47 protein-coding genes (1 of these 47 running past the window's edge) are annotated in these 57,671 nt (G+C 65.2%); 28 read left to right on the top strand and 19 right to left on the bottom strand.

The features are described 5' to 3' along the window. The first annotated feature begins 579 nt into the window (after positions 1-579). From U5768_RS30440 to U5768_RS30490, 11 genes are all read left to right on the top strand, one after another. Complete coding sequence (locus tag U5768_RS30440) at positions 580-1,248, top strand: TetR/AcrR family transcriptional regulator (RefSeq protein ID WP_322034029.1); 669 nt, start codon at positions 580-582, stop codon at positions 1,246-1,248. Between the two features lie 325 nt (positions 1,249-1,573). Continuing rightward, positions 1,574-3,247 (top strand): methyl-accepting chemotaxis protein, encoded by a 1,674-nt coding sequence (locus tag U5768_RS30445; RefSeq protein WP_322034030.1) that lies wholly within the window; start codon positions 1,574-1,576, stop codon positions 3,245-3,247. Between the two features lie 13 nt (positions 3,248-3,260). After that, a complete protein-coding gene (locus U5768_RS30450; RefSeq protein WP_322034031.1) occupies positions 3,261-3,770 on the top strand; it encodes a chemotaxis protein CheW in 510 nt (169 codons plus the stop codon). After that, positions 3,767-5,242 carry a CheR family methyltransferase gene (locus U5768_RS30455; protein ID WP_322034032.1) on the top strand — a complete coding sequence of 492 codons (1,476 nt, stop codon included), beginning with the start codon at positions 3,767-3,769 and terminating at the stop codon, positions 5,240-5,242. Before U5768_RS30450 ends, U5768_RS30455 begins: the two co-directional genes overlap by 4 nt. After that, positions 5,235-5,927: a chemotaxis protein CheW gene (locus tag U5768_RS30460; protein WP_322034033.1), complete on the top strand. Its 693-nt coding sequence runs from the start codon at positions 5,235-5,237 to the stop codon at positions 5,925-5,927. Before U5768_RS30455 ends, U5768_RS30460 begins: the two co-directional genes overlap by 8 nt. Continuing rightward, positions 5,924-8,224 (top strand): hybrid sensor histidine kinase/response regulator, encoded by a 2,301-nt coding sequence (locus U5768_RS30465; RefSeq protein WP_322034034.1) that lies wholly within the window; start codon positions 5,924-5,926, stop codon positions 8,222-8,224. Before U5768_RS30460 ends, U5768_RS30465 begins: the two co-directional genes overlap by 4 nt. Continuing rightward, complete coding sequence (locus tag U5768_RS30470) at positions 8,221-9,246, top strand: chemotaxis response regulator protein-glutamate methylesterase (RefSeq protein WP_322034035.1); 1,026 nt, start codon at positions 8,221-8,223, stop codon at positions 9,244-9,246. The genes U5768_RS30465 and U5768_RS30470 overlap by 4 nt, the downstream gene beginning before the upstream one ends. 223 nt (positions 9,247-9,469) lie before the next feature. Next, entirely contained in the window at positions 9,470-10,453 is a 984-nt protein-coding gene (locus U5768_RS30475) for a diguanylate cyclase (protein WP_322034079.1), read from the top strand. A 115-nt stretch (positions 10,454-10,568) separates the two neighbouring features. Continuing rightward, positions 10,569-11,291, top strand: coding sequence for a transcriptional regulator (locus tag U5768_RS30480; protein ID WP_322034036.1), 723 nt, complete (start codon positions 10,569-10,571; stop codon positions 11,289-11,291). Positions 11,292-11,327: 36 nt separating this feature from the next. Continuing rightward, entirely contained in the window at positions 11,328-11,846 is a 519-nt protein-coding gene (locus tag U5768_RS30485; protein ID WP_322034037.1) for a sigma-70 family RNA polymerase sigma factor, read from the top strand. Continuing rightward, entirely contained in the window at positions 11,843-12,688 is an 846-nt protein-coding gene (locus U5768_RS30490) for an anti-sigma factor (RefSeq protein ID WP_322034038.1), read from the top strand. The genes U5768_RS30485 and U5768_RS30490 overlap by 4 nt, the downstream gene beginning before the upstream one ends. A 645-nt stretch (positions 12,689-13,333) precedes the next feature. Here U5768_RS30490 and U5768_RS30495 read toward each other — a convergent pair. The 4 genes from U5768_RS30495 to U5768_RS30510 form a co-directional block, all read right to left on the bottom strand. Further along, on the bottom strand, positions 13,334-15,115 hold the full coding sequence (locus U5768_RS30495; RefSeq protein WP_322034039.1) for a trypsin-like peptidase domain-containing protein: 1,782 nt from the start codon (positions 15,113-15,115) through the stop codon (positions 13,334-13,336). Between the two features lie 289 nt (positions 15,116-15,404). Continuing rightward, positions 15,405-15,734, bottom strand: a complete 330-nt coding sequence (locus tag U5768_RS30500; protein WP_322034040.1) for a DUF4148 domain-containing protein — start codon at positions 15,732-15,734, stop codon at positions 15,405-15,407. Positions 15,735-15,864: 130 nt separating this feature from the next. Next, positions 15,865-16,434 (bottom strand): chromate transporter, encoded by a 570-nt coding sequence (locus tag U5768_RS30505; protein WP_322034041.1) that lies wholly within the window; start codon positions 16,432-16,434, stop codon positions 15,865-15,867. Beyond that, positions 16,431-17,027: a chromate transporter gene (locus U5768_RS30510; protein WP_322034042.1), complete on the bottom strand. Its 597-nt coding sequence runs from the start codon at positions 17,025-17,027 to the stop codon at positions 16,431-16,433. The genes U5768_RS30505 and U5768_RS30510 overlap by 4 nt, the downstream gene beginning before the upstream one ends. A 192-nt stretch (positions 17,028-17,219) precedes the next feature. On the opposite strand from U5768_RS30510, the gene U5768_RS30515 reads away from it, so the two are divergent. The 5 genes from U5768_RS30515 (at position 17,220) to U5768_RS30535 (ending at position 23,686) form a co-directional block, all read left to right on the top strand. Continuing rightward, positions 17,220-18,311 (top strand): PHB depolymerase family esterase, encoded by a 1,092-nt coding sequence (locus tag U5768_RS30515; protein ID WP_322034043.1) that lies wholly within the window; start codon positions 17,220-17,222, stop codon positions 18,309-18,311. A 50-nt stretch (positions 18,312-18,361) separates the two neighbouring features. Next, entirely contained in the window at positions 18,362-19,615 is a 1,254-nt protein-coding gene (locus U5768_RS30520) for a DUF1479 domain-containing protein (RefSeq protein ID WP_322034044.1), read from the top strand. A 69-nt stretch (positions 19,616-19,684) separates the two neighbouring features. Then, the gene (locus U5768_RS30525) at positions 19,685-20,761 is read left to right on the top strand and encodes a transporter (RefSeq protein ID WP_322034045.1); all 1,077 of its coding nucleotides are present in this window, start codon (positions 19,685-19,687) and stop codon (positions 20,759-20,761) included. A 206-nt stretch (positions 20,762-20,967) separates the two neighbouring features. Continuing rightward, positions 20,968-22,587 carry an EAL domain-containing protein gene (locus tag U5768_RS30530; protein WP_322034046.1) on the top strand — a complete coding sequence of 540 codons (1,620 nt, stop codon included), beginning with the start codon at positions 20,968-20,970 and terminating at the stop codon, positions 22,585-22,587. A 136-nt stretch (positions 22,588-22,723) separates the two neighbouring features. Then, complete coding sequence (locus U5768_RS30535) at positions 22,724-23,686, top strand: sulfonate ABC transporter substrate-binding protein (protein WP_322034047.1); 963 nt, start codon at positions 22,724-22,726, stop codon at positions 23,684-23,686. 43 nt (positions 23,687-23,729) lie between these two features. Here U5768_RS30535 and U5768_RS30540 read toward each other — a convergent pair whose 3' ends face one another. The 5 genes from U5768_RS30540 to U5768_RS30560 form a co-directional block, all read right to left on the bottom strand. Beyond that, positions 23,730-24,674, bottom strand: coding sequence for an ABC transporter substrate-binding protein (locus U5768_RS30540; protein ID WP_322034048.1), 945 nt, complete (start codon positions 24,672-24,674; stop codon positions 23,730-23,732). A gap of 113 nt (positions 24,675-24,787) precedes the next feature. Then, entirely contained in the window at positions 24,788-25,831 is a 1,044-nt protein-coding gene (locus U5768_RS30545) for an ABC transporter permease subunit (RefSeq protein WP_415913999.1), read from the bottom strand. Positions 25,832-25,872: 41 nt separating this feature from the next. Beyond that, on the bottom strand, positions 25,873-27,429 hold the full coding sequence (locus U5768_RS30550; protein WP_322034049.1) for a sugar ABC transporter ATP-binding protein: 1,557 nt from the start codon (positions 27,427-27,429) through the stop codon (positions 25,873-25,875). Further along, positions 27,416-28,675: an ROK family transcriptional regulator gene (locus U5768_RS30555; RefSeq protein ID WP_322034050.1), complete on the bottom strand. Its 1,260-nt coding sequence runs from the start codon at positions 28,673-28,675 to the stop codon at positions 27,416-27,418. The genes U5768_RS30550 and U5768_RS30555 overlap by 14 nt, the downstream gene beginning before the upstream one ends. Before the next feature lie 253 nt (positions 28,676-28,928). Then, positions 28,929-30,059 carry an MBL fold metallo-hydrolase gene (locus U5768_RS30560; protein WP_322034051.1) on the bottom strand — a complete coding sequence of 377 codons (1,131 nt, stop codon included), beginning with the start codon at positions 30,057-30,059 and terminating at the stop codon, positions 28,929-28,931. Between the two features lie 85 nt (positions 30,060-30,144). Here U5768_RS30560 and U5768_RS30565 point away from each other — a divergent pair, with 85 nt between their 5' ends. The 6 genes from U5768_RS30565 (at position 30,145) to U5768_RS30590 (ending at position 34,708) form a co-directional block, all read left to right on the top strand. Beyond that, entirely contained in the window at positions 30,145-30,762 is a 618-nt protein-coding gene (locus U5768_RS30565) for a TetR/AcrR family transcriptional regulator (protein ID WP_322034052.1), read from the top strand. Positions 30,763-30,845: 83 nt separating this feature from the next. Beyond that, a complete protein-coding gene (locus U5768_RS30570) occupies positions 30,846-31,199 on the top strand; it encodes a YciI family protein (RefSeq protein WP_322034053.1) in 354 nt (117 codons plus the stop codon). Between the two features lie 149 nt (positions 31,200-31,348). Beyond that, positions 31,349-31,768 carry a YciI family protein gene (locus tag U5768_RS30575; protein ID WP_322034054.1) on the top strand — a complete coding sequence of 140 codons (420 nt, stop codon included), beginning with the start codon at positions 31,349-31,351 and terminating at the stop codon, positions 31,766-31,768. Between the two features lie 32 nt (positions 31,769-31,800). Next, positions 31,801-32,223, top strand: coding sequence for a VOC family protein (locus tag U5768_RS30580; RefSeq protein WP_322034055.1), 423 nt, complete (start codon positions 31,801-31,803; stop codon positions 32,221-32,223). After that, positions 32,220-33,539, top strand: coding sequence for an RNA polymerase sigma factor (locus tag U5768_RS30585; protein ID WP_322034056.1), 1,320 nt, complete (start codon positions 32,220-32,222; stop codon positions 33,537-33,539). The genes U5768_RS30580 and U5768_RS30585 overlap by 4 nt, the downstream gene beginning before the upstream one ends. Positions 33,540-33,637: 98 nt before the next feature. Then, a complete protein-coding gene (locus U5768_RS30590) occupies positions 33,638-34,708 on the top strand; it encodes a hypothetical protein (RefSeq protein WP_322034057.1) in 1,071 nt (356 codons plus the stop codon). A 15-nt stretch (positions 34,709-34,723) separates the two neighbouring features. Here the strand turns inward: U5768_RS30590 and solA are convergent, their stop codons facing one another. Both solA and U5768_RS30600 read right to left on the bottom strand, forming a co-directional pair. Beyond that, on the bottom strand, positions 34,724-35,881 hold the full coding sequence (gene solA, locus U5768_RS30595) for an N-methyl-L-tryptophan oxidase (protein ID WP_322034058.1): 1,158 nt from the start codon (positions 35,879-35,881) through the stop codon (positions 34,724-34,726). 131 nt (positions 35,882-36,012) lie between these two features. Further along, positions 36,013-36,294 carry a hypothetical protein gene (locus U5768_RS30600; protein ID WP_322034059.1) on the bottom strand — a complete coding sequence of 94 codons (282 nt, stop codon included), beginning with the start codon at positions 36,292-36,294 and terminating at the stop codon, positions 36,013-36,015. Positions 36,295-36,804: 510 nt separating this feature from the next. On the opposite strand from U5768_RS30600, the gene U5768_RS30605 reads away from it, so the two are divergent. Together U5768_RS30605 and U5768_RS30610 are read left to right on the top strand one after the other, a co-directional pair. Then, positions 36,805-38,499, top strand: a complete 1,695-nt coding sequence (locus U5768_RS30605; protein WP_322034060.1) for a GMC family oxidoreductase — start codon at positions 36,805-36,807, stop codon at positions 38,497-38,499. 62 nt (positions 38,500-38,561) lie between these two features. Next, positions 38,562-40,496: an alkyl/aryl-sulfatase gene (locus U5768_RS30610; RefSeq protein ID WP_322034061.1), complete on the top strand. Its 1,935-nt coding sequence runs from the start codon at positions 38,562-38,564 to the stop codon at positions 40,494-40,496. A gap of 16 nt (positions 40,497-40,512) precedes the next feature. On the opposite strand, the gene U5768_RS30615 is transcribed toward U5768_RS30610, so the two are convergent. Continuing rightward, entirely contained in the window at positions 40,513-41,586 is a 1,074-nt protein-coding gene (locus U5768_RS30615; RefSeq protein ID WP_415914001.1) for a porin, read from the bottom strand. Positions 41,587-41,982: 396 nt separating this feature from the next. Continuing rightward, entirely contained in the window at positions 41,983-43,542 is a 1,560-nt protein-coding gene (locus U5768_RS30620) for an SH3 domain-containing protein (RefSeq protein WP_322034063.1), read from the bottom strand. Between the two features lie 262 nt (positions 43,543-43,804). On the opposite strand from U5768_RS30620, the gene U5768_RS30625 reads away from it, so the two are divergent. From U5768_RS30625 to U5768_RS30640, 4 genes are all read left to right on the top strand, one after another. Continuing rightward, positions 43,805-47,464: a type VI secretion system tip protein VgrG gene (locus U5768_RS30625; RefSeq protein ID WP_322034064.1), complete on the top strand. Its 3,660-nt coding sequence runs from the start codon at positions 43,805-43,807 to the stop codon at positions 47,462-47,464. Beyond that, positions 47,454-48,890: a hypothetical protein gene (locus U5768_RS30630; protein WP_322034065.1), complete on the top strand. Its 1,437-nt coding sequence runs from the start codon at positions 47,454-47,456 to the stop codon at positions 48,888-48,890. The genes U5768_RS30625 and U5768_RS30630 overlap by 11 nt, the downstream gene beginning before the upstream one ends. 299 nt (positions 48,891-49,189) lie before the next feature. Continuing rightward, positions 49,190-50,389, top strand: coding sequence for a hypothetical protein (locus U5768_RS30635; RefSeq protein WP_322034066.1), 1,200 nt, complete (start codon positions 49,190-49,192; stop codon positions 50,387-50,389). 204 nt (positions 50,390-50,593) lie between these two features. After that, complete coding sequence (locus tag U5768_RS30640) at positions 50,594-51,730, top strand: hypothetical protein (protein WP_322034067.1); 1,137 nt, start codon at positions 50,594-50,596, stop codon at positions 51,728-51,730. Positions 51,731-52,068: 338 nt separating this feature from the next. Here U5768_RS30640 and U5768_RS30645 read toward each other — a convergent pair whose 3' ends face one another. The 6 genes in view from U5768_RS30645 to U5768_RS30670 are tightly spaced (at most 47 nt apart) and all read right to left on the bottom strand, a layout consistent with a single transcriptional unit that may run on beyond the window. Further along, positions 52,069-53,115 (bottom strand): ABC transporter substrate-binding protein, encoded by a 1,047-nt coding sequence (locus U5768_RS30645; protein WP_322034068.1) that lies wholly within the window; start codon positions 53,113-53,115, stop codon positions 52,069-52,071. A gap of 12 nt (positions 53,116-53,127) precedes the next feature. Continuing rightward, a complete protein-coding gene (locus U5768_RS30650) occupies positions 53,128-54,264 on the bottom strand; it encodes an FAD-binding oxidoreductase (protein ID WP_322034069.1) in 1,137 nt (378 codons plus the stop codon). After that, positions 54,257-55,693, bottom strand: coding sequence for an NAD(P)/FAD-dependent oxidoreductase (locus U5768_RS30655; RefSeq protein ID WP_322034070.1), 1,437 nt, complete (start codon positions 55,691-55,693; stop codon positions 54,257-54,259). The genes U5768_RS30650 and U5768_RS30655 overlap by 8 nt, the downstream gene beginning before the upstream one ends. Beyond that, complete coding sequence (locus U5768_RS30660) at positions 55,690-56,028, bottom strand: (2Fe-2S)-binding protein (protein ID WP_322034071.1); 339 nt, start codon at positions 56,026-56,028, stop codon at positions 55,690-55,692. The genes U5768_RS30655 and U5768_RS30660 overlap by 4 nt, the downstream gene beginning before the upstream one ends. Before the next feature lie 47 nt (positions 56,029-56,075). Continuing rightward, positions 56,076-56,870 carry an ABC transporter permease gene (locus U5768_RS30665; RefSeq protein ID WP_322034072.1) on the bottom strand — a complete coding sequence of 265 codons (795 nt, stop codon included), beginning with the start codon at positions 56,868-56,870 and terminating at the stop codon, positions 56,076-56,078. Between the two features lie 20 nt (positions 56,871-56,890). Further along, on the bottom strand, positions 56,891-57,671 hold the 3' portion of the coding sequence (locus tag U5768_RS30670; protein WP_322034073.1) for an ABC transporter permease. The gene runs 125 nt beyond the window's last position; only the last 781 of its 906 coding nucleotides appear in the window; the start codon falls outside the window, past its right edge; its stop codon occupies positions 56,891-56,893.

Raw genomic sequence — 57,671 nt, forward strand, 5'->3', positions numbered from 1 at the left:
TGGGCTGCAAAGAAAGGACGAGCCGTGATGTTGGCCTTTTACAGGCCATCCTTCCCTTATACCGCCGGTCATTTGTCAGGGCAATTATTCGGAGCCCTTCGTAGTGCTGTTGTTTGTCGGAGAGCAAATGATTACGGAGAAGTCGCAAGTAGCCGCTAAAAAAAACAATGCGGCGGCGATATGCCGTCAACTCGATTTTTCTGTTCTTTGTTGACGACGTTGCCGATGTCGTCGATGAGGGGGGGGGGCGGCCCAGAAATCGTCGATACCATGATCGACCCCGGCCTTGGCGGTACGCCCGACGTCGACGAAGCGAACGCGATGTTCGATGTCGTTCAAAACTGCACTATTGCGGCGGCGCTGCTTCTCGGCGCAGCGTGGAAATCAAACACGACGCCGCGGGCGCGCATCTCGTCGCGCCGCCGCGGACAGACCACATGCATGGCGGCACGAAAGTTAAAGAAAGACAAAAAACCCATGGAATCGCAAGTACAAACGCCCGCGCTGCGCGCAGTTTGGGCCATCCTTCCCCATGCTAGAATCGCCCGCATTCCTTCCCTGCTGCGGGCCACGAAAAACATGGCAAGACCGGCGGCTTCGGCCGAACGCAACGATGCTCAATCCGAAAGCCGGCGCAAGTACGATCCCGAGCAGACCAAGCGAAATATCCTCGAAGTGGCGACTGCCGAATTCTCGGCCATGGGTCTCTCCGGCGCGCGTGTCGACGCGATCGCCGAACGCACCAACACCACCAAGCGCATGCTGTATTACTACTTCGGCAGCAAGGAAGGGCTGTACGAAGCGGTGCTCGACAAGGTCTACGGCGACATCCGCGCGCTCGAACTGGATCTGCACATCGACGAACTGGACCCCACGGAAGGCCTGCGGCGGCTCGTCGAATTCACCTTCGACTATCACGACCGCCACCGCGACTTCGTGCGCCTCGTGACCATCGAGAACATTCACGGCGCGAAGTACATCGAACGCCTGAAGACCTTCCGCAGCCGCAACGCCAGCGCGATCCGCACGATCGAAGACCTGCTCGCGCGCGGCGTGGCGAGCGGTGCGTTCCGCGACGACATCGACCCTATCGACCTGCATCTGCTCATCAGCTCGATGTGCTTTCACCGCGTGGGCAACCGTCACACGTTCGGCGCGGCCTTCGGGCGCGACCCCTCGCATCCGCGTCTGCGCGCGCGCCATCGCGAGATGGTCGTCGACGCCACGCTGCGCTTCGTCAAGAAGTAACGCGGTTCAGGAAGCGGGGGGCCCCGGCCGCCTCCCGCGGCACGCCTGCCGATGCGCGACGCATTGGCAGCGGCGCGCCCGCGCGAGCATAGCGCCGCGCCGCGCTGACGGGGCGCCCCGGCGAACCTGCGAATTTATCTCCGAAATCCCGGCGATGGCCGTCCTGCACGGTTGTCAGCAAGCCTCGCTGTCCCATAAAAGTGCGCAAACGCATTACACTACGGCGGTCAAGGCCGCCGCGCGCGGCCTCGCCGTGCGCAGCCGCGCCCCGCCTTGCCGGCGAGGGCGGTGCGCCGGTCCACGCCACCGGAGAGCCCCAAGCGCAATGAGCACCGCCATGCCCCGTTCCGGCCACGCCGGCCTGCCTAGACAGACTCAGGGTCGCTACACCCTCGGCACGCGCATCGTCCTCAGCTTCGGCTTGCTGTTCGTGCTGATGCTCGCGATGGCCGCGATCTCCTGGGACCGCCTGCGCGCCATCGACAGCGAGGCCATGAGCCTCACGAGCGATTCGGTGCCGGGCCTGTTCTACGCGACCTCGCTGCGCGCGGCGGCCAACCAGACCTACAACCTCGTCGAGCGTGCGGCCTTCGTCGATGCCGACGCGGACAGCATGGCGCGCGATGTCGCGGCGCTGCCCGCCGCCATGGCGCAGGTCGAGGAGAACGCGCGGCATTACGAACACTCGCTCTTTCGCGCCGACGACCGCGAGCGCTTCCAGCGCTTTCGCGACGCCTACGCGCGCTACCTGCCGATGGCGAAGGCGGTGGCGAGCCAGTTGCCCGCGTCGCGCCCGGCCGCGCAGGCGGCGTTCATGCAGATCGGCCCGGCGTGGCAGGAAGTGCTCGCCACGGCCAATGCGCTCGTCGACGAAAACCGCCGGCAGGCGGACGAGTCCGCGCAAACCATCCGCAGCTCGGTCACGGGCACGGAAATCACGCTCGCCACGGCGCTGGGCGTCGTGCTGATCGTCGCGCTCGCCACGGGCTACGCGCTGTATCGCGCGATCACGGTGCCGATGGCGCGACTCGTGGAAGTGCACGACTCCATGCGCACCGGCAACCTGTCGCAGCGGCTGAGCTTGAATCGCGGCGACGAATTCGGCGTGCTCGAAGACGGCTTCAACCGCATGAGCGACGAACTGGCGAGCCTCGTGGCCCAGGCGCAGAAGTCGTCGCTGCAGGTCACGACGTCCGTGGCCGAAGTGGCCGCGACGTCCCGGGAGCAGCAGGCCACCGCGAGCGAAACGGCGGCCACCACGACCGAGATCGGCGCGACCTCGCGCGAGATTTTCGCCACGGCGCGCGACCTCGTGCGCACCATGAGCGAAGTGGCGACGGTGGCCGAGCAGTCGGCCGGGCTCGCCAGCACGAGCCAGAGCGGCCTCACGCACATGGAGGACACCATGCGCAGCGTGATGGAGGCGGCGGGATCGGTGAACGCGAAGCTCGCGATCCTCAACGAGAAGGCCGTGAGCATCAATCAGGTCGTGGCGACGATCACGAAGGTAGCCGACCAGACCAACCTGCTTTCGCTTAACGCGGCGATCGAAGCGGAAAAGGCAGGCGAGTACGGACGCGGCTTCTCCGTGGTCGCCACCGAAATCCGCCGCCTCGCGGACCAGACGGCCGTGGCGACCTACGACATCGAGCAGACGGTGAAGGAGATCCAGTCGGCGGTATCGGCGGGCGTGATGGGCATGGACAAGTTCGCCGAAGAGGTGCGGCGCGGCATGCACGACGTGCAGGCCGTGGGCGCGCAGCTTTCGCAGATCATCGGCGCGGTGCAGACGCTCGCGCCGCGCTTCCAGGTCGTGAACGACGGCATGCAGGCGCAGGCCACGAGCGCCGAGCAGATCACCCAGGCGCTCACGCAGCTTTCCGAAGCCGCCCAGCAGACGGCGGAATCGCTGCGCCAGTCGTCGCAGGCCATCGACAATCTCACGCTCGTCGCCAACGAACTGCGCACCGGCGTGTCGCGGTTCAGGATCGAGGCGTGACGCGGGAGCGGCGATGCTCTTCCTGGTGTTCGAACTGGACGGCGAGCGTTACGCGCTCGATGCCCGCGAAATCGCGCACGTGCTGCCGCTCGCGCCCGTGCGCGCGTTTCCGGGCACGCCCGCCTATATCGCCGGCGTGATCGATTACGAGGGCGCGCCCGTGCCCGTGGTCGATCTGCCGATGCTCGCGCTCGGGCGGCCCGCGCGCGCGCTCATGTCCACGCGGCTCGTGCTTGTGGATGAGCGCGCCGACGGCGAGGGAGACGGCGACGCTGGCGTTGGCGCATCTTCCGCGCCGCCGCGACGCCTCGCGCTGCTGCTCGAAAGCGCGACGCGCACGCAGTCGATTGCGCCCGAGCGCTTTGCCGAAGGCGGCATCGCCACGCCCGAGGCGCGCTGGCTCGGTCCCGTCGCGCAAGACGAGCGCGGTTTCGTGCAATGGGTGAAAGTCGCCCATCTGCTCGACGCGCGCGTGCGGGCGCTGCTCTTTCCGGATCCGCCTTCGTGGCAAGGCGCGCCATGAGACAGGCCGATCCGCGCTTCGCCGCCTGGCTGCTCGAAGAAACCGGCATCGACGCCGAATCGCTCGGCGCGCACGCGCTCGCGCGCGCGGTGGGCGCGCGGGCGGCGGTGACGCTCGAGGTCACGGCCGATCTGCATCCGGCCGTGACGCGCAAGGAGTGGATGAGCGGCGCGACGCTGCCCGAATGGGCGCGCGAAGCGTACTGGCAGCGCCTCACGACCACGCCGGCCGAACGCCAGGCGCTGATCGACGCGCTCGTCGTGCCCGAAACCTGGTTCTTTCGCGAACGCGAGGCCTTCGCCGCGCTCGCGCGCCTTGGCGCGAAGCGGCTCGCCGCGCAGCCGGGCGAGGTGCTGCGCGTGCTGAGCGCGCCGTGTTCGAGCGGCGAGGAGCCGTACTCGGCGGCCATGGCGCTGCTCGACGCGGGCCTCGCGCACGAGCAGTTCGCCATCGACGCGATCGACATCAGCGGGCAGTCCATTGCGGCGGCCGCGCGCGGCGTGTACGGCCGCAACGCGTTTCGCGGCGACGGGCTCGCGTTTCGCGAGCGCTATTTCGAGGCGATGCCCGATGGCTGGCGTATCGCCGCGACGGTGCGGCGCGCCGTTACCTTCGAGCGCGCGAACCTGTTCGAATGGCTCGCGCCGCACCCTGTGCGCTATGACTTCATTTTCTGCCGCAACGTGCTGATCTATTTCGACCGCCCCTCGCAGGACCGCGCCATCGACCTGCTGCGTGCGCGCCTCGCGGCGGGTGGCATGATCTTCGTCGGGCCGGCGGAAACGGGGTTGATGATGCGGCATGAGATGGCGTCCGCCTATATTCCGCTCGCGTTCGGTTTTCGCGCGCCGGAACATGGCGCGACGGCGGATCATCATCCGGCAAGCCCTGCGGCGGCGGTGCCGCAGGCGCTCACGCCGCTGCCCGTGATCGCGGCCACGGCGGCGGCGCCCGCATTCGGCAGCGCGCGGGTGTTCACGCCGCTCGACGCGCCCGTGGCGGCAGCGGGCCGCCGGCACGCGCCGCCGCGGCACTCGCTGCGGCCCTTGCACGGGGCCCCGGCTCCGCGCGCGGCGGCCGTGGTGCGCGCAGCGGAGCCGGGCGGTCCGTCCGCTGCGTCCGCGCCCGAAACCGTGCTCGCGGATGCGCGGCGTCTTGCCGATGCCGGCGCGCTCGACGAAGCCGAACGCCTCGCCGCGCAAGCGGCGAAGGCGCTGGCGCAGAACGCGGGCACCTGGTATCTGCTCGGCCTGATCGCCGATGCGCAGGGGCGTACCGCCGAAGCGCTCGCGCACTATCGCAAGGCTATCTATCTGGAGCCTTCGCACTACGAAGCGCTTACCCATCTGGCCGCGCTGCTCGAAGTGCAGGGCGACGGCGACGGTGCGCGCCGCCTGATGCGCCGCGCGCGGCGCGCGGCCGAGGAGATGGCGCGGCGCGGCGCCACGGACGCAGGAGGCACGCATGCCTGAACGCGATCTCACGGAGGACCTGGTGTTGGCCGCGCCACCGTCCGACGCGTGCTGGAAGACCATTGGCACGCTCGGCGACAACTCGTGCCCGCGCCTCGAAACGTGCGTGCGTTGCCTGAATTGCCCGGTTTTCGAAGAGGCGGCGGCGCGCATGCTCGACCGGCCCGCGCCGTTTGCACCCTCGGCGCTCGCGTCCGAACGCGTGCCCGAGCCCGCTGGCGCGCAGGCGCGCGGCGAAGGCTCGCTCGTGTTTCGCGTGGGCGGCGAGTGGCTCGCGCTGCCCGCCACGGCGCTGCGCCAGGTGGACGAAGCGCGCGCCATCCATACGCTGCCGCACCGGCGCAGCGCCGCCGTGCTGGGCGTGGTGAACGTGCGCGGCGTGCTCACGCTCGCGGTATCGCTCGCGGCGCTCCTGCGCATCGAGGCCGCGAGGCCCGACGCACAGGCGCGCGCCGCCACGCCGCGTCTGCTCGTGACCGAATGGGCGGGCGCGACCACGGCGTTTCCAGTCGATGCCGTGGAGGGCATAACGAGCTTCGCCGCCGGAGCGCTCCTGCCCGCGCCCGCGACGCTCGCGCAATCGGCGGGGCGGCATGTGCGCGGCGTGGCGCACTGGCGAGGACGCTCGATAGGCGTGCTCGACGCCGAAGTGCTGTTCGATGCGCTGGCAAGGAGTTTGCGATGAGCGACGACGAATTGAGCCGCCGCTCGCTGCTCGACCTCTTCCAGGAGGAGGCTGCGGCGCAGACGCGCACGCTTTCGGCGGGCCTGCTCGCGCTGGAAAGCGCGCCCGCGGATGCGGCGACGCTCGAAGCCTGCATGCGCGCCACGCACTCGCTCAAGGGCGCGGCGCGCATCGTCGGGCTGCCGGAGGCGGTCGAGGTGGCGAGCGCGATGGAGGATAGTTTCGTGGCCGCGCAGCGCGGCGAGTTGCGCATCGATGCGGCGTGCATCGATGCGTTGCTCGTTGGCATCGACTTGCTGAGCGCGGCGGGCGACGCCGCCGCGCCGCCGCTTTCGCGCGAGTCGGTTGCGGCGTTCGCGGCGCAATTGCGGAACGCTGTGCAGCCCGACGCGGCTGGGCGCGCGCCCGCACCCGAGGCCGACGACATCGCGGCGCTGTCGGCGTCGCTGCGTCTGCCCGAGCCTGAGCCTGAGGCCGTGATCGCCGCCGATACCGAACCTGCGCCATTGGCGCGACCCTCGCAGCCCCGTTCAGCCGACGCCGAGCGCATGCTGCGCGTGCGCGCGGGCACGCTCGACCGCCTGCTCGGCTTCGCGGGCGAATCGCTGGTGGAGTCGCGCCGCATGCGGCCCTTCGCCGAAGGTATCTTGCGCACGCGCCGCGCGCAGGGCGACGTGCTCGCGGCGCTGGGACAGTTCCAGGAGCGCCATGCCGACGCACTCGATGCCGACGCGCGCGCCGCGCTCACCGGCATCCGCGATGCGATCGCCACGCTCGATCATCAGCTATCCGAACGATTCGACGATGCCGATCGCATCGACCGGCGCGGCACGCAACTCGCGCAGCGCCTTTACGACGAGGCCCTGCAATGCCGCATGCGGCCGTTCGGCGACGCGGCGCACACGTATCCGCGCGGCGTGCGCGACCTTGCGCGCTCGCTCGGCAAGCGCGTGCGCTTCGAGATTGCCGGCGAGTCGACGCAGGTCGATCGCGACATCCTCGAAATGCTCGACGCGCCGCTCGGCCACCTGCTGCGCAACGCGCTCGATCACGGTATCGAGGACTCCGAAACAAGACGGCGCGCGGGCAAGCCTGAAGAAGCCAGCCTCACGCTGGAAGCGCGCCATAGCGCGGGCAAACTGCTGATCGCCGTGGCCGACGACGGCGCGGGCATCGACCTCGACGCCCTGCGCGCGAGCATCGTCGCGCGTTCGCTCGCGCAGCCGCAGGCCGTGGCCGCCATGTCCGACGCGGAACTGTTCGACTTCCTGCTGCTGCCGGGCTTCTCGCTGCGCGACACCGTGACCGACGTGTCGGGCCGGGGCGTCGGCCTCGACGCCGTGCAGAACTTCGCAAAGGCCGTGCGCGGTACGGTGCATATCGAGAGCGCGGCGGGGCAGGGCACGCGTTTCGTGCTGCAGTTGCCGCTCACGCTCTCCGTGGTGCGCAGCCTGATCGTCGAGGTCGCGGGCGAGGCCTATGCGTTTCCGCTCGCGCACGTGCGCCGTGCGCTCAGCGTGCCGCGCAGCGCCATCGAGATGGTCGAAGGCCAGCAGCACATCGCGTTCGAAGGGCGTCCCGTGGGACTCGTGACCGCGCGGCAATTGCTCGGCGCGGGTGCCGAACCGGCGGCCACGGAAGACCTGAACGTCGTGCTGGTGGGAAGCGAGGTGGGCAGTGAAGCGGGCCTCTACGGTGTAGCCGTGGATCGCTTCGCGGGCGAGCGCACGCTCGCCGTGCAGCCGCTCGACGCGCGTCTGGGCAAGGTGCGCAACGTCTCGGCGGCGGCATTGCTCGACGACGGCGAGGTTGCGCTGATCGTCGACGTGGAGGACATCGTGACGTCGGTCGGGCGGCTCGTGCGCGACGGACAGCTCGCGGGCGTCGCGCGCGGCGGCGCGCATGACGGAATGCGCGCGCGCAAGCGCATTCTCGTTGTCGAGGACTCCTTGACGGTGCGGGAGCTGGAGCGCAAGCTGCTCGAAAAGCGCGGCTATGACGTGACGGTGGCGGTGGACGGCATGGACGGCTGGAACACGTTGCGCAACGCGCATTTCGACCTCGTGATCACCGACGTCGACATGCCGCGCATGGACGGCATCGAACTCGTCACGATGATCAAGAGCGACGCGCAGCACCGCAGCGTGCCCGTGATGATCGTCTCGTACAAGGATCGCGAAGACGACCGGCGGCGCGGCCTCGACGCGGGCGCCGACTACTATCTGACCAAGGGCAGCTTCCACGACGAAGCGCTGCTCGACGCCGTGAACGACCTGATCGGAGAGGCGACGGGATGAAGATCGGTATCGCCAACGATATGCCGCTAGCGGTCGAAGCGTTGCGCCAGGCCATTGCGACGCGGCCTGGCCATCGCGTGCTGTGGGTCGCCGCGAACGGCGAGGAGGCCGTGCAGTTTTGCGCGGCGCAGGTGCCCGACGTGATCCTCATGGATCTCGTGATGCCGAAGATCGACGGCGTGGAGGCCACGCGGCAGATCATGGCGCGCTCGCCGTGCCCCATCCTGATCGTGACGAGCAGCGTGGGCGCGAACGCCTGGCGCGTGTACGAGGCGATGGGCGCGGGCGCGCTCGACGCCGTGGACACGCCCACGCTCGCCGGGCCCGAAGCGCGTCGCAGCATGGACCTGTTGCTCGCGAAGATCGAGCAGATCGGGCGCGTTTCCGGCGTGCTCGATTTCGCCGCGCGTGCGCCGGTCTCCATGGCGCACGATGCGCCGAAAGCGCCGCTCGTTGCGATCGGCGCGTCGGCGGGCGGCCCAGGCGCGCTTGCCGCCGTGCTCGGAGCGTTGCCCGCCGGTTTCGGCGCGGGCATCGTGATCGTGCAGCACGTGGACCAGTCGTTCGCTGCGGGCATGGCCGCGTGGCTCGACGGCCAGACCGGACTCACAGTGCGCATTGCGCTGGAAGGCGAGCAGCCCGCGCCCGGTTACGCGCTGCTTGCCGCGACCAACGATCATCTGCGCATGACAGCGGGCGGCAAGCTGGCTTACACTCGCGAGCCGGCCGACACGCCGTACCGTCCTTCCGTCGATACGTTCTTTCACAGCGTCGTCGAGCGCTGGACGGGCGAGGCGATCGGCGTGCTGCTCACCGGCATGGGGCGCGACGGCGCCATCGGCCTGAAGGCGATGCGCGCCAGGGGCTGGCACACCATCGCCCAGGACGAGGCGACGAGCGCCGTGTACGGCATGCCCAAGGCGGCGGCGGCGCTTCTCGCCGCGCGCGCGATCCTGCCGCTTGGCGCCATTGCGCCCGAGCTTGCGAGCAGGGTGAAATCACCGTATCAATCTGCCGGCTAGACGCCAGCCAATACGAGACGCGACCGACATCATGACCGAGAAGTCCACTCTTCCCACCAGCGCAAACGTCGCCGACGGCACGGGCCTCGAGGCCGCCCTCGATGCGGGCCTCGATGGGGGCCTTGAAGCGGCGCTCGACTCCGGCAGCGCCGACGACGCCTCGCTCGCCGTCGCGCTGGATGCCGTGCGTAGCGCGCTGGAGCAAACGCTGCCCGCCGCCGACATGCCGATGATGGTGCTGCTGGTGGACGACCAGGCAATCGTGGCCGAGGCCGTGCGCCGGGCGCTCGCAAGCGAACGCGAAATCGACTTCCACTATTGCGCGCATCCCGACCAGGCGGTGCGCACGGCAGAGGACGTGCGCCCGACCGTGATCCTGCAGGACCTCGTGATGCCGGGCACCGACGGGCTCACGCTCGTGCGCGCGTATCGCGCGAACGAAGCGACGCGCGACGTGCCGATCATCGTGCTCTCCACGAAGGAAGAGCCGGCCATCAAGAGCGCGGCGTTTGCGTCGGGCGCGAACGACTACCTCGTCAAGCTGCCGGACAGCGTCGAGCTGATCGCGCGCGTGAAATATCATTCGCGGTCCTACGTAAACATGCTTCAGCGTGACGAGGCATATCGCGCGCTGCGCCGCTCGCAGCAGGAACTGCTGCGCGCGAACCTCGAATTGCGCCGTCTCACGCATTCGGACGGCCTCACGGGCCTCTCGAACCGGCGCTATCTCGACGAATTCCTGAGCGCCGAGTGGAAGCGCGCGGAGCGCGAGCGCACTGAGATCTCGCTGCTGATGATCGACGTGGACTACTTCAAGCCGTATAACGACACGTACGGCCACGTGGCGGGCGACAACGTGCTGCGCTCGGTGGCGACGACGATCCGCCGCGAGATACGTCAGCCGCGCGATCTGGTGGCGCGCTTCGGCGGCGAGGAGTTCGCCGTCGTCCTGCCGGGCACGGGCAGCGCGGGCGCGCGGCTGCTCGCCGAGAAAATGCGCCGCGACGTGGCGGGGCTCGCGTTGCCGCACGTGGGCTCAGCCGTGAGCGAGCACCTCACGATCAGCATCGGCGTGGCGACGCTGACCCCGGCGCCGGGGCTCGCGGAAACCGCGCTGGTCGAGGAAGCCGATGCCGCGCTTTATCGGGCGAAACGCGACGGGCGTAATCGCGTGGCGTTTTCCACGCAGGTATCGGGGCGCGGATAAGGTGCGGCGAGGGTTTTTGGGGCGCAAAAAGAGAATTTAGCCGCCCACTGGAATAAAAGGCGTGCGCGGTGTGTTAGCCCCCGCGTCGCCACCCAATCAGCATCGATCCACCATCATGAAGTTTCGTGGGCCGCTCGATGAGCCGCCGGTTTCCGAAGCCGATATCCAGGCCTACAGCGACGGCACGCTCGCCGGCTCGCGGGCGGCGCACGTGCGGCGTTACCTTGCGGGCAAGCCCGGAGAATGGCGCCGCATCCTGTTCTACCGGCGCCTGAACGCCCAGATCCGCGACGCCTACCCCGCGCAGGCCGCGCCGCCGCGCGCCACTGCGACCCGAGGCAGGCGCGTGTGGCGTTACGCTATTGCCCTCGCGGCCGTCGTGGTGCTGGTCGCCGCCGCATTGGCGTGGATCGCCGTGACCGAGCCTTCGCAGCAAGCGCTGAACAACGCCGCCGTCATGGCGCTGATGGAAGCCGAAAATGCGCAGCCGGAGTCGCTGGAAGCAGGTCCGGCGCGTGCGCCGTTCGATTTCGGCGCGGCGGGGCTGCGCTTTCTCGGCGGCGGCGAAGTGCGCGTTGGCCCGTTCGCGAGCGCGCAGCGCTATGTCTACGAGAACAGTCAGGGCGAGCGCGTGGTGCTGCTTGCGAGCCGTGCCTGGCTCGCGGGCGCGTCGCCGCAGTGGAGCGCGCACCGGGCCGGTCCGCTCAGGCTTTTGATGTGGCGCGAGCGAGGCACGCGCTGGGTGCTCGCGGGCAACGCGCAAACGCACGGCCTGATGCGCGCGGCGGACCTCGCGACGCTCGCCGCGCCGCCGAAAAGCGAAGGCGAGGGATCGTGAACCCGCAATGATTGTTGCAGCAATCCAGGATGAAACATGGACATCCGTGACGAGCTGATAGAACACGTGCCGCGCCTGCGACGCTATGCGCGCGCGCTGATCAACAACCGGGAACTTGCCGACGACCTCGTGCAGGACACGCTCGAACGCGCGATCGCCCGTACGGAGCTGTTCCGCTCGGGCACCGACCTGCGCGCGTGGCTATTCACGATCATGCACAACATCTTCGTGAACCAGGTGCGCAAGTCGGCGGCGCGCGGCGCGCACGTTTCCGTCGACGACGAAAGCGTGCCCGAAACCGATTACGCCGTGCCCGCCACGCAGACGGGCGCGCTCGAAGTGCGCGACCTGGACTTCGCACTGCAGCGCCTGCCGGTGGAGCAGCGCGAAGTGGTGCTGCTGGTGGGGCTGGAGGAAATGGCTTACGCCGATGTCGCATTGGCGCTCGACATACCGATCGGCACGGTGATGTCGCGCCTGTCGAGGGGACGTGAGCGCCTGCGCGCGCTCATGGCCGGTTCCGTCCCGCGTGCGAATCTGAAGGTGGTGCGATGAGCGATCAACAAAATCCAGTCACGCAAGACGAGATCCACGCCTACGTGGACGGCACGCTTTCCGAGGCGCGCCGCGCCGATGTGGAACGGGAACTCGAGCGCAATCCCGAGCTTGCCGCGCGCGCGAGCGACTTCTTCGCGCTCAACAACCTGCTGCACGAGCGTTACGACCGTGTGCTCAACGAGCCGCTGCCTGGGCGCCTGCGCGTGGCGGCGCCTGAGCCTGGCACGCAAACGGTGCGAAACACGCGGCCGGCGGCGAACTGGCCGCGTTTCGCGGGCCTCGCGGCGGCGCTAGTGCTGGGCGTGGGAATCGGCTGGGGCATGCGCTATGGCATGAACGGAGCGGGGGCGCCGGCCGGTGCGGCTGGCGGCGGCGAGTTGCGCGCGGTGAGCGCGGATAACTCGATGCGCTTCGCACAGCAGGCGGCGCTCGCGCACGTGGTCTACATGCCGGCCGTGGCACGGCCCGACACGATGGACGACAGCCAGGAGCAGGACTTCGTGAAGTGGCTCGCCAACCGGCTCGGCACTAACGTTCACGCGCCGATGCTGTCGAAGAGCGGGTTCGAGCTTTCGGGTGGGCGCCTGCTACCGGCTGACGATGGCGGCGAAGTCGCACAGTTCATGTATCACAACGCGCAGGGCGAGCGGGTGACGCTTTGTATTTCGCATCGCAAGGCTAGCGCTAATACCACCGCTTTCAAGCTGTATCAGGATGGGCCGGTGAATGTGTTCTATTGGGTGGATGGGGATTTTGGGTATGCGCTTTCGGGCGGTATCGACAGGAAGGTGTTGTTGCAGCTTGCGCATGATGTTTATGCGCAGTTGACTGCGCGGTGAGGGTTGGGTTTTGGTTTTTTGTTTTTTTTGTTTTTTTGTCATTCCTGGTTTTGGTGTTTTCTTGTTTTCGCGGTGGTCTGCCAGCGTTGCCCCTGTGCGGGGCGGCACCTACTTTCTTTGCAGCGGCAAAGAAAGTAGGCAAAGAAAGCCGCTCACACCGCCAGCGCACGCCACCATTCACCTCGCGCCACATTAGCCGGTGGCTCCGGTGCGTCTGTCACCTCGCACCATTCCCGCCAGTGACAAAGCACTCATCCGTTCCCGCTGCTCGCTACGCGCGCAGCGGCCGGGTCTGCAAAGGAAAGCGGTGGGAATGCCAGGGTCTGGCGAAAAGTCAGGCATCCTGATTGTTTTCTGCTGCGCCCTTCGGGGCGCGTAGCGCCGCCGGAAGGATGAGCGCCTTGTCACTCCGGTTGTGGGCGCGTGGCGACAGACGCTCCGGAGCCACTACCTGTCAATGCGCGGGGTGAATGGTGGCGGGCATTGGCGGTTTGAGCGGCTTTCTTTGCCTACTTTCTTTGCCGCTGCAAAGAAAGTAGGTGCCGCCCCGCACAGGGGCAACGCTGGCATACCGACACGAACACAAGAAAACGCCAAAAACCGCCAAAAAACCGCCAGAACAGCGCGCCCCGTCGCGCACCACCCTCACCGAACCTTCACGACCACAAACTTGCGCGCATGATTACGCTGAATCAACAGCGACATGCTAGTCGCCGCCTTGGCCTCCAGCGCGGCGGCGTCCTCCTGCGATTCGACCAGCGTGCCGTCGAGCGAGAGCACAACGTCCCCGGCCCGCACGCCTGCGGTCGCGGCAGGCCCAGTCGACGCGTCCACCATCAAACCCAGCGGAAGGTCGATCGAGCGCTTTTCCTCCGTGCTCAGCGCATGCGCGATGAGGCCCAGCCGGTCGGCGCCCTGGCGCGGCACGGCCGCTGCGACAGGCTGGGCGAGCGTGCCCCCCGTGCCAGTCATCACCGTCTTGACGGCGCGCACGTTGGCCGGCGGCGCCTTGGTCGCCGCATCGCCGATGCCAGGCGCAACCGGCGCGTCGGTCGCGTCCGCCGCCTGCGCGGCTTCGGTGGCTTGTGCTGCGGTCGCCGTCGCCGCGTCGTCGGCGTTCGCGTCGAACGCGGTGTTCGAGAAGCCCGCCACCGCGGGCTGATGGTTGCGGATCACCTTGAGCGAGGCCGGCGTGGCGGGCGGTACGGCAGCGAGCGCGGCGGCAAGCGTCGCGGCCCGGTCGATGGGTTTGGCGCCCACCTGCATGATCACGTCCCCGGTCCGGATGCCCGCTTTGCCGATGGGCGAGCCCGGATCCACGGCGTCAACGAGCGCGCCCCCCGCGTGCGTCAAGCCGAGCGCCGCCGCGAGCCCAGGGCTCACGTCCTCGACCTGCATGCCGAAGGTGCGGATCGTGCCGCCATTGCCCGCCCCCGCCGCGTTGGCCGCATTGGCGCTGTCGGCGGGCGCGGCCTTGCGCGCCTGCAACTGGGCGCGGAACTGGTTGGCGGCGTCGATCGGAATCGCGAAAGTCAGGCCTTCGTAGCGGCCGCCGTCCGCGTAAATCTGCACGTCGATGCCGATTACTTCGCCCGCGCGATTGAAAATCGGTCCGCCGGAGTTGTCGGGGTTGACCGCCACGTCGGTCTGCAGGAACGGGAACGATTTGCCGTCGGGCAGCGTGCGCGACGTCGCGCTGAGGATGCCCGTCGTCACGGTGTTCTGGTAACTGTCCGGCGATCCGATCGAGAGCACCGGCTCGCCGGCGCGCACCTTCGCCGTATCGGCGAGCTTCACGAACGGCAGATCGTGACCGTCGATCTGCAGCACCGCTACGTCGCTTTGCGGGTCGACGGCGACCACTTCCGCCTTGAACTCGCGCTTGTCGGTGAGCCGCACGGTCACCTGCTCGGCGTTGTCGACGATGTGCGCCGTCGTGAGCACGACGCCATCGGGGCTGACGATGAACCCGGAGCCCGCGCCCATCATCACGCGCGGCCCGCTGGCGTCGGCCTCGGATGCCGGCTTCGGCGCGCGTTTGAAGAACGCGAAGAAAGGATCGTCGGCATCGATGGCTTCCTGCTCGGGCGGCGCGGACGGGTCGTCGGCGCTGCGCGCGATCACGTGCACGACGGCAGGCCCGTAGCGCTCGGCGAGCGAGAAGAAGTCCGGTGCGGCAGCCGCTGGCGCGGACGTCTCGGCCGTGGCGTTTTGCGCGGTCGCCTTGTCGGTGGCCGCCTTGTCGTCGGTCGTTTTATCCGCCGCCTTGTCGTTAGCGGCCTTATCGGCGGCGGCTTTGTTCGCGGGCGGTTTGGCTGGGGCCGGCGGCGGTGTTGCCGCGTTGGCTTCACAACAGAAAGCGCTGGCAAGCGCGAGGGCAAGCGCGGCCGCGGGGCGCGAAGGGCGGGCGAAGTTCAGGCGTAGCACAGCACACCTCCCAGTGTCGTCGTGCTGGCGGGCGGCACGCGAACGCGGATAGCAAACGAATGCCGACGTCCATAGTGTAGTCACGTCGCGGCGCTATTGGGGGCAGGGTTTGTCCTGTAGCGCACGCAATTCGGTACGGCGGCGTGAAGGGGAGGCATGCGCGGCGCATCGAAGGCGATGCGTTGCGGGGCTCGCGCGGTGCGGGTGCGCGAGAGGCCCCGCTCGTCGCGAGCGGGGCGTTCGAGTGCGGAAAAGGGAAAGGGCGGCTTGCGGAACGCGGCGCTCGCGCTCAGCTACCCGAATACAGGTTGCAGAAGCTCACCGGCCCGACACATGCGGCGCGCGGCGCGCCGGCATCGCTCGTGCCTTGCATTGGTGCACCCATGCCGGTGGGTTGCTGTTGCTGCTGCTGAGCCTTCGCCTGCGCGACTTGCTGCGCGAAGACGGGGCTCACCTCGGGATACGAGCTATCGGTGACGAATTGCGAGCCGTTGGCCTGCGCTTCGATCAACTGTTCGCGCACCTGGGCGCGCGTGAGTTCTTGCGCGGAGGCGGTGGATGCAGCGCCGATGCAAGCGGTCGCGACGAGCAAGGCAAAAAGCGGGCGGCGGATAATCATTTCGAACTCCTGATTAAATGGCATGGTTCGGCGACCGGCTGGGGCGCGGTCGCATCGACGGAGACTGCAATGGGTATACCGCGCGGGTTGGCCTGCTATTCCCGTGGAGTTGTAACGGCGGCGCGTTTTTCTACGTGAGCTGGACCTGGAGCCAATGCGGCAGTCCCGTGCCGATCAGGCTCACGCCAAAGAGCGCAAGCGCGCCGGCAAGGAGAAGAACGAGCGGGCTGACGCGCGTTCTGAGCAGCACGCAAAGCGACACGACGGCAATCGCCTTCGCGGGCAGGCCGCCGTTCAGCGACTTGAGCAGCACCCAGCCCGCCGCGAGCATCATGCCGGCCGCGATGGGCCGCAGGCCGCGCTCGAGCGCCAGTTGCCACGCTGCGCCCTGATAGCGGCCCCAGATATGCGTGACGCCGTAGATGAGGAAACCCGTTGGCAACAGGAGCGCGGCGGTTGCCACGAGCGCGCCCCAGAATCCGGCGACCTGCCAGCCGATCAGCGTGACGAGCAGCGAACCGGGCCCCGGGGCCATGCGCGAAATGGCGAAGTCGGCGGCGAATTGCGCATGCGTCATCCACGAATGCACCTCGACGACCTGGCGCTGGATTTCCGCGACGATCGCCTGGCCACCGCCGATCGTCACGAGCGAAAGTGGCGCGAAAATGGCGGCTAGCTGACCGAGCAGGCGTGCGTTCATCGCGCACCCCGGCGTATCGCCACGTATTCGTAAAGCACGCTCGCGGTGCCGCCTGCCACGACCACCCACACGAGCGACAAACGCAGCACGCCGATCGCCAGAAATGTCGCCAACATGAGCAGCAGCGGCAGCACTTGCCGCCGCACGCGCCGCGCGGTGACGACGCCCATCGACAGCGACAGTCCCGTGGCCGCCGCAGCGGCGCCGGCGATCAGAATCTGCGTGAGCGGATGGAAGATGAGCGCGCCGACCACGCCGCCGATCACGATGATCAGGCACGCGGGCGGCACGACAATGCCCGTCACGGCCACGGCGGCGCCGCGCCAGCCCAGCAGCCGGTGCCCGATCCAGATCGCCATGTTTTTCACGTTGATGCCGGGCAGCGCCTGCGAGATGGCAAGCCCGTTGAGAAAGTCCTCTTCGCTGATCCAGTTGCGATCCTGAACGAATTCGCGCAACAGCCAGCCGCTCAGGCCGCCGCCGAAGCTCGTCAGGCCAATGCGGCTGAATATCAGGAAGAGTCCGAACAGCGTGGGGTGCGGCGGGGCGTTTGGCGTGGAAGCAGGCACGGGAATGGCGGAAAGCGGGGTCATGCCGAACAGTTCGGCAAACGAAACGTCGCCGGAATTATAGCGCCGCGTCACTTGCGACGCCGAAGCACGGGCGGCGTACCGTCACGCAAAATTCAGCGTCGGGCCGGGGCCGTTATGATGGTGGGCACTCTGATGCTGTCCGCCGTGCGGCTCCTGGCGCGACGTGAACAAAACGCCCTGTCGCCATTACTCATGCCACGGAAAAGGACCAGCGTCTGGCTCAGAGGTCTCGAACTGCTCACTCGCCTGAGCGCGCCGCGACCTAAGAAGAAGACAACCGCGCGGAAAGTGAAACCCGCGAAGCCCGCAACGTCCACCCAGGTCGCCAGACCGGCGAGGGGAGCGGCGAAGGCGCACGTGGGGCGTACGCAACCGGCTGGCACGGGCGGCCGGTGGGTCCGCTCTTACCACTCCGCGCCGCCGCGAGCCGGGCATCTCGTCAACCATCTCGCGTATGCGCTCTATCAGCCCCCGGGCGCGGGCGCGGTCACGGTCGCGGGCATCCCGCTCGTGGTCATGCTGCACGGCTGCAAGCAGACGGCGGAATCGTTCGCCGCCGGCACGCGGGTTTGCCGGCTGGCGGATCGCGCGGGCTTTGCCGTGCTGCTTCCCGAGCAGGCGAAAACCGCGCACGCCCAGCGATGCTGGCACTGGCACGGCGATCATGCGCAGTCGGAGGCGCCGGCGGTCGATTCGCTCGTCGATGCCATCGTGGGCGAGCACGGTTTCGATCGCGAGCGCGTCTATCTCGCCGGCATCTCGGCGGGCGCGGGTCTCGCGTCCGTGCTCGCCATGCGTTATCCGTGGCGTTTCGCAGCGGTCGGCCTGCACTCCGGGCCGGTGTTCGGCGCGGCCACCTCCACGATGAGCGCGATGAACGTCATGCGTCACGCCAGCCGCGAGGAACCGGTGCATCTCGTCGATGCCGCGCTCGACGTCGCCGCGTATCCCGGTATGCCCGCCTGTATCGTGCAAGGCGAAATCGACGCGGTCGTGGCGAAGCGCAACGCCGTGCAACTGGGCGAGCAGTTCGCGCGTGTCAACCGGTTGCTCGATGCGCAAGGCGACTTGCGCGTGGGCGAGATCCGGAACTACAGCCGCGATGCGGTCGAGTACAGCGATTATGTGAAGTCGGGCAGGCTCGTCGTGCGGGTGTGCGTCGTTCGCGGGCTCGGCCATGCATGGAGCGGCGGCGACCCGCGCGAACCGTTTCATTCGGAGCGCGGCCCCGACGCGATGGCGATGATGTGGCAGTTCTTCCGGCGGCAACGGCGAAGCCATTAAAGCGTATGCTGCCCGGCAAACGACGGCATTCAACCCCGATGGAGACACGCATGGCGGCACTTCAAATCGACGATGTCCCGGCCGCGATCCGGCGAACGAAGCGCATGTTGCGCGCGCAACTGCCGAACTATCGCGAGGTGTTCGAGGAGGTCGCGCACGCCATGGGCGAAGAGGCGCGGCACATCGCGCGGCTGCGCGAGGCGGGCGAGCCCGTGATTCCGGAGATTGCGTTCGCCGACATCGCGGCGCAGCGCGTGAGCGCCGATGCGATCGCGCTCGTGAAAGCGCGCGGCGCCTGCGTGATTCGCGGCGTGTTCGACCCGGAGCAGGCCGCGCGCTGGGACGCCGAAATTGCCGACTACGTGGCGCGCAACGATCTCGACGCGCGCGCCGCTCAACGCGCGGCCGAGCGCAACGCCTTGCCCCCGAACGCGAGCCGTCCGCTGATCTACGGCGTCTACTGGTCGCGCCCGCAAGTGCAGGCGCGCGAATCCGCCGAACTCACCGCCGCTCGCGTGTTCCTTAACCGCCTGTGGCGCCACGAGAGCGAGGGGCGCGTGCATTTCGATCCCGATGTCGTGCCCGCCTACGCCGACCGTTTGCGGCGCCGCCCGCCCGGAACGGCGGCGCCCGGTCTCGCCGCGCATTGCGACGGCGGCGCGGTCGAGCGCTGGGTCGACGAGAGTTTTCGCCAGGTTTATCGCCATGTGTTCTCGGGCGACTGGCGGCGCTACGACCCATTCGACGGCGCGTACCGCACGCACGCGAGCGAGATTCCTTCGCGCATCGCCTCCTCGATGTTCCGCACCTTTCAGGGCTGGACCGCGCTCACGCCGCAGGGCCCCGGCGACGGCACGCTGCAGGTCGTGCCCATCGCCAACGCCATGGCGTACGTCCTCCTGCGCGCGCTGCAGGACGACGTGGGCGAGGACGACCTGTGCGGCGCGCAACCCGGCCGCGGACTGCCGATCCGAGTCGAATGGCATGCGCCGCTGCTGGATGCGCTGACATCGATTCCGCAGATGCAGGCCGGCGACACCGTGTTCTGGCACTGCGACGCGATTCACTCGGTGGAAAACGAGCACCGCGGCAGCGGCTACAGCAACGTGATGTACATTCCGGCCACACCGGGTTGCGCGAAAAACGACGCCTATCTGCAGCGCCAGTTGCCGAGTTTTCTCGAAGGCCGCAGTCCGCCCGACTTTCCGCCCGAGCACATCGAAGCCGATCTCGCGGATCGCGCGGGCGTGGCCGATCTCACGCCGCTCGGCCGCGCGCAATTCGGGTTGCCTGGCGCGGCGTAGCACAGACCGATGACACGCGCGTGTCGGAGCACCGATTCGCGCGCTTGCCTGCAAAAGCACGCGTATGGCATGCTGTGCGCCGATCAACCGGCCACGACGACCATGGATTTCGCTTCGTCCGTCGCAACGTATGGCGCCGACCTGTCGGGCCTCATTTGCGGTTTTCAGTTCACGCCGGGCCAGCCCGGGCAGCCCGTTACGTGCGACGACGTTCTCGACGCGCTGCGGCGCGCGCAGGGGAGCGGCGAGCCGCAAGCCGCGCACGACGACACGTTTTACTGGCTGCACTTCAATCTCGCGCACGCGGCGGCGCAACCGTGGATGCGCGCGCATCTCGACCTGCCGGACGCCTTCTTCGAAATGCTCGTCGAAGGTTCGCACTCCACACGGATCGAACACGTGGATAACGGCCTGTTCGCCGTGGTCAACGACGTCATGTTCGATTTCGAACTCACGCCCTCGCAGATCGCCACGCTCTGGTCGTACACGCACGAGCGCATTCTCGTGACGGCGCGCCTGAAGCCGCTGCGCTCCATCGACCGTTTGCGCGGCTACGTGCGCAACGGCGAGACGTTCCGCTCGCCGGCCGAACTGCTCATCCACCTGATGCGCGACCAGGCCGACCTCATGGTGGAGATCGTGCGCCGCACGAGCGTCGACGTCGATCGCGCCGAAGATCAGTTTCTTGCCTCGCGCCGCGCGGCGAGCCGCCATGAACTCGCGGCCATGCGGCGCATTCTGGTGCGTCTGCAACGCATGCTCGCGCCGGAGCCGGGGTCGATCTTCCGTTTGCTCGCGCGGCCGCCGCGCTGGCTCCAGACACCCGACATGCAGGATCTGCGCGAGGCAACCGAAGAGTTCTCGCTCGTGCTCGGCGACATGGCCGGGCTCGTCGAGCGCATCAAGCTCCTCCAGGAAGAAGTCGCGGCGCGGCTCGAAGAGCAGAACAACCGCACGCTCTTCACGCTTACGCTCGTCACCGTGCTCGCGCTGCCGATCAACATCGTCGCGGGCTTTTTCGGCATGAACGTGGGCGGCATTCCGCTTGCGGAGAACCGCCACGGATTCTGGCTCATGGTCGTGCTGGTCGCGACCTTCACGGCCCTGCTGGGCTGGTGGGTGTTTCGCCGTCGCGGGGACGCCTGAGGATTTTTCGCCGCCGCTGCCGCGTGGCACACGTTAGCTGACGTTCGCGCTGAGGTTCGCACTGACGTTCGCGCTGAGGTTCGCACTGAGGTTCGCACTGACCTTCACGCCTGACGGGCATCGCTCGCACGCGCCGCGAGCACGTTGGTGTATGTTGGCATGACGCCGTAGCCGCCCTCGACGGCGTCCCTGGTGCGGAGGACGCTTTGCCCGAAGTCTCGCCCAACCCCGGCGCGGTCCGCGCGCGAGTTTCGCGTTTGCTCGTGCTGCTGGTCGTAGCGCTGATTCCCATCCTGCTGTGCATCGCGCTCGGGCGCTATGAGGCCGAGCGCAGTGCGCGGCGCGAGGCGGCGTTCGCGTCCGCGTTCATCGTCGGGCAGGTCGTCTCGATCGTCGAGACGGCGCAGAGCGCAGCCCGTACGTTCGCGCCGCGCGCGGGCGAGGCGTGCGCAACGCTCTCGCCGGACCTTACGCTCATGGCCGCCACCGTGCCTTATGTGCGTACGCTCAACATTCTGTATGCGGGGCGCATCGATTGCTCTTCCGCGCTCGCGCAACAGGCCATTCCCGCCGAGAGTCTGCTCAACGGATATGCGCCGGGCCCGCACGACGAATGGCTCATGATCGTCAACGACACGCCGATGGTGCGCAACCGCCCGGCGCTGCTGGTTGGCGTAGCGGGCGCACCGGGCGCTGGGGCGCGCACGGTCGTGGCCGTGGTGGACGCGCAGTATCTGCTGGATCTGATGCACGGCGCCGCGCCGCTCACGGTATTTCGCCAGGCCGAGTTGCGCGTGGGCGAGGGCGCCGTGCTGCGCGAAGCCATGGCGCTCGTGAACGTGCGTGACGCGCCGTTGCTGGCGGACGTGCAAAAGCGCCTGTCGGGCACCACGATCGACCTCAAGATCTACGGGCAGCCCGAACGCATTGACGAAGCCTGGGGCGGCCTGCTGCTGCGCTACATGCCGTGGGCGGCGGCCTTTTCCGCGCTGCTCGTCTGGCTCGTGCGGCGCGTGCTGCAAAGCGGGCAGTCGCGCCGCGAACAATTGCTGCGCGGTATAGGCGCGAACGAATTCCATGTCGAATACCAGCCGCTCTACGGCGTGGCGACGCAGCGCTGCGAGGGCGTGGAGGCGTTGTTGCGCTGGGTGCGGCCAGGCGTGGGCCCGGTGTGTCCGGACGAATTCATTCAGGCCGCCGAAGAAGAACACGCGATCGTGCCGCTTACGCAGCATCTGCTAAAGCTCATTGCGCGCGATGTCGCTACGTGGGACGTCGCGCCGGGTTTTCATCTCGGCGTCAATTTCGCGCCCGAGCATCTGTCGGGCGACCAGCTCGTGAGCGACGTGCGGGCGTTGCGCACAGCCGTTGCCGCACGCGGCGCGACGCTCACGGTGGAAATCACCGAGCGTACGCTGGTGCGCAATACCGGGCAGGCGCGCAATAATCTGGCGGCTCTGCGGCGCGAGGGCGTTCACGTCGCCATCGACGACTTCGGCACCGGCTATTGTTCGCTGTCGTATCTCGAGAAATTTCCATTCGATGTCCTGAAGATCGATCGCGGCTTCGTGCTCACGATCGATTCCGAAGGCAAGAAGGCGGCGGTGCTCGACGCCATCATCGAACTCGCGCATAGCCTGGGGGCGAAGCTCGTGGCGGAAGGCGTGGAAACGCAGGTGCAACGCGACTATCTGTGCGCGCGGGGCGTCACGTACATACAGGGCTTTTTCTACGCGAGGCCCATGACGTCCGAAGCGTTCATGCGCTGGTATCGCGCGAACGGCGCGCATATGTCGCCCAGTCCGCAGATGACGGCCGGCATATAGGGCAGTGCATTCCCGCCGGCGTGATTTGCTTAGCGCGAAACATCGTTTCTGCCGGCGCGCGTATGCCAGTAGCATCGGCGGTTCGAGGGCTGCGCCGTGCGGGCGCATGCTCAATGCCAACACGGACTCGCCGAAGATGACCCGCCCCACGCACTACACTCGCCGCCATTTCCTCGCCACGCTGGGCGCGACGCTCGCCAGCGCGGCGCTGCCCGCCACCGCGTTCGCGAAGTATCAACCCGACCAGTTCCGCATCGGCTATCAGAAGGCCGCGAGCACGCTCGTGCTGCTCAAGGCCAACGGCACGCTCGAAACGCGCCTCGCGCCGCTCGGCATCAAGGTGTCGTGGACGGAGTTTCCCGCCGGGCCGCAATTGCTCGAAGGGCTCAACGTGGGCGCCATCGACTTCGGTTACGTGGGCGAAGCGCCGCCCGTGTTTGCGCAGGCAGCGGGTGCGGATTTCGTCTACACGGCGTACGAACTGCCCACGCCGCACGCGGAGGGCGTGGTGGTGGCGAAGAATTCGCCGATCCGCGACGTGGCAGGTCTCAAGAGCAAGAAAATAGGCCTGAATCGCGGCTCGGACGTGCACTGGTTTCTCGTCGCGCTGCTGCAAAAGCACGGGCTTTCCATCGGCGATGTGCAGCCGGTGTTCCTCGCGCCCGCCGATGCGCGCGCGGCGTTGCAAAGCGGCGCCATCGACGCCTGGGCGATCTGGGATCCGTTCCTCGCCGCCGTCGAATCGCAGGACGGCGCACGGCTTCTCGCCGATGCGAGCGGCGTGGCGAGCCACCATCAGTTTTTCCTGAGCCAGCGCGAATTCGCGCAAAACCGCAAGGACGCGCTAGCTATCGCGCTGGACGAACTGGGCAAAACGGGGCAATGGGTGCGCGCCAACACGGCAGCGGCGGCTGCGAAACTTTCGCCGATCCAGGGGCTGGACGCGGCGACGATCCAGACCGGCCTCACGCATTACGCGCATGAATACCGGCCGATCGACGCCGCCGTGATCGCGCAGCAGCAAAAGATCGCGGACACGTTCTACGATCTGAAGATCATTCCGCGCCGCGTGGTGACGAAGGACGCCGTGCTCGCATGACCGCGCGAGCACGGGCCGCCTGGTGCCTGAGCAACACCCGTGATCAGTGCGGCGACGACCAGCCCTTGTAGCTGCCCACGTTGTCGCGCGTGACGAGTTGCGGCGTCATCTCGATCATCGGGTTCGAGGGCTTCTTGCCGTTCATGATCTCGTAGCCCACCTGCACGGCCGTTTGCGCCATCTTCCACGGGTCCTGGCTCGCCGAGGCCTGCACCAGCGTATCGGTCTTGAGCGCCGTTTCGATATCGGGCGCGCCGTCCACCGACGTAATCACGATGTTGCCGCGATGCAGTTGCTTCGCGGCAAGATCGCTGCCAATGGCCTGCGGGTCGTTGATGGCGAACACGCCCGCAATTTTCGGAAAGCGCGTGAGGTAGCCTTGCATCGCGTTCATGCCGCCTTCGCGCGAGCCCTTGCCGTCCTGGTCGTCGGAGAGGATCTTGATGCCGGGCGTCCTGGCGAGTACCTGCTTGCAGCCATTCACGCGGTCGATCACGGCCGAGACCTGCGGGCCGTTCTGGATGATCACGTTGCCCGTATTGTTGATTTTCTTCGCGAGGTATTCGCACGAAATCTCGCCGGCCTTCACGTTGTCGGTCTGCACGGTGGCGTCGGCGCCCGCAGCGGCCACGTCCACGGCCATCACCACGATACCGGCTGCCTGCGCCTTCTTCACCGCCGGCAGGATCGCCTTCGGATCGGTCGCGTTCAGGAGGATCATGTCCACGTGCGCGGAAATGAAGTTGTCGATCTGCGTGAACTGCTTGTTGAGGTCGTAGTCGGCGGAAACGGCCGTGACCTTGGCATTCGGGTTGAGCTGTTTCGCCTTGGCCTCCGCGCCCTGCACAATCGTCACGAAGTAAGGATTGCCAAGCGAACCCACGGTAATGCCGATCGACTTGAGCTGCTTGTCGGCGGCATGCGCGCCTTGCAGGGCGAAACCGAAGGTGAGGGCAGCAGCGGCGAGAACGGCTTTCTTCTTGAACATGAGGTTGTCTCCTGAGGGGGCCTGCTTTTGGTCCTGTTTGGGTCCTTCCCGGCGAGCGCAGCAGGACCGCCCGCGCTCGCGCCTGTTTCTGGTTACGCGGTATGCGATGCCGCTTACGTGCGAGCCGAGCCACGCTGACGATAGCGGTCGAGCGCCACGGCGCCGACGATCACGAGGCCCTTGATGATGTACTGCCAGATGTCCGAAACGCCGAGCAGCACGAGGCCATTGGTCAGGACTGCGATGATAAGCGCGCCGATCAGCGTGCCGATGATCGAGCCCACGCCGCCCACGAAGCTCGTGCCGCCCAGAATCACCGCGGCGATCGCGTCGAGTTCGTACGACTGGCCCAGTTGGAGGCCGTTCGCCGCGTAGAGACGGGCGGCCGACATCACCGCGCCAAGACCCGCGAGCAGGCCCGAAATGGCGTAGACGAACATCTCGATGCCCCACACCTTGATGCCCGAAAGACGCGCTGCTTCCGGGTTGCCGCCCACGGAGTAGATGCGCAGGCCAAGCACCGTGCGGCGCAGCACGAACCACGAGCCGGCCACCACCACGAGCGCGATGATCACGAGCCAGGGCACGCCTAACACCGTGCCGTTGCCGATGAATGCGAACGGGAGCTGCGGATTGAAAATGGTCGTGTCGTGGCCCATGAGCCGCGCAATGCCGCGCACCGCCGTGAGCGAGCCGAGCGTGACGATGAACGGCGGCAGGCGCAGGAGCGCGATGAGCGCGCCGTTGACGAGGCCGAAGCCCAGGCCCACCGCGAGCGCCATGGGCACGCCCACCCAGCCCCAGCCCGCGATGTTCGAGCCGATCATGGCGGCCATGGCGGCGGCGGCCAGCACCGATCCCACCGAGAGGTCGATGCCGCCCGTGAGAATCACGAAAGTCATGCCGGCGGCGAGCACGATGTTGATCGAGGCCTGTTGCGTGACGATCGAAAGATTCTCCAGCGTGAAGAAACCGTCGTTGAGCAGACCGAAGCCGATGCACAGCAGCACCAGCACGGGCAGCATGCCCGCCGTGCGCACGAGCGACTTCATGCGTTGGCGATGACCGTCGAGCGCGACGCTGCGGGCGGACTGCACGTCTTGCGCGGACTGCGTGGGCGAGGCCGCGACGCCGTGCCGGGGAAGAATGCTTTTCATGTCGGACTCCTGATGGACGTTTCTTGCGTAGGCGGTGAAGGTCAAGCGGCGGCGTCGAGCGGATGCTGCGAGCCGGTAGCGAGTTCGATGATCGCTTCCTGGGTAATGGGCTTGCCGGTATAGCCGCCAAGCTCCCCGGCGAATTCGCCTTCGCGCATGACGAGCACGCGGTCGGCCACGCCGATGATCTCGGGCAGCTCGCTCGAAATGACGATGATGCCCACGCCGGTTTTGGCGAGGTCGTTGATGATGCGGTAGATCTCGGACTTCGCGCCGATATCGACGCCGCGCGTGGGCTCGTCGAGTATCAGCACGCGCGGCTTCGTTTCGAGCAGGCGCGAAAGCAGCACCTTCTGCTGGTTGCCGCCCGAAAGCGCGCCCACACTCACGCGCGAGTTCGGCACGCGAATGGAGAGCGCGCGGATCGCTTCCTTCGCGCGCTCGCCGCCGCGTGCGAGGTCGAGCACGCCCATGCGCGCATCGCGCCCGGCCACGGTCACGTTGATGTTGTCGCGCACGCTCATGTCGAGAAAGAGGCCCTGATGCTTGCGGTCCTCGGTCAGATAGACGAGCCCCGCGTTGATCGCATCGCGCGGCGTGTGCACGTTCAGCGTCCTGCCGTCGATGGCGATTTCGCCGCGCACGCGCGGCTCCGCGCCGAAAATGAGGCGCGCAAGCTCTGTGCGGCCCGCGCCCACGAGACCCGCAATGCCGAGCACTTCGCCCGAATGCAGGTCGAGGCTGCAGCCGCGCACGCGCTTGTTGTCGGCCACGTCGCGCACGGTGAGCACGGCCTTGCCCGGATCGTACGGGGCATGCGCCTTTTTGTAGAACCCCGAAATATCTCGACCCACCATCATGCTCACGAGGCTTTCCGCGTTGAGCGCGTCGCGCATGAGCGTGCCCACGTAGCTGCCGTCGCGCAGCACGGAAACGCGGTCCGAAAGCTCGTACACCTCGGCCATGCGATGGCTGATGTAGATGATCGCAAGCCCTTCGTCGCGCAACTGGTTGATGAGGGTGAAGAGGCGTTCCGTTTCGCGCGAGGAAAGCGGCGTGGTGGGCTCGTCCATCACGAGGATGCGGGCGTCGCTATGCACGGCGCGCGCAATCTCGACCAGTTGACGCTCGGCTATGGAAAGCGAGCCGACCAGCGTGATTGGCCCAAAGCTTGCGCCGAGGCGCTTGAGCACGTCTTCGCAGCCGCGCTCCATGGCGCGGCGGTCGACCGTGCCGAAGCGGCCGCCGCCCTTGCGCAACTCACGGCCCGCGTAAATGTTTTCGGCCACCGAAAGATTGGGCGCGAGGCTCAGTTCCTGATAGATCACGGCCACGCCCAGCTCGCGCGACGCATGCGGCCCGTCGATTACGACCGGCTTGCCCTCGATGAGAATGGCGCCGCCGGGATCGGCCTGATACGCACCCGAGAGAATCTTCATCAGCGTGGACTTGCCCGCGCCGTTCTCGCCCATGAGCGAATGGACTTCGCCGGGATAGACGGTGAGGCGCACGTTATCGAGCGCGCGCACGCCGGGGAAGGTCTTGGTGATGCCCCGCATTTCCAGCAGCGGGGGCGTCGTGGACTCAGAGGGCGACATGGCTCTCCTCCTGCGCTTGAGCGTAAGTTTGTGCGCCGGCGCCCATGAGGATGCCCGCGCGCGGCGAAAAGTTGAAGAACATCGGGAGCGTGGCCGCGCCGAGCGCACCCGCATCGGGACCGAAGGTGCCGCGCACGAGGGCGGGCGTGCCGCGCGCCTCTGGCGCGGTGGCCGCCACCGCGACGCGCAGGCGCTGCATGAGCGTGTCGACGAGGCCGGCGTCCACGTCGGCGTCGAGCACCACGGCCGGCACGTCGAGCACGCACAACGCCGAGCGCAGCGCGGGCGCGAGCGCATCGATGCAATCGTCGAGCCATTCCTGCACGCCAGGGTGACCGCGCGCAATGCACGCTTCGAGATCGGCGCGGCTGTCGATCGTCTCGCCGCAATATTGCAGGTGGCGGCGCAGCGCGATGAGCGAGGCGCGCGAAAGCAGGATGTCCCACTGACCCGGCGGTTTGTGCGCCGAGGGCAGACGGCTCGGGGGCACGGGCATCACTGCGAAATCGCCCGCGTTGCCGGTGAGACCGCGCACGCAGTCGCCGCCGATGGCGATGCCGCCGCCGATCGCCGGCCCGAGAAAGAGATAAAGGAAGTCGTCGCGCTGGCGCCCGCAGCCGTAGAAGATCTCGGCGATGGCGGCCGCGTTGCCGTCGTTTTCGCTGAACACGGGCAGCGCCGTGGCGCGCGCGAGTTCGCCCGCGAAATCCACGTCGTTCCACACGCGGAAGGTGTCGGCGGGCAGGCCCAGTTCGCGCAGCCAGCTACCGAGGTTGTACGGCTGCGCCACGCCAATGCCGGCGAGACGGCTGCGCTCCTCTATCGTCAGGATGGCTAACAATTCGGCGATGTCGCGCTGAACGATTTCCTGCGCCACCGAGGGTTGCGGCAACAGCATGTCGCGCGAGCGGCGCCCGATCATCTGGCCCGCGAAATCGACGAGGACGGTTTCGATGTTGGTCCGGTCGAGGCGCACGCCAATCGCGAACGCGCCGCGCGGCGAAAGGCGCAGAAGCGAAGCGGGCTGGCCGCGCTGGCCGTCGCGGCGGCCGCTGACTTCGATGAGGCCATTGGCCGTGAGCGACGTGATGATGGCGCCCACCGCGGTGCTCGTGAGATTCGCGAGCCGCGCGAGATCGGCCTTCGATGCCTCGCCCGCACGCCGCAGCGCCTGCAGCAGCAGGCGTTCGTTGAAGCGGCGGACGTTGGCGGAATTGCTGCCCTGACCGACATGCGGACTTCTCACGCGTCTCCTCCGGGCCGGCGTCGCGTCAACCGCGCGTCGACTAAATAAATCAAGTTGATTTATTTAATGCCAGAAATCGAGGGATGTCAGCCTGGGGAAATCCCGTGAAGGGTGAGACGTCGGCGCGATGCGCGGGCCGATGCAAAAGCTTAGGAGACTTTTGCGGCGAAGGGGGGAGGAAGCGGGGAGGGAGCAGCTTGTGTGCCCGCGCGCCGGGAGCGCGCGGGCGCAGAGAAAGGCGGGGCGCCGGATACTACGAAGAGCGGGCTCCATCTCCCTCACGGCAACCCAACCACCGGCGCGCCGTTCGCGGCGCCTCAGCGCTTTGCTCCACCTCGCGCCACCACCGCTCGCCACGATGCGGCTGCGCCAGATCGAGCCTTTCGCCCATACGCGGCGTTGCGAGCGTCACGCCGCGCGCGAGCGCGATGCCGGTCACGCGTTCGAAGGGATCCTGCCAGCGATGCATGGCGAGATCGAACGTGCCGTTGTGAATCGGCACGAGCCATTCGCCGCGCAAATCCACGTGCGCCTGCACCGTTTCTTCGGGCTGCATGTGGACGTAGGGCCATTGCGGGTCGTACGCGCCGGTCTCGACGAACGTCACGTCGAAGGGCCCGAGTCGCTCGCCAATCGTGCGAAAGCCGTCGAAGTAGCCGGTGTCGCCGCTGAAGAACACGCGCAGATCGGCGTCGGCGATGACCCACGAAGCCCAGAGCGTGCTGTTGCCGTCGAACAGGCTGCGTCCCGAGAAGTGTTGCGCGGGCGTGGCCGTGAACTCGATGCCGTCGATGCTCGCGCCTTGCCACCAGTCGAACTGGCGCACCTTTGCCCCGTCGATACCCCATTCGATCAGCCGGTCGCCCACGCCGAGCGGCGTGAGAAACACGCCCGTCGTGGCCGCGAGCGCGAGCACGGTTTCGCGGTCGAGGTGGTCGTAGTGGTCGTGCGAGAGGATCACGCCGCGCAGCGGCGGCAGGTCGGCCAGCGCGATGGGCGGCGCGTGAAAGCGCTTGGGCCCGAGGCTACGGAACGGCGAAGCGCGCTCGGCGAAAACCGGATCGGTGAGCCAGAACTGGCCGCGCAGCTTGAAGAGGAGCGTGGAATGGCCGAGCCGGTAAACGCTGCGATCGGGCGCGGCCTCGAGTTGCGCGCGCGTGAGCGCCTGAACGGGCAGCGCGCCCGCGGGCATGGTGCCGCCCGGCTTGTGAAAGATCATGTTCCACATGATCTTCAGCGTTTTGCCGAGCCCCTCGGCCGGGCGCGGGCGCACGTTGCGAAAGCGCTCGCCGTCGTGCTGCGGCGAGGTGCGCGAGAGTTCGCGCCCGCGTTGGGCGGCGTGCAGGCCCAAGGTACGGCTCAGCAATGCGAAAGGCGAAGTCATGGCAGCTACCTTAGGAAACGGGAAGTAGACTGCACAGTGTAGTTTATTCTGGCGAAAAGTAAACTGCCTGGTGTAAGATTCTGGAATGGATTGCTCACTCGCCACCCCTCAGCGCCTGACCGACCGCAAGCGCGCCGCCATCGTCGCGGCGGCCATCGACGAATTTCTGGCCTTCGGCTTCGATGCCACGAGCATGGACCGCATCGCCGCGCGCGCGGGCGTTTCGAAGCGCACGGTCTACAACCACTTCCCGGGCAAGGAGGCGCTGTTCGCGTCGATCCTGTGCCAGCTCTGGGACGCGAGCGCGACCGCAGACGCGCCGGCTTACCGGGCCGGCGAGCCGCTGCGCGCACAGCTCATCGAGTTGCTGATGCGCAAGCTGCGGCTCCTGAACGACGAGGCGTTTTTCAAGCTCGCGCGCGTGGCGATCGCGGCGGGCATCCACTCGCCCGAGCGCGCGCGCGACATGGTCGCCCGCATCGGCGAGCGCGAAGAGGACCTCACGGTCTGGGTGCGCGCCGCCGCCGCCGATGGCCGCCTGAAAACGCCCGATCCGGCCTTCGCTTCGCAGCAACTGCAAGGCGTCGTGAAGGCCTTTGCCTTCTGGCCGCAGGTCGCGATGGGCCAGCCGCCGCTCGACGAGGCGCAGCAACGCCAGATTGCGGAATCGTCCGCCGATCTGTTTCTCGCGCGCTATGCCTGAAAGCGCGACCCCGAACGCGCAACTGTTTTTCTGGCATAGACTCTTGCCTTTCAGGATCGCAGGCTGACTGAGAGGACACGCTCATGCCATACATGCTGCTCATCGCCGAGCCACGCGGCCAGCGCGACACGCGCCCGCAATCCGAAGGCGAGGCGCTTTACGCGCGCATGGTCGAATTCGCGGACGAACTCGCCGCCGAGGGCAAGCTGATCGACGCGCACGCGCTCACCGCCGACACCGGCGGCGCGCGCGTGCAGGTGCGCGAAGGCCGCACGAGCGTCGTCGATGGTCCGTTTACCGAATCGAAGGAAATGGTCGGCGGATTTTTTCTCGTCGATTGCGCGTCGCGCGACGAGGCGCTTGCCATTGCGCGGCGCTGTCCCGCAGCGCAATGGGCGAGCGTCGAAGTGCGTGAAACGGGCCCGTGCTTCCGCTGAAGCGGCGTCTTTCCAGGTGGTTTCCCCAAGCTCGTAAAAAATTTCGCTGTCCGTTGTCGATTTCCGTGCGCCTCGCGCGTCGTGTTCATGAGCGCACCCACAGGTGCCTTCGAACATTCCCGAACGTCACACACAGGAAGGAGAAGACAATGCGATTCATGATCATGGTGCGCGCCAACGCGCTGACCGAAGCGGGCGAGCCGCCCGACGACGTGGAAATATACGCGGAGATGGCCCGCTATCACGACGAACTGGCGAAGGCGGGCGTGCTGCTCGACTGCTCGGGCCTGCAGCCCACTTCGCGCGGTTTTCGCGTGCACTACACGAACGGCAAGCCGACGATCGTCGACGGCCCGTTTGCCGAAACGAAAGAACTGATTGCCGGCTATACGCTGATCCAGGTGCGCTCGCGCGACGAAGCGCTCGAATGGGCGCGGCGCTTTCCGTCTCCGTTTGGCCGCGCCGAAGGCGAAGTCGAAGTGCGGCAGCTTTATGAACTCGACGAGTTGCCGCAGTGCGAGGGCGTCGAGAATTTCCGCCAGCTCCAGGAGCAACGTAAGGCATCCTGATCATTTTCATCGAACACCACAGGAACTCGATTATGCATAAGCACATTTTCGTCAATCTGGGCGTGCGCGATCTCAAGCGCTCGATGGACTTCTTCGGCCAGCTCGGCTTCACGTTCGACCCGAAATTCACCAACGATCAGGCCGCCTGCATGGTGATCGGCGAGAACATCTACGCCATGCTGCTCACGCTGGACTTCATGCGCGGCTTCACCGACAAGGCGCTCGTGGATGCCCGCGAAAGCACCGAGGTGCTGACGTGCCTTTCGTGCGTTTCGCGCGAGGAAGTGGACGGTCTCATCGAAAAGGCGCTCGCGGCGGGCGGCACATCGAAACGCCCGCCGATGGAAGCCGGCACCGATATGTATGGCCGCAGCTTCGAAGACCCGGACGGTCACATCTGGGAACTGATGTACATGTCGCCGGCGGCGCTCGAAAAGGGCGCGCACGGTTCGTGACCGACGCAAGCGACAAGCGGGAAGCCTTTGCAGCAACGCGCCGCGCGGTCGAAGCCGTGTGGCGCATCGAGTCGGCGAAGGTGATCGCTCACGCCGCGCGCATCGTGCGCGACGTGGGCGTGGCCGAGGAAATCGCGCAGGACGCGTTCGTCGCCGCGCTGGAAAGCTGGCCCGCGAACGGCATTCCCGAGAACCCCGGAGCGTGGCTCATGACCGCCGCGAAACATCGCGCGCTCGACCGGTTGCGTCGCGCGGCAATGCACGCCCGCGCGCACGAGGCGATGGGCGCGGATCTCGAAGCGCTGCAGGCGCACTTCGCGCCCGACTTCGTCGAGGCGCTCGACGCCGCGCGCGAGGACGACATCGGCGACGACCTGCTGCGGCTCGTGTTCGTGGCCTGTCACCCCGTGCTGCCGAAGGAGGGCCGCGCCGCGCTCACGCTGCGCCTGCTCGGCGGTCTCACCACGGCCGAGATCGCGCGTGCGTTTCTCGTGCCCGAGGCGACCGTCGCGCAGCGCATCGTGCGGGCCAAACGCACGCTCGCGGCGGCGAAGGTTCCATTCGAAGTGCCGCGTCGCGTCGATCTCGAGCCGCGACTTGCTTCGGTGTTCGAAGTCATTTACCTGATCTTCAACGAAGGCTATGCAGCCACGGCTGGCCCGGACTGGACACGGCCCGCGCTTTGCGAAGAAGCGCTGCGGCTTGGCCGGATGCTCGCGGAACTCGTGCCGCTCGAAGGCGAGGCGCACGGCCTCGCGGCGTTGATGGAACTGCAGGCTTCGCGCCTGCCCGCGCGCGTGGACCGGACCGGGCGCGCCGTGCTGCTCGCCGATCAGGACCGCAGCCGCTGGGACGCGCTATTGATCCGGCGCGGGCTCGCCGCCATCGCGCGCGGCGCGGCTTGCGCGGGTGCGCCGGGCCCGTACGCGCTCCAGGCCGCGCTGGCGGCGTGCCATGCACGCGCGCCGAGCGCGGCGGCAACGGACTGGGCGCAGATCGTTTCTATCTACGACGCGCTGCTGCAACTCGACGCGTCGCCCGTCGTGCGTCTGAATCGCGCGGTGGCGGTCGGCATGGCGCAGGGGCCGCAGGCAGCGCTCGATCTCGTCGATGCATTGTGCGAAGAACCCGCACTGCGCCACTACCCGTGGCTGCCCGCGGCGCGTGGCGATCTGCTGGAAAAACTCGCGCGCCATGGAGAAGCGCGCGCGGAATTCGAGCGCGCGGCCGCGCTTACGCAAAACGCGCGCGATCGCGAAGTGCTGTTGACGAGAGCCGCCGCGTGCGAGCCGCACACCTCGCGCCCGCGGCGCTGAGCGGCGCCGCCTTGCGCTTCTGAAATTTCGGGGCACAACGCTTGCTACCTGTGCGCGCGGACCCACTCTCTTTGCGCGGCCGGCCGCGCAGGCTTCCGATGATTTCAAAAGCGACGATTCTGGCGGTTTCGTGCTCGACCTTGCTGGGCACGGCATGTGTACATCTCGGCCCCACGCGCTTGCGCGCCGATCAGGTCGATTATGCAAGAGCACTCGGCGATGCAAAAAAGCGCGAAATACTCGCAGCGGTCGTCGGGTTGCGTTTCGGCGATGCGCCCGCGTTCCTCACGGTGAGTTCGATCATCGCCGCGTATCAATTCGATTCGACGGCGGGCGCGACCGGCAATATCGGTTCCGGCTCGCAGCCGAACTATGCGCTGGCGACCGGCAGCGTTTCCTGGTCGAATCGACCGACCTTCACGTTTTCGCCGACCACGGGCGAAGCGTTCGCGTCCGCCTATATCCGGCCGCTCGCGCCGGAACTCATCATGCCGCTTGCCGAGGGCGGCATGCCGGTCGATCTGCTGTTGCGTATCAGCGCGCAATCGATCGGCGGGCTGCAGAACGGCAGCGCGCTGGGCGGCGAGGACAGCGCGGGCTCGGCCGGCTTCTTCCAGTTGCTGCAGACGCTACGGCGCCTGCAACTGGCCGGCGAATTGAATGTGGAGTCGCGCAACGAGAACGGTGGGAACAGCGTGTATCTCGCGCTCGGCGCGACGAACAGCGCGCAGTCGCCGCAAGTTTCGGCGGACCTCGCGCGCGTGCGCGAACTGCTGCATCTCGCGGCGGATACGCGCACGTATCAGATCGTCTACGGACCTTCGGCGCAAGGCGGCAGTCGCATTCCGATGGTGACGCGCTCGGTGCTCGGCATCCTCACGAATATCGGCGCGCAGGTGCAGGTGCCGGACGCCCAGGTGCAGAGCGGCGCGACGAAGCCGACCGTCGGGCTCATTGGCGGCGAAACGCGGCCGATCATCATCGTGCACCAGGGGCCGAAGGCGCCCGCGGATGCCTATGTCGCGATCGACTACGACGGCACCGCCTACTGGGTCGAACGCACCGATTTCGATTCGAAATATGCGTTCACGGTGCTGCAAAACCTCATGGCGCTCGCGGAAGCCGATACGAGCAGCAAGGCGCCGGTCGTGACGATTCCCGCGAACTAGGCCTGGGGCCCATCGTCATGCAAGGCGCTTGCGCGCGAACATCGCGAGATCGATGCGGCTTTCGCCTTGCATGATGCGCTCGGCGAGCGCTTCGCCGATCGCGCTGGCGAACTTGAAACCATGCCCCGAAAAGCCGGTCGCGACGTGCACGTTCGGGCAGTTGGGCACCCGGTCGATGATGAAATGCTCGTCGGGCGTCATGTCGTATTCGCAGGCGCGGCCCACGCGTAGCTTGCCGGCGTCCGGTAAGTAGCGCGCGAGGAAGGCTTGCAGATCGCCAGCATCGGTTGGCTCTACGCCGAATGGCGCGAGCGGCGCGTCCGCGGCAATGGGCTCGCCGGCGTCGTGGCGGCCCAGTTTCAGGCCGCTGCCGTCGAGATCGGGAAAGCCGTAATAGCCGCCCGCTTCCGAGGCGACGAAAAAGCCCGGGAAGCGTTCCGGCGCGAAGAGGCCGGACTCGCTCCCGAACCACGCGAAGCTCTTGCGCACGCGCGTGACCGGAACGTCGAGGCCCAGCGGCGCGAGCAGATCGCGAGTCGATTTGCCGGCGCACACGATCAGATCGCGCGCGGTGAACTGTTCGTTCTCGCCGGCCCGGACGTTGACGCTTTCCCGCCCATGGCACTCGATGCGCGTGACGCGCATGTTCGTGCCCAGCGTGGCGCCGAGCGCGATCGCTAGCTGGCGGTAAGCGCTGATCGCGCGCTCGCAATAAAGCACGCCCGCGCCGGGTTCGAAGGTCGCGATCTGCTCCGGCTCGAGGCGCCACGCGGGCCAGCGCCGGCTCGCGGCGGCCGCGTCGAGCGTTTCCAGCGGGATGCCGTGGCGGTCGGCGCTTACCCGCACCTCGCGCAGAAACGCATTGTCGGGCAAACCGATATTGACGACGCCCGTGCGCACGAACAGCGTGGTTTGCGTCTGTTGTTCGAGGTCTTCCCAAAGCTGCTGGGCGCGCAAGGCGAGCGGTACGTAGGCGGCGCCTTCGCCATAGGCGTGGCGAATGAGACGCGTGGCGCCGTGGTGCGCGCCCTGATCGTGCGGCGGATCGCCGGCGTCGAGCAGCAGCACCTTGTTGCCGAGGCGGCTCAGATAATAGCCGGCCGCCATCCCCATCGAGCCCGCGCCGACGATGATCGTGTCGAAATGCCGATTGCTTACGTTTGTGCCCTGCATGGATGCCCCGTGCGCAACGCGGCGCGTGAACGTTTGCGCGTGCGGCCTCGCGGATCGGGACCGCACGCGTCGTGAAGGGCATTCATTGTCGGCGCATCGCCCGCGCCTGTCGAGCGAGGGCGCGAGCCGGATCAGGCCCGTTCGTGCGGCGGCAGGCTGAGGAGGGCGTCGCGTTCGAGCCGGTCCAGCAGGCCGACAATGCGCCTGCGCTGCGTGGCGACCAGATCGTAGGTTTCGGCCACGGCTCGCAGACGCTTGCGCCAGTAGGCGTAGTCGAAGCCGCTCACGGCGGCGTCGCCGTGATGGGCGTAGTACTGGACCATGCGTTCGACATGGTCGAGCTGCGTGTCGGCGAGCGCAGCCGGCAGAAGCCCCGTGGTCTTCGGAGGCACGTGGTTGGCAAGAATGCTCATCTTGTTTTTGGTTCTCTCAGGTCGCTTTTATGGCTGCGCGGCCCGGATCGTGGCGTTCCTGGCATGGAAATGCCTCGCACGGCTTGCCTTTCCCCGGCAGGCGTGGCAATGCGGAACGCAAGAACCCGGACCATCGGACGGACCAGCGGCCGCATGAGCGGGCCGGCTCGCCTCGTCGTCGCGAAAATTTAGCGCGCTTTTTCGGGGCGGCTTGACCGTGCGTCTCAGTTGGGGCGCTTTGGGGCGGTTGCGGGCGCGCCGCCAAAAACTTGACCACACGCATACCGGGCTACCGGCATGCGGCTCAATGGCGGCTCAGTGCGGCTCGCCCACCTGATGCGGGTGGTTCGCCGGTCAGGTTGTTCCCGTTACCGTGATGTCCGCAGTCCCCGTGCCGTCGAGACAGGCATACACCCGGCGGGGCGCACCCGCCGGAACATCGCGAACATAACGGACAAGTGGCACGCCCCCGGCGCGCCGCCGGGAGCCGTAACCACGAAAGGGAGCCGCATGCGTTCTTCATCCAGCGCGCCCATTGCACCTGCCGCAACCAATGCATCCATCGCCGGCGAATACGACTACGTCGTGATCGGCGCAGGCTCCGCCGGCTGCGCGGTAGCCGGCCGGCTCGCCGAGAACCCGACCGTCAGCGTCGCCGTAATCGAAAGCGGCGGCTCCGACCACCACTACCTGATCTGGACGCCGGTCGGGCTCGCGAAAACCGTCGTCAAGCCGGGCGCCTACAACTACGGCTACTACAGCGAGCCCCAGGAGGCGCTTGGCGGCCGCACCAGTTACCAGCCGCGCGGGCGCGTGCTCGGCGGGTCGTCGTCGTTGAACGGAATGGTGTATATCCGCGGCCACCACAAGGACTATGACGACTGGGCCGGGCAGGGTTGCCATGGCTGGGGCTTCAGCGACGTCCTGCCGTATTTCCGGCGCAGCGAGAACAACACCCGCTTCGCCGGCACGGGCAGCCCGTGGCATGGCACCGAAGGTCCGCTCTACGTCAACGACCTTCGGTCTCCTAATCCTTTCTCGCAGCACTTCCTCGATGCGGCCGTGCAGGCCGGCCACAAGCTCAACGACGACTTCAACGGCGCGGACCAGGAAGGGTTCGGCTACTACCAGGTCACCCAGCACAACGGCGAGCGCTGGAACGCCGCGCGCGCGTACCTGCATCGCGGCGACGCCGCCAACGGGCATTACAACAACGGCCGGTCGAATCTGCACGTCCTCACGGAAAGCCAGGCGTTGCGCATCGTTTTCGAAGGACGTCGCGCGGTCGGGGTGGTCGTCGTGCGCGGCGGTGTGGAGCAGGTGTTGCGGGCCCGCCGCGAGGTCGTCGTTTCAGGCGGCGTGTTCAACTCCCCGCAGTTGCTGCTGGCTTCCGGCATCGGGCCAGCGGAGCAGTTGCGCGCGTTCGGCATCGAGGTGCGCCAGGATTTGCCCGGCGTGGGCGAAAACCTGCAGGATCACCTCGATATCGTCCTCAATACGCAACTCGACAACACGGCGCTGTTCGGCGCGACGCTGCGCGGCGGCCTGCGCCTGCTCAATGAGATTCGCCGTTACCGGCGCGACCGCACGGGCATGCTCACCTCCAACTTCGTCGAGGCCGGGGCGTTCGTGAAGAGCCGCCCCGGGCTCGAACGTCCCGATCTCAATCTGGTTTTTACGGTCGCGCTGATCGGCAACCGCAACATGGGCAGCCGCCGCAAGCTCGGACACGGCTACTCGGGGCACGTGTGCGTGTTGCGGCCGGAGAGCCGCGGGTTCGTCCGGTTACGCTCGCCCGACATGCGCGACGCGCCGCTCATCGACACGCGTCTCATGACCGCGCCGCGCGACATGGAAACGCTCATCGAGGGCATTCGCATCATGCGCGACGTGTTCAATCAGCCCGCGCTGAGGAATCTGGGCGGCCGCGAGATGAAAAGCGAGAGCTTCGCCGACGAAGACCGGCTGCGCGCGTTCGTGCGCGAGCACGCGGACTGCCTCTATCACCCCGTGGGCACGTGCCGGATGGGGCCCGAGTCGGACCGCTTCGCCGTTGTCGACCCCGAGCTTCGCGTGCGGGGCATCGACGGCCTGCGCGTGGTCGACTGCTCGATCATGCCCACGCTGATCGGCGGCAATACCAACGCACCCGCGATGATGATCGGCGAAAAGGCCGCGGACATGATCCGCGCCGCCGCACGCTGAACCGCACACCGTCGCGCCTTCGTCGACGGCGAGGGGCGGCACGTCATATTGAGGAATTTCCCATGGCACATCTGCAGAACGACGAAGAGACCCACGCATTGGCCAGGGCGCTGCCCGCCACGGCCGCGACGATCGCGGCGCACGAGGCGGCGTTGCTCGACCTGCCCGCGGAAGATGCGCACGAATTGCTCGACGCCCGGCGCGGTTTCATCGGCACGATTGCCAATGCGGAAATTCGCGGCGAGTACGAGCAACTGGTCTGGACGCTCGCAGACTACGATTTTCTCGAAGCCGAAACCGCGCCGGCTACGGCGCATCCGGCATTGTGGCGTCATGCGCGGCTGAACACGATTCACGGCTTGTTTCGCGTGACCGGGCGCATCTATCAGGTGCGAGGCTTCGACGTATCGAACGTCACGTTCATCGAAGGCGAGAGCGGCCTGATCGTGATCGATCCGCTCACGTGCAAGGAAACGGCTGCCGCGGCGCTCGACCTGTATTTTTCGCATCGGCCGAAGCGGCCTGTGGTTGCGGTGATCTACAGCCACAGTCACGCCGATCACTTCGGAGGCGTGCGCGGCGTGACGAGCGAGGCGGACGTCGCATCGGGCCGGACGGTGATCATCGCGCCCGCGGGGTTCATGGAGGAGGCGGTTTCCGAAAACGTGATGGCCGGTACGGCAATGGCGCGCCGCGCCCAGTTCCAGTTCGGCCATACGCTCGCGCGCAACGCATGCTGCCAGATCGATGCGGGAATGGGGAAATCCATTCCGCGTGGAACGATCACGCTCATCCCGCCCACGATGCTGATTCGCGAGGCGACCGAAACGCACGTGATCGACGGCGTGGAAATCGTGTTCCAGCTTACGCCCGAAAGCGAGGCGCCCGCCGAGATGCACTTCTGGTTCCCCGGCGAGCGGGCGCTCAATCTCGCCGAGAACGGCACGCGGTCCCTGCACAATCTCTGTCCGCTGCGCGGCGCACAGGTGCGCAATGCCCAGTTGTGGTCGCGCTATCTAGGCGAGTCGCTCGAACGCTATGGACGCGGGGCGGAAGTCGTGTTCGCGCAGCATAACTGGCCGACGTGGGGGAACGACCGTATCGTCGATTATCTGGAGGCGCAGCGCGATCTCTATAAATTCCTGCATGACCAGACCGTGCGCCTGATGAATCGCGGACTGAATGCCGTGGAAATTGCGGAGCAGATTCGTTTGCCCGATGCGTTGCGCGCGAAATGGCATACGCGCGGCTACTACGGCACCGTTTCGCATAACGTGAAAGCGATTTACCAGCTTTATCTCAGCTGGTACGACGGCAATCCTTCCAATCTGCATGCCTTGCCGCCGGAGGCTTCGGCGCCCCGCTATGTCGAATACATGGGCGGCGCCGGCGCGATGCTCGAACGCGCCCGCGCGGACTTCGAACGCGGCGAATATCGCTGGGTCGCACAGGTGATGAATCACCTTGTTTTCGCGCAGCCGCAACTGCGCGAGGCTCGCGAACTCGGTGCGGCGGCGCTCGAACAAATGGGCTATCAGACCGAGTCCGCGACGTGGCGAAATGCGTTTCTTCTCGGGGCGCGCGAACTGCGGCACGGGCGCAATGCGTCGACGCAGTTCAGCAGCCGCAGCCGCGACATGGTCTGCGCGATCACCGAGGAAATGTTCTTCGATTATCTCGCCGTGCGCGTGGACGGCCTGAAGGCGCAGCATCTGAAGATGCGCATTGGCTGGCGGTTCACCGACCTTCAACGGCAGTTCACGTTGAATCTGCAACACGGCGCGCTGACCTGGTCGGGCCCGGGCGAAAGCGAGCGGGCGGACCTGCATGTCGCGATGTCGAGGCAAACGCTGAACCGGATACTCTGTGGCGAAACCGGGTTCCGCGATGCCGTGGCCGCGCGCGAGATTCAGCTCGAAGGCGAAGCCGGGTTCTTCCGCGCGCTGCTCGAAACCCTCGATCAGTTCGACGGCGATTTCAACGTCGTCGAACCTTGATGCTCAGGGGCGCGTATCAGAACAGATGCCGTATGCCGACGCTCGCGCCCACTGTCGAGCCGGCGACTTCGAATAGCGCGTTGTTGATCGACAAGCCCGTATCCATGCGTCCGTGATTGTTCACGTAGCCGAACTGGCCATAGAGCGTCGTGCGTTTGGAAAGGAAGAACTGCACGCCGCTCGACGCGAGGAGCGAGTGATTACCGCCGTCGTTGCCGTCGTGCGTGTACCAGACGCCTGCGTCGACGTCGAGGTAAGGCGTGATCATATAGCTGAGGCCGCCCGAGTAGACGCTGTTGTCGAACGACTGCGCAACCTTGTAAAGCGCATACGAAGCGGAGATCGTGAGCGAGTTCGCAAAACGGTAACTTGCGCCGATGGTGCGGCCCACGAACGCCACGGTGCTCGGCACCGGCGTGGCGGCTGCGCTGCCTCCGGCGTTGCCGCTGTAGAGCGCGCCTGTGAGCGTGAAGCCTGCGATGTGGTAGCGCAGGCTCGCCGAATACTGGCGTCCGGCCTGGAAGTCCCCCGCTGCGCCGCCCATGGCGAACATCCCCATTGCCTGGACGCCGGCGATTTCCGGCGACGTGTACGTGAGCGCGTTGCTGTTGAAGAGGCCGGTCACGTACACGTTGTTCACGTAGCTCACCAGGCCGCTGCCGAAGTACGACATGCCGCGCGGGTCTGTCTGGTAAAGCGAAAGAAAAAACGGTGAGTACTGCAAACCGGCCTTGACCGTGCCGTAAGGACTTTCCATGCCGACCCAAGCCTGACGCCCGAAAATGTTGCCATTGGAATTGCTGAACTGGCCGTTTGCGACGCTGATGCCGCTTTCGAGCGCGAACACCGCGCGCATGCCGCCGCCCAGGTCCTCCGCGCCGCGCATGCCGAAGTTCGAGCCGGACATGCCGCTGTCCGTGAACGAGAACTGGTGACCGGCGTTCTGGCCCGTCTGCATGTTCATCGTACGGCTCGTGTAGAGAATCGATCCATCGACGATACCGTACAGCGTGACGCTGCTCTGCGCGCTCGCGACACCTGCCGCGCCCATCAAACCTGCCGCCGCGAGGCAGCCCACCAGCCGTTTCATGCCGACGTTGTCGCGTTGTGACATTTCGTTATCCTTAATGTTATTTATGGATCGGGGTCGATGCTGAATTTTGGGGCAACAGGCAACAGGGGGCTACGGTTCCTTACGGAACCGCGTAAAACAGGAACTTGGGAGTGCTACTGGAAATGCCGAGGTCTGGCGCGGCGGCCGGGGTCCTCTCGCTCGCGCAGGCGCAGGGTGGGTAAGCGCGTGGTCATCGTAGGCCTGCAAAAAGGCATGAGCCGGATTGATTGCGCGTTCACCGATCGCTTCTCCACTGACGAGAGGTGTGCAACGTTGACGGAATGCGACGTTCGATGGAGGTATTTTTGTACGACCGTGCGGAATTTGTCATCCTGGGAGAAACGATCACAGTTCCGCATACGAACGACGGGCTCACCCCGCCGGATTCTCCTCGTCCTGCGGCGGCGCGTTGCCCGCGGGCGCGCCCAGAATGCTGACCTGGAAAACCGGCGTGCCTGCAAGCGATTCGAGGCTCGGGTCCTCGGGGTAGCTGAGCAGCAGCGGAAGAATCACCGAGCCGCCGATTACGGCGCGGCGGCTGTTGTCGGCGGGGCGCAGGCCCCACACGTCCTGATAGACGAGCGGCACCGTCTTGCCGTCGCGCTCGGCGTTGCCGAGGTACAGCATCACATGGCCGCCTATATAGATGAGCGTGCGCATGGGCGCGCCGTGCTGCACGAGCCAGTCGAGGCGCTGCGCGGGCGTGGAGGCCGAAAGATCGGTCATCGCCCCGGCGTTCATTTGCGTGGACGAATGGCGCGGCAGCCACACGCCGAACGCCGCAAAAATGCTCTGCAGCTCGGCCGAGCAGTCGTTGTCGAAATTCGCGTTGCCCCACCCGTAGGGGCGGCCGATCAGCGCCTTCATCAACTGCGCGAGATGGCGCGGCGTGGCCGCGAGCGGCGCGGGCACGATGGCGTTCGAATCGAGCGCCGCCGTGCGGATCGCCGCGCGGCCGTCGATGTCGCGCGCCGGCACGAGCACCTCGCCCGGCGTTGCGCCTGAAGCCGGGCGCAGCGGCAGCAGCGTGCCGGCGGGCGCTTCGAAGCGGAACACGCCGGCGCTGTCGCGCAGCGCGGCCGAGGCCGCCACCACGACGCCGAGCGACTGATGCGCCGCCGCGCGCCATGCCTTCACGAAAGCCTCATCGACGCTCGCCACGCCCTCGCTTCTCACCCAGCCCTGCACGTCCGGCGTCTGCACGTAGCGCCATGCGCCGTCGGCGCTCGTGCCGAGCACGTAGAGCGGCGTGCCCGGGCGCACGGCGCTCACCTGAAGGTTGTCGAAGGGATAGCCTTCGCCCGCGATGCGATGCGAATAGAACGACGGGTCGATGGTGGGCAACTCGCGCACGTAAAGCGCCGTGGTGGCGATCGCGCGGCGCGCGGCGTCGAAGCCGCCGGCCTGCCCGAACTGGTCGACGTCGGCATTGCGCTCGATGGCGTCGATCCACGCTTTCGTGTGCGGCCGGAAATTCATGCCGTAGCCAATGCGGCGTGGCGCGCTGCCGGTGTTGTCGAACTCGGCGAGACGGCGCGTTTGCAGCGCGGCGATGTCGCTGCCGCCGTCGCGATACACACGCTGCTCGACAAACGCGCGATTCCACGGCGAAGGATCGTTCGGACCCGCGCCGAAATAGCGCGCGACGAGTGCGTCGAAATGCGCGCGCTGAACTTCGGCGGAAAGGAAGGGCTTGTCGTAACCGGCGCTGGCGGGATCGATCCAGTGATCGACGTTCTGGTCGTAATGCTCGATGGGAAAGAGCGTGACCGTGTCGGGCGGAAGCGATTGCGCGGCCGGATTGTGCGCGGCAGGGCCGGTTGCGCAGCCTTGCAGCACGCAGGCGGCGGCTAGCGCCAGTGCGAGGATGCGAGCGCGCGCAGCGCCGGCGAAAGGGGGAATACGGGACGAACAATCGAGGGTGGAGCGCATGGGCGAGCGGGCGGTTCGACAACCCGTGGATGATACCGGACGCGCCTCGGTGCACAGCGAAAGCACAGCCTGATTGGCCGGAATTTGGCGAATGTCAAAACCAATGCGAACAGCAATGCGCGGCGGATCGTTATGCCGAGGCTTGCGGGGCATTTTCGGATCATTCCCATATCGCGCGCTGATTCCTCACCTGAATATAGCTTGATTGAGCTAAAAAGATATCCCAACGAGGCTATCTTGCCGCCCAGGTAAGGAGTGTTATTTGAATTCACGCGATCCGCTGGTACGTCCTGGCATCGACGTTCACCAGTTCTACACCCTCGACATGCCGCACGTGGCCGAAGCTGCGAGAGCCGATATTTTTTCCTTCGCAGGATGCCGGGCGATTGGCGAACCGGACAAGTACACGATCCAGTTCACTCACCCAAACCCTCACCTCTCGCGCTCGGACTTCCTCAACCACACAGCGGCGTTCGTCATCCAGCCGCCTGCGCCCACCCGCTGGGGCGAGGCCGAAGAACCGCGCCGCGTACAGGGCGTCATTACGGCATTCGCGCAGTTTCCCGGGTCGCCCGATCAAACGACATACGAAATCACGCTTGAATCGCGCCTTGCGCTACTGCGCAATACGCCTCGGTATCGCCACTTTCTGGATAAGAAGGACCCCGAAATTATCCAGCAGATATTGAAGGAGCATGAATTCAATCAGATATTCGCGGAGGCCGTGTTCGACCTGTATCGCGAGTACCGGAAGCGGCCCATGGTGATGCAATGGGGCGAAGATGACTTGACGTTCATCCAGCGCCTATGCCGTCGAAGCGGTATCTGGTTTGTCTGCGAAGAGGGCAAGCTGTGCGCTCGCGTGCGCTTTGGCGACGACTACTCGAAGTACACCCGCGACCGGGAGCGATTCGAACGGCCGTATCACGACCCAGGCGGATTGCACACGAGCGGTAAGGAATCCGTGAAGTCGCTTGTTACGCGTAGCGCGACGATGGCGGCGAGTCAGGTCGTGCGCAGTTTCAGTCCTGATGAACCATCAGGATTGCCGATCGAGGCTGAGCGCGAAAGCGAGCATGTGCGCAGGGGGAAGGACTGGGTTGCCGACCGCACGACATACGGCGAAGCCTACGCATGGGGGATGCCATACGGCGACGCGCAAGCCGCCAGAGAAGAAGTCACACTACGTCACGAAGCCGCCCGCGCGGCCCAGGTTGTCTACACGGGTACGTGCGACATGCTGGATATCGCACCGGCGTGCGTGCTCCAGTTATCGAACAGAACATTGCCCGATGCCGAGCATGGCATTCTGATAACGGCGACGACATGCAGCGCTTCGCGCAAGGAAGGCTACAAGGTGGCATTTACGGCAATGCCGGCCGATCGCCAGTACCGTATGCCGCTGCTGGAGCAAACCTGGCCGCGCATTCCCGGCGTAATAACAGGCACGATCGCATCGACGAAAGACTATGACGGTCCGTACCTTGACGATCAGGGACGCTATATCGTCCATCTTCACACGGACCGCGATGAACGCGTAAAGGGTCTGGAAAGCTGCCCGATGCGGCTCGCCAAGCCGTTCGCCGGACCCGGAATAACCGGTTTTCACTATGGGCTCGAACCGGAAACGGTCGTTACGGTGGCCTTCCTCTGGAACAATCCAGACCTGCCTTATATCAGCGGTGTTCTGCATACGGCGAAACATGCCGATCCTGTCGTGGTTGGGCATCCCTGGGCTTCCCGTCATACGATCCGCACGCGTACCAACAATACGCTTCAGATGGACGACCGTACGGGCAAACAGCACGTCAAGCTGTCGACTGATTACGGCAAGTCGCAACTGAATCTCGGATACATCGTCAACCGCAATGTCGAACAGCGGGGCACCGGGTTCGAACTTCGATCCGACGATCAGGGTGCCGTGCGCGCTGCGGGCCTGCTGCTCTCGACATATGTCCAGGCGCAGGCGAGCGGCAAGGCGGCTGATACGACGCAGGCAATTGCCCAATTCGAATCGATGCGGACGAATCTCGATGCGCTTACGGACATGGCGCGCGCGTCCAATGCGGAAACGAACGATCTGCGGGCCGAGCACCAATGGCTCAAGGACGAACTCACCGACCTGAAACGCTCCGTGATCGCATTGTCCGCGCCGGATGGGATCGGCATGGCGACGCCTGATCGAATGATGGTATCGACAGGCAAGGACACGAGCTTTGCGACGGCTTCCCGCTTTAATGTCAGCGCGCTCAAACGCATTCTGTTGCATGCCTATGAGGGCCTTACGCTTTACGCGGGAAAACTCGGCATCAAGATATACAGCGGCCACGGGCCGGTGTTGATCCAGGCTCACGCTAGTCATGCGCAAATCGCCGCCAAAGATGACGTGACCGTATCGAGCGCGGACGGCGCGGTGTTCGTGCGCGCCAAGCGGGAATTGACGCTCGAATGCGGCGGCGCTTATATCCGGTTCAGGCATGGCCAGATTTCGATCGGTGCGGTTCACGGTATTGAAACGCTCGGGCCGTGGAACCGCTATCCGGCGTCGCAGATGCACCTTGCCGGCCCGGAATTCTCGCCGCGACTGGTGCCGCTTGTCGTGAGTTGCCGCGCGTGGGATGGGAGTTCGGGCCGCTTGCCGGTGTCGCATCTGCCAAGCGGGTCCGAAGAGACGACGAGCGCTGGAGAGGCTCCGGCGCCGCTCGCTACTGCGCCGCAAGTTGGACCGTCTGCGAAGGCGCCCGCGGGCGCGCCCCAAGCGCCTGTTGGTTCGCCCGAATCGCCAGGTGCGGACCAGGATTCTGCGCATGAGCCCAAGGGTCCTGTGGTTAATGAGGCGAGCGTGCCGATGAAGCTCGAGAAGGCGGAGTACTGCAACTGGCTTACGCCTGCGTTTACGGTTGAGTGCTCGGACACAACGGAAACGGGACTGTACTACGGACTCAAAGCTGATAAGGCTACGCCGTACCCTGATTCACCGGCGTCAATTTTCGGTGATCGACCGCTCAGCGGAAGCCAATTTGATACAGCGTTTGAACTGACGTTCGACCCACAGAAAAAGACGCTTACCGCGACGGTACGGATCAAGGTCATTCCGGTCGATCTCTTCAAATGCGATGCACTCGGAAATTCGCTAAAGGGAGAAGATGGGCAATCACAGTCAGTACCGTACGATCATGATCTGTACGGCTCTGTAGCTGGGAATGGCGTAGACATGTCGTACGGCGGCTATGTGTTGAAGTATCGGGAGGGTACCGGCTCGAGATTCAACGCAAACACGAAACAACAGCAGGTAGAGGCAGTTCTCAATGGCCATCGCAGTAGCTTGATTTTGAACGGGTGCTCACGGGGTGCCGCTTGCGGCGCGCGTGTGGCCGTCGTGTTCAAGGTGGAATTGCTTGTAAGTCCCAAAGGCGTGTTGCCAGAAAACGGGAAGAACAAGACCATCCATAAAACAATCAACCTGTTTCCGAAGACGCAGCGGGCTGATTCCGGCTCTTGGGGAGAAATAAATATGTATCCCGAAGAAAAGCCGGATAAGACCTGGGTTTGGCATGACAATCCGGCCGACACCAATGTAATCGCACACGAGTGCGGCCACCTGTTTAACTACCCCGATGAGTATTGGGTTTCCGGTGGCTGGATTCACAAACAGTATATCGACCATGACAAGAAAATAGATTTTTCCCTTGGCGACGCTAACGCCACGAAGCAGACGTGGCAACTGTGGTCAGAATTCAACGTCATGGGCGGTGGAGCAAGCATAGCGATTCCACTAGACAAAGGTGCGGCCCCGAGTGCGAAAGCCCATCCGTACTATCTGGAGTACGTAAGGAGGCACTTCTGCAAACTAACAGGCGAGACGCCTCAAGATAAGTCAAGCCCGGTTTGGCGCCGCTGGAGGATTGGATATGAAGCGTAATCATGTTTGGATCGACACGCGCGCCTTGCTAGTCGCATTGTTTATGTGTTGTTTCTTAGGAGCATTACCTATGTCTAAAGGGGCGATTGCACAAGAAGCGAATGCCGATGTGGAGGGGTTCGCTATTTCCGGTATGCCTTATCATGAATACGGAAGTAACGGGGTAGGCGTCTGGTTATCCACGGGCATCGTTCGTGTCGGGCTATCGCGTACAACTGACATGAAATATAGCGGCGTCGGACTAGTAGAAGCCGAGCTATCACCAGACGATTTCAAACGAGCGAGGGAACTTCACGCCCTGTTATGCAAGACGGCAATGGACAAACCTAAGAGCGATCTTACTGTTGATCCTGAGGTTTTCTACTCGTTGAGGTGTATGCAAAGCGGCAAGTTAGTATCATACAGCGGGCAACTTCGAGAATTCCCTAAGATCGTTGCGTACAGGGCATGGGAATTCCAGCGGAGTGTTGTAAACAAGTACCAAAGCGAAGGCCGCTCAATAGTCAAGTTTGATGCAAGGGTTTCCGATGTCCATCGGGAAGAGGACAGATTTTCTGTCGCCGTTACGTTCCTGAATCGCGGCCGCTATCCAGTTCGAATGACAACGCCAGACAATTGGGATCCGCTGTTTGGACAGCGCCTCGACGTCAGTGGGACTCGTGCAGGAGGTGGCGGCGAATGGCGAATGGGTTTGGCGGGTCAGCCAATCATGAATAAGGGAGACTATCCGCTTGAGAGAGTGACCACAATGGGTAAGTCGCTAACAACGGTGACAATTGCACCCGGCGAATCTATAACGTACAAGTTCCTTGTAGTGCCTGCGGGAAAGGTGCCAAAAGGGCAATACGAATTCGGAGCCGTAGTCTATACGAGCATCGATGTTTCAGGCGTGAGCGGCGCTGGCGGGACTGTCAATTTCGGCAGCGATGCGTTCTCAGCCCCTATCACCTTCGATACTGATTTTCCTGCAACGCCCCAAGAGTGGAGGGACTACGAGGACCGCCAGCGCGCCAAGCTGTCCGAGCATGTAATCTCGCCTGGCAACGTAGTAGCCGAAGACGGCTACTACCGGCTGATATCGGAAACCGGCCAGCGTAGCCGCTGGGTGTATCCGTTCAACACAGGCGCGGCGACCCACCAATCGGAGCGCATTTACGATTCCAAAGGCGAGCCATTCCCCCTTCGGCCACAGCCAGTATGGCAATGGGAAGCCGATCTTGCGTGCAGTACGCTGTGCTCACCAGGCGAGCCCTGCCCACGCGACGGACGCTGGGCCGGTTGTACGTCGGGCTACCGGTTCAACACCGCCGATGAATACGTGATTCACGAGAAACGCACGTTCAAGACGGGTGAAATCGCGCCGGCCGTCATCGCCACTGGTGTCGGAGAGGTTCCGTACGCTTCCTGGTATTGGCTAGGGGCGTGACATGCAGACCGGTGAAACGCCGCTCGACAAGTCAAATCCCGTTTGGCGTCGGTGGAGAATTGGCTATGAGGCTCAATAACGCCCCGCGACGCGCGCTCGGTTGGACGAGCGTATTAGTGTCGATGTGTTGGCTTTCTGGAGGCTTGTTTATGTCGAGCGAAGGGCATGCAGAGGAAAGTAAAACAAATGAGGAGATAGTAGTCGTTACGATGCTCCCGAGTCACCAGTATGGAGGTAACGGTGTCGGGGTCTGGTTGTCAACCGGCATAGTTCGCCTCGGGTTGTCAAGGACAACCGACATGAAATACAGAGGCGTTGGGCTCGTTGAAGCGCAACTATCGCCGGGTGATTTCGAGCGAGCCAAGGAAGTGCACGACGAACTCTGTAAAGCTGCAATCGCCAAACCTGAAACCGACACCGAAACCGACCCGGAGATGACCTATTCGTTGCGCTGCATGCAAGACGGGAAGCTTGTCGCCTACCACGGTCAGCTTCGCGATCTAACAAAGAAGGAGTGGTTTCTCTCAGGCAAGTTTCATCAGGATATGCTGGCCAACTACGCGGATAAGGGACGCTCTATCGTCAAGTTTGACGTTCGGGTTTCCGATGTCCATCGGGAAAAGGACAAATTTGCCGTCACCGTTGCTTTTGTGAATAGCGGGCAGTATCCCATTCAGATGAGCACGCCGGACAACTGGGACAGGTTGTGGGGACAACGCCTTGATATCGGCGGATTTCGTGCTGGTGGAGGCGGCGAGTGGCGAGCGGATTTGGCGGGTCAGCCAATCATTAACAAAAGTGACTACCCAGTCGAAACAGTAACCACAATGGGAAAGTCGATAACGACAGTGAGAATTCCTCCTGGCGAAACCGTAACGTACAAGTTCCTTGCAGTCCCCGCGGACAAGGTGCCGAAGGGACAATACAAATTCGGAGCCGTGGTCTATGCAAGCATTACTGTTACAGGCGTGAATGGCGCTGGCGGCACTGTCAATTTTATTGATGACGAGGAATCAGCGCCCATCACCTTCGACAATGACTTTCCCTCCACGCCCGATGAATGGAAAGCCTACGAAGCACGCCAGCGCGCCAAGCTGTCCAAACATGTAAGCCCGCCCGGCAACGCAGTAGCCGAAGACGGCTACTACCGGCTGATATCGGAAACCGGCCAGCGTAGCCGCTGGGTGTATCCGTTCAACAAAGGCGCGCAGACCCACCAATCGGAGCGCATTTACGATTCCAAAGGCGAGCCATTCCCTCTTCGGCCACAACCAGTATGGCAATGGGAAGCCGATCTTGCGCGCAGTACGCTGTGCTCACCAGGCGAGCCCTGCCCACGTGACGCACGCTGGGCCGGTTGTACGTCGGGCTACCGGTTCAACACCGCCGATGAATACGTGATTCACAAGAAGCGCGCACGTTCAAGACGGGTGAAATCGCGCCGGCCGTCATCGCCGCTGGTGTCGGAGAGGTTCCGTACGCTTCCTGGTATTGGCTAGGGGCGTGACATGCAAAGTCGAACAATACTGGAATCGCTTTTCAGCCTCAACGGACAATTAGTGAATGAAGGAAAATCAACCCACAATAAAACTCACCTGTTTCCGATGACTATCTGGAGTACGTAAGGCTACACCTCTATCAATTGACCGGTGAAAAGCCGCTTGATTTGGAAAATCCCGTTTGGCGCCGGTGGAGGATTGGTTATGAAGCGTAATAGGCTGCTCGCAAGGGCGCACATCGCGTTCATTACTCGTTCGGTGATTTGCTGTTTATCTGGACTACTCTTTATGTCACAAGATTCGATTGCAGATGATCCGTGGTCTAACGAGGAGGCGATAGAGGTTGACAGCTTGCCGCACCACGAACTTGGGGGCAACAGTGTCACTGTTTGGCTTGCCGGTGGAATGGCTCACCTTTCACTGTCAAATACGCTTGATATGAAATATAAAGGAGCGGGTCTTGTCGAAACGCAGCTATCGGATTACGACCTGAAACGTGCAAGAGTGCTCCACGAAGAACTGTGCATAGCTGCGATCGAAAAGCCCGCACCTGATCTTGATGTTGACCCAGAGATGGCATACGCATTGCGCTGCATGCGGGACGGAAGGCTGAAGACATACAGCGGATCTTTCCGCGATCTCACAAGAAAACTTTGGTCTCTTTCGATTGAATTGAAGCAAAGAATTCTGGAAAAATACCAGCTTGGCGGCCGATCAATTGTCAAGTTCGATGCACGGGTTTCTGATGTCAGACGGGATAAAGACAAGTTCGTGATCGCTGTGAAATTCGCAAATGGTGGTCGTTATCCCATCAGGATGGCAACACCAGACATGTGGGAAAAGCTTGCCGGCCAGCGGCTCGATATTAGCGGCTTCCGTGTCGGAGGAGATGGAGAATGGCGCGCGGAACTTGCGGGTACTCCCTTGCTAAACAAGGACGAATATCCGGTCGAGACGGTTACGACGATGGGCGAGTCACGGACGCTAGTAAGAATACCCGCTGGCGAGTCCGTTACATACAAATTTCTTGCGATTCCGACCGGCAAGGTGCCGAGGGGGCAATACGAGTTCTCGGCTCTTGTATATACGAGCATTTACGTCGCAGGTGTGAACGGTGCGGGCGGGAAGGTTAACTTTGGCAGTGATTCGAAGGCAGCGCCCATCACCTTCGACAATGACTTTCCCTCCACGCCCGATGAATGGAAGGCCTACGAAGCACGCCAGCGCGCCAAGCTGTCCGAACATGCAATCCCGCCTGGCAACACACTAGCCGAAGACGGCTACGTCGCCACTGGCATCAGCGAAGTTCCATACGCTCCGCGGTATCGGCTAGAGGCTTAACATGCAAAGGCGCGCATATATCCGGCAAGGAGACCGCACGACGAATGGCGGGTTCGTACTTGACGGCATCAAGGGTACAGAAAACCGAGGGAAGGAACTAAGCTACCTTTTCGCGAAAGTCCGCTGCTTCAACTGCGGCACAGACGGCTTTATCGCACCGTCCGGAAGTCGCCCCCAAGACGATCTTGGAGGCGGCAAGCAGCCGGCACTGGAATTCGACATCTGCAAATGCCAGTGCGATCCGCCGCCGCGCCTTATTGCATCCGACCACGACATGATTGCTTGGGTCTAGATGCCAATGCCCCGGCGAACTCGCGGGGCGCCCGCCCATCACCCCGTCACTGCTCGATCTGCCGATTCCAGCGCGAATCCCACTGCGCGCGGTGCTCGTTGATGACGTCCCAATCCACCACCGTCACCTTCTTCACGAGTTGATCGAGATTGCCCAGGCTCTTTTGCATGTCGGGAGGCATGGTCGCGTTCTGGTTGGTCGGAATCTGCTTGCCGGCGGCGGCCGCCTTGCTTTGCGCGGGCGCCGACAGCAGGAACTGTGCGAGCTTCTGCGCGAGTTGCGGATCGGGATTGTTCTTCACCACGCACAGGTCCACGAGCAGCAGCACGGCGCCTTCCTTCGGGTTGGCGTAGGCCACCGGCAAGCCCTTGTCCTTCAGGTCGCCTACTGCGGTGGGCGTGAGCGGGAAGATGCCGGCCTCGCCGGTCTGGATCATCTCCGAGAGCTTGGCCGAGTTCGGAATATATTCGACGACGTTCGGCCCCACCGTGCTAGCCCATTTCGTAAAGCCCGGCTCGACGTTGTTCTCGCTGCCGCCCATCAAACGATTGATGGCGAGAAAGCCATGCAGCCCGAACGTACTGCTCGAAGCCGACTGGAACACCACCTTGCCCTTGTATTTCGGATTCGCGAAATCGAGCCACGAGGTAGGCGGCGCCCAGCCTTTATCCGCGAACAGCTTCGTGTTGTAGCCAATGCCCGTCATGCCCAGTTGCACGCCCGCGCCAACGTCGCCCTTCATGCGCGCGAACGGATAAAGCTCCTTTAGCACGGGGGAATCGTCGAGCTTTTCGCACACGCCCATGCTTACCGCGCGCGCCATCACGCCGTCGTCGAGAAAGGCGATATGCATCTGCGGGCTGTTGCGGTTGGCGAGGAGCTTCGCGAGCACGTCGGAAGAGGTGCCGGGTACGACCCCCACCTTCACGTTGTTGGCTTTTTCGAAGTCGGGCAGAACCTGGCTCGTATAGGCCTTCTCCATCGGGCCGCCGTTCATGCCGACGTAGATCGTCTTCGTTTGCGACCAGGCGCTGGCGGAAAAGCCAACGGCGACGAATGCGGCTAGCGAGACCAGTGTGCGTGTGATTTTCATCGTGGGGACTCCTTATTTGATTGGGAGAGCGGCATGAACGGGAGATTGCGTGAAGCGGCCAATGGCGAACGCTTCAATAGGCGTGCTCGTCGCGCCAGCGGTCACGAGTTCCGCGAGGACTTCGCCCACGCCCGGCGCGAGCAAAAAGCCGCCGCCGGAAAAACCGAAAGCGTGCAGGAGGCGCGGCGTGGTATTGCTGAAACCGATGATGGGGTTGCTGTCCGGCGTTTCGCCTTCCACGCCGCTCCAAGTGCGGATGAGTAGCGCATCGCGCAGGCCGGGCAGCAGCGCGCACGCGTCGCGCATGACGGCGCGCGTCGTGGCCGTGGAAGGCTGCGCGTATTCGCCGTCGCCGTGTCCGCGGCCGCCGCCGATCACGCAGTTGCCGCGCTCGACCTGGCGCGCGTAGACGCCGCCGCCATACACACCTAGGTTGTGTTCGATGAAACGCGGCAGCGGTTCGGTCACCCACATGTTCGGGTAGATCGGTTTCATCGGCACGGTTTCGCCGAATGCGCCCGCCACCGTATTGGCCCACGCGCCCGACGAATTGATGAGCCAGTCGGCGCTGATGCGCTCGTTGCCCGCGCGCATCTGGAAATGCCATCCGTCGAAGCTCAGGTCGCTGAGTGCGGTCTGCTCCTGCACGTGCGCGCCGGCACGCCGCGCCGCCGCCGCGAAACCGGGCGAGACGAGACGCGGATTCGCGTGCCCGTCGTTTGCGCAGAGCGCTCCGCCGATGGCGGCCTTGCCGAGCCAGGGATAGCGGCGTCGAAACGCGTCGCCGCCCATGACTTGCGATTCCACGCCGAACTCGCGCGCCATGGCGGCCCACGCATGGAGTGCTTCGAGGTCGCTGTCGCGGCGCGCGAGGCGCAAATGCCCTGAAACGACGAATTCGCCGTCTATGCCGATCAACTCGGGCAAGCGGCCCCACACGCGCCGCGCGCGCACTGCAAGCGGCAGTTGCTCGGCGCTGCGGCCATGCGTGCGCACGCCGCCGTAGTTCACGCCGCTCGCCTGTGCGCCGCAAAAGCGCCGTTCGAACAAGCCGACGCTCACGCCCTTGCGCGCGAGCGCGAGCGCCGCGGATGCGCCGACGAGCCCACCGCCCGCAATCACGACCTGGAAGTGGCGCGTGTCATTCATCGTGGGCTTCCTCTTCGATGACCTGCACGCCGTCGTCGAACAACATCGGCGAAATGGGAATCGGCTTGATGGGCGCCTGGCTGCGCAAACGGCCCACTTCGTGCAGCGGCTTGCCGGTTTCCGCGCTCAGCAGCGCCATCGCGGATTCGCCGCACATGCGGCCCTGGCAGCGCCCCATGCCGATGCGCGTGAGCGCCTTCAGGCGATTGACTTCGCTCGCGAGACCGTTGCGGACGCAACTACGCAGCGTGCCCGCATCGACTTCCTCGCAGCGGCAGATCGTCAGGTCGTCGGGCCAGTGGGCGGCGCAGCTGGACGGCGGCGCGAACGCCTCTTCGATTCCGACGCGAAAGCGCGTAATGCGCGCGAGGCGTTTTTCGATCGTTGCCGCGTCGGGCAAACGGGCATCGCGCTGTGGCGCTTCGATGCCCACGTCTTCGAGCACCGCGAGCGCTGCGCGGCGGCCCGCGAGTTCGGCGGCGTCGGCGCCTGCAATGCCTGCGCCGTCGCCGGCCAGATAGACGCCCGGCACCGAACTGCGTCCCGCCGCATCGCGTTCGGGCAGCCAGCAGCGATTGAGGTCGTCGAAGGCGAAGCGGCAACCCGCGAGATCGGCGAGTTGCGTTTCGGGGCGCAAGCCGTAGCCGAGGCCGACGGCATCGCAGGCAAGTGCGTGCTCTTTGCCGTCGTTCGAGTGCCAGCGGATGTATTGCACTGCCTCGTCGCCTTCGATGGCTTTGAGCGCAACGCCATGTTCCATGCGCACGCCGTGCGCTTTGAGCCACGCGACGTAATACACGCCTTTCGCGAAGGTTCCGGGCTGGTTGAGCAGTTTCGGCGTAGCGGCCGCCTGGCGCGCGAACGGGCTCGTGTCGAGCACGGCGGCCACTTGCGCGCCCGCTTTCGCATACTGGTAAGCGACGAGGTAGAGCAGTGGCCCGGTGCCCGCGAACACGGTACGCTGGCCAATGGCGCAGCCTTGCGCCTTCAGCGCGACCTGTGCGCCACCGAGCGTGTAGACGCCTGGCAAGGTCCAGCCGGGCAGTGGCAGAATGCGGTCGGTCGCGCCGCTCGCGATGATCAAATGCGACCACGGCACACTCGTTTCACGGCCCTCGCGCAGCGTGTCGAGCCGCCCCGGCTCGCACGACCACGCCAGCGTGTCGGGGCGATAGTCGATCTTCGGAAGGAGGGCGGCCATGGCGCGGTGGACTGCATCGGCTTTCTTCGCTTCGAAGCCGTACAGGGTGGCTTTCGTGCGCGAAAAACCCGCGCCCGCGGCGGGCTGGCGATAGATCTGGCCGCCCCAGCGCGCGTTTTCGTCGATTACGGTGGGGCGCAGGCCTGCGGCCACGAGCGTTTGCGCGGCGCGAATGCCGGCCGGTCCCGCACCGACGATCACGATGCGAGCAGGCTTGCGCGTGCTCATCGCGCACCTCCATGGATTACTTCGATATCCGAACCGGTTCGCGTGATCACGCGCATGCCTTCGCGCAGCGGCGTGGAGCAGGCGCGCAGGCGCGTGCCGTCCTCGCTGCGCACCCAGCAATCCTGGCACGCGCCGATCAGGCAGAAGCCCGCGCGCGGCTCGGTGCTGAACTCGCTGCGACGCACATGGCGCTGGTGCGTGAGGATGGCGGTGAGCAGCGTGTCGCCCGCGAGCGCCTCGACTTCGACGCCGTCTAGAACGAAGGAAACGCTCGCGCGCGCGGTTTCGGCGACGCGGACGAACTGGGCAGGGTGAAGCGGCGTGGCGGTGCTCATGGAAGATCAGTGGCGCGGCAGCAGGATTCGAAAGAGACGGGCGGCGTTCAGTGCTGCCCGATCAGAATGCGGTTGAGCCCGTACACGCGGTCGAGCAGCAACATCGCGCCGGCTGTGATGAAAATGACGAGCGCGGAGACGGATGCCATCATCGGGTCGATCGACTCGGTGGCGTACATGTACATGCGTACGGGCAGCGTGACGGTTTGCGGCGAGGTCACGAAAATCGACATCGTTAGCTCATCGAAACTATTGATGAACGCAAGCAGCCAGCCGCCGGTGATGCCGGGCACGATCATCGGCAGCGTCACGCGGCGGAAGGTGGTCCATGCGTTCGCGCCGAGCGAGGCGGCCGCATGTTCGATGCTGCGGTCGAGGCCGCTGACCGAGGCAAGCACGAGCCGCATGACGAACGGCGTGATGATGATCATGTGCGCGAGAATCAGCCACGCGAACGACCCGGTTGCGCCGATCAGCGCGAAGAAACGCAGCAGCGCGATGCCGAGCACGAGCCCGGGAATCACGAGCGGAGAAAGCAGCAATGCGTTGAGGAAGCCGCGGCCCGGAAAGCGCGCGCGGCCAATTGCGAGGCCCGCGGGCAACGCGACGACGAGCGAGAGCGTGGCGGAGGCGAACGCGAGCTTGAGGCTGTTGAAGAACGCCGTGATGAAGTCGGGGTAGTCGAGAATCGCGCGGAACCAGCGCAACGAAAGTCCGTGCGTGGGGAGCGTCAGGGTTTCGTCGGGCGTGAAGGCCACGAGAATCACGATGACGAGCGGCGCCAGCACGAACAGAATGACGAAGCTATGGAACGTGAGGGCAAGCAGACCGTTTTTACGCATGATGTTTTGTCCTTGGCCCCTTAGCCCATGCTGCGCGTGTAGCGCCGTTCGAGCACGCGGTAATAGGTGAGCATCACGACGAGATTGGCGACGAGCAGCAACACGGCGATGGTCGCGCCGAGCGGCCAGTTCATCGAACTGAGGAACTGGTCGTACACGGCGGTGGCCGCCACTTTCAGGCGGCGGCCGCCCAGCAGACCCGGAATCGCGAAGGCGCTCGCCGAAAGGCCGAACACCATGAGGCTGCCCGAGAGAATGCCGGGCATGAGTTGCGGCAGCACGATACGGCGCATGGTGGTGAACGGCGAAGCCATCAGCGAGAGCGCGGCGTTCTCGGTTTGCGGATCGAGCCTTTGCAGCGCGGTCCAAACTGGAATCACCATGAACGGCAGCATCACGTGCACGAGCGCGATGACGATGGCGAAGGTCGTGTATTCGAGCTTGAAGGGCCCGGCGCCGAACAGGCCGAAGAACTGGTTCACGAGGCCGTTCATGTTGAGCAGCATGCTCCAGCCGAATGCGCGCACCACCACCGAAACCAGCAGCGGCGCGAGAATCGCGAGCAGGAACAGCGATCGCCACGGGTCGCGCATGCGCGAAAGAATGTACGCCTCGGGCGTGCCGATCACGACGCACAGCAGCGTGGTGAGCGCCGCAATACCGAAAGTGCGCAAAAAGATGGTGTGAAAGTACGACGAGCCCAGCACTTCTACGTAGTTGTGCAGATCAAATGCGGCAATGGGGCCGCTCATCGGATCGAAGCGATAGAACGTGAGCGCGAACGTCATGGCAAGCGGCACG

Source organism: Paraburkholderia sp. J76 (assembly GCF_905220295.1).
In the GTDB taxonomy this organism is placed as follows: domain Bacteria; phylum Pseudomonadota; class Gammaproteobacteria; order Burkholderiales; family Burkholderiaceae; genus Paraburkholderia.

What these genes read in the sequence shown, in the direction of transcription:
- U5768_RS30550 (WP_322034049.1), bottom strand. Translation starts at nt 27,429, where the DNA reads ATGTCGCCCTCTGAGTCCACGACGCCCCCGCTGCTGGAAATGCGGGGC.
- U5768_RS30660 (WP_322034071.1), bottom strand. Translation starts at nt 56,028, where the DNA reads ATGAGCACCGCCACGCCGCTTCACCCTGCCCAGTTCGTCCGCGTCGCC.
- U5768_RS30645 (WP_322034068.1), bottom strand. Translation starts at nt 53,115, where the DNA reads ATGAAAATCACACGCACACTGGTCTCGCTAGCCGCATTCGTCGCCGTT.
- U5768_RS30460 (WP_322034033.1), top strand. Translation starts at nt 5,235, where the DNA reads ATGCCTGAACGCGATCTCACGGAGGACCTGGTGTTGGCCGCGCCACCG.
- U5768_RS30450 (WP_322034031.1), top strand. Translation starts at nt 3,261, where the DNA reads ATGCTCTTCCTGGTGTTCGAACTGGACGGCGAGCGTTACGCGCTCGAT.
- U5768_RS30535 (WP_322034047.1), top strand. Translation starts at nt 22,724, where the DNA reads ATGACCCGCCCCACGCACTACACTCGCCGCCATTTCCTCGCCACGCTG.
- U5768_RS30605 (WP_322034060.1), top strand. Translation starts at nt 36,805, where the DNA reads ATGCGTTCTTCATCCAGCGCGCCCATTGCACCTGCCGCAACCAATGCA.
- U5768_RS30500 (WP_322034040.1), bottom strand. Translation starts at nt 15,734, where the DNA reads ATGATTATCCGCCGCCCGCTTTTTGCCTTGCTCGTCGCGACCGCTTGC.
- U5768_RS30575 (WP_322034054.1), top strand. Translation starts at nt 31,349, where the DNA reads ATGCGATTCATGATCATGGTGCGCGCCAACGCGCTGACCGAAGCGGGC.
- U5768_RS30635 (WP_322034066.1), top strand. Translation starts at nt 49,190, where the DNA reads ATGAAATACAGAGGCGTTGGGCTCGTTGAAGCGCAACTATCGCCGGGT.
- U5768_RS30540 (WP_322034048.1), bottom strand. Translation starts at nt 24,674, where the DNA reads ATGTTCAAGAAGAAAGCCGTTCTCGCCGCTGCTGCCCTCACCTTCGGT.
- U5768_RS30615 (WP_415914001.1), bottom strand. Translation starts at nt 41,586, where the DNA reads ATGAAACGGCTGGTGGGCTGCCTCGCGGCGGCAGGTTTGATGGGCGCG.
- U5768_RS30505 (WP_322034041.1), bottom strand. Translation starts at nt 16,434, where the DNA reads ATGAACGCACGCCTGCTCGGTCAGCTAGCCGCCATTTTCGCGCCACTT.
- U5768_RS30440 (WP_322034029.1), top strand. Translation starts at nt 580, where the DNA reads ATGGCAAGACCGGCGGCTTCGGCCGAACGCAACGATGCTCAATCCGAA.
- U5768_RS30545 (WP_415913999.1), bottom strand. Translation starts at nt 25,831, where the DNA reads ATGAAAAGCATTCTTCCCCGGCACGGCGTCGCGGCCTCGCCCACGCAG.
- U5768_RS30490 (WP_322034038.1), top strand. Translation starts at nt 11,843, where the DNA reads ATGAGCGATCAACAAAATCCAGTCACGCAAGACGAGATCCACGCCTAC.
- U5768_RS30525 (WP_322034045.1), top strand. Translation starts at nt 19,685, where the DNA reads ATGCTGTGCGCCGATCAACCGGCCACGACGACCATGGATTTCGCTTCG.
- U5768_RS30570 (WP_322034053.1), top strand. Translation starts at nt 30,846, where the DNA reads ATGCCATACATGCTGCTCATCGCCGAGCCACGCGGCCAGCGCGACACG.
- U5768_RS30620 (WP_322034063.1), bottom strand. Translation starts at nt 43,542, where the DNA reads ATGCGCTCCACCCTCGATTGTTCGTCCCGTATTCCCCCTTTCGCCGGC.
- U5768_RS30510 (WP_322034042.1), bottom strand. Translation starts at nt 17,027, where the DNA reads ATGACCCCGCTTTCCGCCATTCCCGTGCCTGCTTCCACGCCAAACGCC.
- U5768_RS30610 (WP_322034061.1), top strand. Translation starts at nt 38,562, where the DNA reads ATGGCACATCTGCAGAACGACGAAGAGACCCACGCATTGGCCAGGGCG.
- U5768_RS30470 (WP_322034035.1), top strand. Translation starts at nt 8,221, where the DNA reads ATGAAGATCGGTATCGCCAACGATATGCCGCTAGCGGTCGAAGCGTTG.
- U5768_RS30480 (WP_322034036.1), top strand. Translation starts at nt 10,569, where the DNA reads ATGAAGTTTCGTGGGCCGCTCGATGAGCCGCCGGTTTCCGAAGCCGAT.
- U5768_RS30655 (WP_322034070.1), bottom strand. Translation starts at nt 55,693, where the DNA reads ATGAGCACGCGCAAGCCTGCTCGCATCGTGATCGTCGGTGCGGGACCG.
- U5768_RS30485 (WP_322034037.1), top strand. Translation starts at nt 11,328, where the DNA reads ATGGACATCCGTGACGAGCTGATAGAACACGTGCCGCGCCTGCGACGC.
- U5768_RS30465 (WP_322034034.1), top strand. Translation starts at nt 5,924, where the DNA reads ATGAGCGACGACGAATTGAGCCGCCGCTCGCTGCTCGACCTCTTCCAG.
- U5768_RS30665 (WP_322034072.1), bottom strand. Translation starts at nt 56,870, where the DNA reads ATGCGTAAAAACGGTCTGCTTGCCCTCACGTTCCATAGCTTCGTCATT.
- U5768_RS30565 (WP_322034052.1), top strand. Translation starts at nt 30,145, where the DNA reads ATGGATTGCTCACTCGCCACCCCTCAGCGCCTGACCGACCGCAAGCGC.
- U5768_RS30630 (WP_322034065.1), top strand. Translation starts at nt 47,454, where the DNA reads ATGAAGCGTAATCATGTTTGGATCGACACGCGCGCCTTGCTAGTCGCA.
- U5768_RS30475 (WP_322034079.1), top strand. Translation starts at nt 9,470, where the DNA reads ATGCCGATGATGGTGCTGCTGGTGGACGACCAGGCAATCGTGGCCGAG.
- U5768_RS30560 (WP_322034051.1), bottom strand. Translation starts at nt 30,059, where the DNA reads ATGACTTCGCCTTTCGCATTGCTGAGCCGTACCTTGGGCCTGCACGCC.
- U5768_RS30520 (WP_322034044.1), top strand. Translation starts at nt 18,362, where the DNA reads ATGGCGGCACTTCAAATCGACGATGTCCCGGCCGCGATCCGGCGAACG.
- U5768_RS30580 (WP_322034055.1), top strand. Translation starts at nt 31,801, where the DNA reads ATGCATAAGCACATTTTCGTCAATCTGGGCGTGCGCGATCTCAAGCGC.
- U5768_RS30590 (WP_322034057.1), top strand. Translation starts at nt 33,638, where the DNA reads ATGATTTCAAAAGCGACGATTCTGGCGGTTTCGTGCTCGACCTTGCTG.
- U5768_RS30600 (WP_322034059.1), bottom strand. Translation starts at nt 36,294, where the DNA reads ATGAGCATTCTTGCCAACCACGTGCCTCCGAAGACCACGGGGCTTCTG.
- U5768_RS30640 (WP_322034067.1), top strand. Translation starts at nt 50,594, where the DNA reads ATGAAGCGTAATAGGCTGCTCGCAAGGGCGCACATCGCGTTCATTACT.
- U5768_RS30515 (WP_322034043.1), top strand. Translation starts at nt 17,220, where the DNA reads ATGCCACGGAAAAGGACCAGCGTCTGGCTCAGAGGTCTCGAACTGCTC.
- U5768_RS30455 (WP_322034032.1), top strand. Translation starts at nt 3,767, where the DNA reads ATGAGACAGGCCGATCCGCGCTTCGCCGCCTGGCTGCTCGAAGAAACC.
- U5768_RS30650 (WP_322034069.1), bottom strand. Translation starts at nt 54,264, where the DNA reads ATGAATGACACGCGCCACTTCCAGGTCGTGATTGCGGGCGGTGGGCTC.
- U5768_RS30445 (WP_322034030.1), top strand. Translation starts at nt 1,574, where the DNA reads ATGAGCACCGCCATGCCCCGTTCCGGCCACGCCGGCCTGCCTAGACAG.
- solA (WP_322034058.1), bottom strand. Translation starts at nt 35,881, where the DNA reads ATGCAGGGCACAAACGTAAGCAATCGGCATTTCGACACGATCATCGTC.